This is a genomic window from Candidatus Omnitrophota bacterium (assembly GCA_003598025.1).
Classification (GTDB): domain Bacteria; phylum Omnitrophota; class Gorgyraeia; order Gygaellales; family Profunditerraquicolaceae; genus Profunditerraquicola.
Map to the genome: position 1 here is coordinate 172295 of QZKH01000003.1, position 54293 is coordinate 226587.

Consider the following 54293-nt stretch of genomic DNA (forward strand, 5'->3'; position numbering starts at 1 on the left):
GGCTTTAAGGCTTTTATCAGGTTAGCTGGTGTTTTTTCGCTGAATGTAACCACAAAATCTACGCTTTCTAGACCTGAAATTACCCCTACTCTGTCCTTTTGATTGTTTACCGGCCTGTCCGGGCCTTTTATTTTTTTTACAGAGCTATCGGTGTTAATGCCAACTACCAGGATATCCCCGAGTTTTTTGGCTTCCTGCAGGTATTTGACGTGCCCATAATGGATGATATCAAAACAGCCATTTGTGAATACGATAGTCTGCCCGCAGGATTTGATTTTCCTTAATATAGATTTTAACTCTGAAACACTTTTTATTTTATCTTCCAGTGTGCGCATCAGCTTTCCGTGCGGCATAATGTATGCTCAACAAGTTCGCATATTACATGGCCTATGGTTATATGTGATTCTTGTATTCTGGCAGTCACTGATGAAGGCACGATAAGCGAAACATCAGCAATCTTTGAGAGCTCTCCGCCATCGCATCCGGTAAGGGCAACGGTTTTAATCCCCATCTTCTTAGCTTGTTTTATGCCCAGGACGACATTTTTTGCCTTCCCGCTGGTTGATATGCCGATTGCTATATCATCTTTTTTACCCAAGGCCTCAATCTGTTTTGCAAATATGATGTCATAACCGTAATCATTTGCCAATGAAGTCATAACTGAAGTATTTGTTGTTAAGGCTATGGCTGAGAGCGCGGTCCGGTCTTTTTTAAACCTGCCGATGAATTCAGCAGCGATATGCTGGCTGTCGGCAGCTGAACCGCCGTTGCCGAAAATTATTACCTTGCCCCCTTTTTTCAGGGAATCAATGACGGTATCGGCAATATCTTTTATCAGGCCTATACTCGTGTGAAGCAGCTGCTCTTTTACCTGAATGCTTTCCAGAATCACATCTTTTATTTTGTCTCTCATTTTATCCCCTTTTTAACCAAAAAATACTTTGGCGATTTCATAAAATTCATCATCGACGGTTTTTAATGCGCTGACTGCTTTTTCTAAGGGAACGTCAACAATTTTGTTTCCTGCAAGCGCAACCATCTTACCGAAATCTTTTTTCATTATTAACTCAACTGCTTTAACGCCCATACGCGTGCCTAATACCCTGTCGAATGCTGTAGGCGTGCCGCCTCTTTGTATGTGGCCTAGTACGCTTACCCTGGTTTCGTAACCTGTCCGTGATTCGATCTCTTTTGCCAGGATTTCGCCGATGCCCCCGAGGCGAACATGGCCGAATGCATCAAGTTTTTCTTCTTTTAGAACCATGTCTTTTTCTTTGAATTGAGCTCCCTCGGCTACAACAACGATGCTAAAGGTTTTGCCGCGGCCATGCCTTCTTTTTATAATGTCGCAGACTTCATCCATATCGATGGGTTTTTCAGGTATAAGTATAACATCGGCGCCCCCTGCCATTCCCGATTCGATAGCTATCCAACCCGCATGCCTGCCCATGACTTCGACAACCATGATACGGTGATGGCTTTCAGCGGTAGTATGAAGCCTGTCAATGCATTCAGTGGCAATGTTAAGCGCGGTATCGAATCCAAAAGTATAATCTGTGCAGGAAAGGTCGTTGTCTATTGTTTTGGGCACGCCTACTATATTCTTTATCCCATTCTTAATCAGCTTGGATGCTGCCCCCAGCGTATCCTCTCCGCCAACGGCTACTAAAGCATACAAACCCAGTTTCTTAAAATTATCCTGGACCTTTTTTAAATCTTCAGGTTTCTTAAAAGGGTTTGTGCGGCTTGTGCCTAAGATCGTGCCGCCTTTTGGAAGGATTCCTGAGACAGCTGTCAGGTCCAGTTTCATAGTATCATTTTCAACAAGCCCCTTCCAGCCGTTTTTTATGCCGATGATTTCGTATCCTTCAATCAATGATTTCCTGACTACAGCCCTTATGACAGGGTTTAACCCCGGGCAATCTCCTCCGCCTGTAAGTATACCGATTCTCTCCATGAATTTCCTCCCTTGATTTTTTAAAGTTGTGCCTATTATCTATCTGCTGTTGTAGGTGCTGAAGGGGACAATAGTAGGCTCTTTATCAGCGTCCCGCCTTCTTTTTTCTTCAACTGATATTATTTTTGCGATATGGATTTTGGTAACGATCTCTTCCTCTATTCCCAGTACTTCCTGCAGCTTAGCTTTAGTCATATCTTGAAGCCTCTGGGTAAGATCAGGTATGTTTGCTTCTGATTTCAATATTACACGCAGGTCAACTATAAGGCTTCCTTTTTTAGTGGCTATTACATCCGGCCTCAGCTCTTTGATCTCAGGCAAGAAAACAGAAAGCCTTCTGATGAGGTCTTCGACTGCTGAAAGCGAAATAGTTACCTGGCCGGACTGGGTTGTAAAAGCTATAGTTTTTTCCCTCTGAAGCCTGCCGATTATAAGCTGAGCGAAAGAAAGGCAGACCAGTATCAGGAGAAGGCCTGAAAGGCCGAATATTACCCTTGAATCCATGTTCAACGCTACTAATGATAAGAAATCAATTATCCTGTCTAGATGCAGGATATTCAGGGAAAAGGCGATCATTGTGATTCCTATGATGGTAAGGACAACAGAATAAAATAATATTCCTAGAATTGTGAATATTCTCATATTGCCTCCGCTTTTTATAAATTTTTTATAATTCCCAGGAAGCAGCCTGTTAAAACAGGCTAAACTTCACTTTTCAATCCCCTGAACACTGATATTGATATCTTTGATGTCAAGGCTGGTCATTTTTTCCAATGCTGTTCTTACGTTCTCTTGGACTTTATCTGCCACTTCAGGGATGTTGTAACCGTATTTTATCACCAGGGGTAAAGTTATGCGGGCTTCTTCGTTCTTATCAAATTCAACCTTGATAGCGAAATTAGCGGATTTCCCGATTATGCCCAGGATACCGCTGGCAAGGTTGCCTCCGACTCTTTTTACGCCTTCTATCTCGATGGCTGCGATGGCTGCGATGGAAGCCACGACATTTCTATGTATTTTAACGATACCTGAATCTGATTGCTTACTGTCTCTGTTCATCATTCCTCCGAGGCCTCATCTTTTAACAGGTCCTGTACAAAATGCGTAGAAGTCTCACCTTTGACAAAAAGCGGATTATCCAGAAGCTGTCTATGGAAAGGAATAGTAGTCTTAATTGGTGAAACCGTAAATTCACTTAAGGCCCTTTGCATTGTTTTAATCGCTTCCTGCCTGTTAATGCCGAAAGTAATAACTTTTGCGACCAAAGAGTCATAATAAGGAGAGATTTTATAACCAGGATAAATATGCGTATCTACCCTTACACCGGGCCCGCCGGGCAGAATAAGTGTCTCGATTTTACCGGGACAGGGCAGGAAATTATTTTCATAGTCTTCGGCATTTATCCTACATTCAATGGCAGCCCCTTTTACCTGGACGTCTTCCTGCTGGATATTGAGCTTTTCACCGGATGCGATCTTTATCTGCTGTTTTATAAGATCAATACCCGTTACCAGCTCTGTTACCGGATGCTCGACTTGAATGCGTGTATTCATTTCCATGAAGTAAAAATTCTGGTTGCTGTCTACGAGAAATTCTATCGTCCCTGCGCTGGAGTAATTAGCGCTTTTAGCGCCTTTAACCGCTAATTCACCAAGCCTCTTGCGTAATTTATTATTTATGGCCGGGGATGGCGACTCTTCCAGGAGTTTTTGGTGCCTTCTTTGTATGCTGCAGTCCCTTTCTCCGAGGTGGATTACCCTGCCGTATTTATCCGCTAATATCTGTATCTCCACATGGCGCGGGTTTTTTATGTATTTTTCGATGTAAACCGCCGGATTGCCGAAATTTGCCTCAGCTTCCTGCTGGGCAACCATAAAACTGCTGATAAGCTTAATATCATTATGGCATATACGCATGCCTTTGCCGCCGCCGCCGGCGGAAGCTTTTATGATGACAGGGTAGCCTATTCTTTTTGCAATTTTTAGGGCTTCTTCTTTTGTTTTTACTACGGAGGTGCTTCCGGGCACTATCGGGACATTTGCTTTTTCCATTAACAGCCGGGCATTCATTTTATCTCCCATCATACGTATGCTTTCCGGAGATGGCCCGATGAAAGTTATCTGGCATGATTCGCAGATCTCTGCAAAATGTGCATTCTCAGCTAAAAACCCATATCCTGGGTGGATAGCTTCTACATCCGTGATTTCAGCTGCGCTTATTATGGCGGGAATATTAAGATAGCTGTTAATACTTTGAGCTTGCCCTATACATATGGCTTCGTCAGCAAAACGAACGTGCAGGGATTCCCGGTCAGCTTCTGAATATACAGCTACAGTGCGTATGCCCAGTTCTTTAGCTGCCCTTATAATCCTTAAGGCTATTTCGCCGCGATTGGCTATTAATATTTTTGAAAACATAGTTCTTAATGCTGTATGGGTACTTCTAACTTTTATATTATACCGCTTCTATCAAAAACATCGGCTGTCCAAACTCAACCGGCTCAGCATTATCTGCAAGTATTTCTATGATTTTTCCTTTTATCTCGGATTTTATTTCATTCATAAGTTTCATAGCTTCAATTATACAAATAACCTGCCCCGGCTCTATGACCTGTCCGACCTCAACATAAGGAGGGGCTTCCGGTGATGGTGCCCTGTAGAATGTGCCAACCATGGGTGCTTTTATTTCGATGGAGTTAGGGTTTTCCTTCTCCGTTATTTCCGAAACAGCCTTTGCGGCAGGCTGTACAATCCTTTCTTTCTCAATCAGTATCTGGGATTGCATATTTTCTCCTGCGGGAGAACTCTTTTTGAGCCTTATGCGCATCCCGTCTTTTTCAATCTCCATCTCCATCAGGGAATTCTCATTCATCAGGTTAATCATTTCTTTAATCTCTTTTATATTCATCAGTTACCCCTTTTTTATGCTTTTCGAATCCTATGCCCTCTCTATGTATTCTCCGGTCCGGGTATCTACCCTGATTACATCCCCGGGATTAACAAAGAGAGGTACTTGTATAGTTGCTCCAGTCTCAATCGTAGCAGGTTTTGTCCCGCTTTTGGCTGTATCTCCTTTGATGCCCGGTTCAGTGTGAGTCACTAAGAAATTAATAAAAAAAGGAAGAATTATATTGAGAACCTCTCCTTCATAAAAAGAGGCGTTTAATTCGCTGTTTTCTTTAAGGAATTTCTTTTTTTGCCCGACGACTTCCTCAGATATGGCTATGTCTTCAAAATTTTCCTGGTCCATAAAATGGTAAGTATTGCCTGAAGAATATAGATACTGCAGTTTTCTTTCTTCAATAAAGGCGGGGTCAATTTTTTCGTCTCCCCTGAATGTCCTCTCCTGGATCAGGTCATTTTTCAAGTTTTTTATTTTTACGCGGACAAAGGCCGCTCCCTTGCCTGGTTTTACGTGTTGGGCGTCTGTGACCAGGTAAGGTAATCCGTCTACCAGTATAGTTAAGCCTGATTTTATGTCATTTATCGATAGAGCCACTTAAAACCTCACATCCTTTCTTGGTAACCACAACCATGTCTTCTATTCTTATTCCGAATTTTCCGGGAAGGTATATGCCGGGTTCAATAGTAAATACCATGCCTGGCTGCAGGCGAATTTTGTTATTGGCAGTGATGTTAGGCGCTTCGTGGACCTCTAGCCCCACTCCGTGTCCTAAGCTGTGCCCAAAAAAACCGCCATACCCATTATTGGCTATATGCTGGCGGGCTGCCTGATCTATTTCCTTTATACTGATTCCTGGCCTGACCTTCTTGATCGCTAATTCCTGAGCCTCAAGTACTATTTTATAAACCTTTCTTACAAGAGGAGTTATTTTACCCAAAAAGAAAACCCTTGTCAAGTCGCAATTATAACCTTTATATCTTGACCCTAAATCTATCAGAAGAGGTTGATTTGCCTTGATTTTTGAACTTGAAGTAATGTGGTGCGGGTAGCTGGCGTTGCTTCCAGAAGCAACGATTATATTGAAACTCGAGCTTTCTGCGCCATGAAAACGTATAAACTGCTCTATTATACCGGATATTTCTAGCTCGGTTTTTCCGGCTTTAAGTTCCTTTGTTATGGATTTTAAGGCGTTGCCGGTTATAGCTAAGGCATCCCTTATAAGGCTAATCTCTGTCTCAGTTTTTATTATTCTTTCATTTTCTATTAACCCGGCAACTGCTTTAAGCCGGATCTCATTTTGGAATTCATTAACAAGCGATTCGTATTGTCCGTACGTTGTATAATTTTTCTCAAAACCGACTGACTTTATTTGAAGCTGGTTACAGTATTCTTTTATGCCGGGAAACAGCCTGCCTTTTATATCTATGATTTTTGCTATTCCTTTTAATGCAGCTGCCGCCTCCTGCGTGTATCTGGAATCGGTGAAATAGCAATTTGCCTTAGCAGATGCCAGAAGCATAGAGTCCCTGCTGGGATAGCCTGTAAGGTATTCAATATTGCAGTTCGATGTCACCAAAAGAGCGCCGACTTTCTCAAATCGCAGTTTTTTGTATATATTATTTAATCTTTTGCTGCAGCTTGTTTTCATTTAAAGAGATTGATTATGGCTTTCAGGCCCAGTATGTAGCTATGCATCCCAAAACCCATGATAGTGCCTTTGGCAACCGGGCTGATTAAGGATTTATGCCTGAAGTCTTCCCTCGCGTAAATATTAGAAAGGTGGACTTCAATCGCCGGCAGCCCACAGCCGGCGATAGCATCTCTTATTGCTACGCTGGTATGGGTATAGGCGGCAGGATTAATCAAAATTGCATTAAATTTTTGCTTGCTTTTTCCTATCAGGTCTACAATCTCGCCTTCGTGGTTAGATTGTTTTATTATCAAACCGATTTTATTTTTATCCGCTATTTTCTTAAGCTCGCTGTTTATCTTAGCCAGGGTCACCCTTCCGTAAACCTCGGGTTCTCTTTTGCCAAGCAGGTTTAAATTTGGGCCATGAATAACTAGTATTTTTTTCATAAGATTATCCTTCTGCTTCGTCAACTAACATAACCGGTACACCGTTCTTAACAGGATATTTTTTCCCGCAACCCTTGCATACGATTTTATCGTTATTCAACGTAACATCTGAACCGCATGCAGGGCATGCAAGCATATCCAAAAGTTCTTTATCTATCATTTATTTTCTCCCTGTGCCTGGGAAGCGTAGTTGATCTTTAGCTCATAAACAACGTTTTCGATGAGATTAGTTTCCTCCTCATTAAGATTGCCTTTTGTCTTATCTTTTAGCATGCTAAGAGTATCAATTATAAATTTAGCCTGATTTAAGTCAACTTCCTTCTTTGAGGTAGAAGGGTTATCTATAAGGCCCAGGGCGATAGATGCCTGTATACCTAAAGTGGTTACGAAGAATTTAAAGTCAGGTTCAGGCAGCTTAAAATTTTCTTTATTTTTCAGCTCTTCTTTCTCCTGGCTGGCTTTTTCTTTCCAGCTCTCATCTACATTCTTATTTGAATCGTCCATCAATAACTCCTTTCATTTGATTTGAGTTAAAGGTTTATACGCTGGCGGCAACAAAACCGTACCTTTCAAGGTGTGAATGTAGTTTGTCCGCTCAGTATTTCGCTCCAAAGAACCTCGGACTAAAGCCTGAGGAGCCCCATTCTAATATATAACGATTCCCGCATAACCTACGACGCTTGATTCGTCACCGCTATTTTCCGCGCTGGTGGTATAAGATATAAGTTTTGTTTTTTTCGCATTTAATAGTTTTGCCGCGGAGATCATGGTTATGGCCGGCATGTACCCGCACATACTTATACCGTATTCTTTTATGTTCTTCATCAGGCCGTTTTCATCCAACTTTAATATGGAATCAATCGCAATATTGTCTTTTTTCCGGGCAGAATCTATATCTTCGTAATGAGTGAGGTCGGAACTGGCGATTATTAATGACTTTTGCTCGGCTCCGGATGATTTAATGCATCCTGCAATGGCCTCTCCTACCTTCTTGAGCTCATTAATGTCGTCGGAAGACATAGTAATCGGTATTATTTTGAAATTTTTATTAAAAAATTGCAGTATCGGAAGCTCTACTTCAAGTGAGTGTTCGAACATGTGCGCTGATGCATCATCGGTAAGCAGATTGCAGTTCTCTAAGAGTTTGTTTGAAATAGCATCGTCAATTTCAACGTCTCCCATAGGGGTTTTCCACGACCCCTTAGCCATTATACTGAACGGGCTACCGTAGCCTGTATGGTTAGGGCCTAACAGGAATACAGTTTCTTTTATGTGCATACTGGCAGCAGTTAATGTTGCGACTTTCCCGGAATAAATATAGCCTGCGTGAGGCATCAGGCATCCGATAGCTTCATAAATCTGCCCGGGAGCTGCTATAAAAGAATTAAGCTGTTTCTTTATTTCATTTGCTGAATTCGGATAGAATTGGCCGGAGACTACCGGGTTTCTAACTATTGAGCTTACCATCTAATAAGACCTCTAAAAATTCTTTGGCATCTATAATTTCATTTTTAGTAGCCGGATAGTGAGCCTCAATCACCTTGATCGTATCATTCTTAATATAAGAAGCAATTTTCTTAAAATCAAGGTTTCCCTTGAGCGGGGCAAGGTGGTCTTTGCAACCGTTTACATCATGCAGATGAATACCTAACATCTTTGTGCCGTAAAGGTCTAAGAAGTCCATATGTTTTATGAAACCAAGGTTTTCCATGACTTGGGCATGCCCTGTGTCGTGCCAGTAATATATATTAGACCCTTGGAATTTATCTAAAATTATCCCTACCTCTCTTAGCGAGGGTATCTCTCGTAAATAGAACCTTGTTTCAACCCCAAGCAGGATATTCCTTGATTTAGCATAAGCGTTTAATTCTTCAAGGCTCTTTAGCGCGTTGTCAAGAAAAGGTTTATGCAGGCTTTCTCTTTCTTTAATTGCTTTATCACGGAGGTCTCTATATTCTTTGGTATCCTGCATGTTGATGGAATGCAGGTTTATAAGCGACCTGGTAGAATCCTCCATATCGACCCTGCCGCAGTGAAGGACTACGGCTCTTGCGCGTATTTCGTCAGCGGCATCGATAGTAAGTTTTGTATATTTTACAGCGGAGAGCCTTTCACTCTCGTTTGTTGAAGCAATGGAAAATACATCTGGCAGGGCGTGTTTTCTTTCAAGGATCCCTGGTATTGGGCAGTAATTATGCAGGCTGCTTACGGAGATCCTGTCATTCCTGGTTTCTTTAAGTATGTCCTTAAAAATTGATTCTGTTAAATTGAAGCTTAGTTCAACGCGCTTAAAACCTAACTGCGTGATTTCTGAAAGGATCTTTCTTCCATTATTGTGGTGAAAGGCGTTCCACGAGGTTGATAAAACTAAGGACATCTCTATCTTCTGACCTTGGATTTCTTTCTTTTACGTTCACTGGGTTTTTCGTAGTGTTTCCGGTCTCTTACCTCCCTTAGAATGCCTTCTTGCTCGATCTTCTTCTTGAAACGGCGAAGGGCTGACTCAAACGATTCATCTTTTCTGATCTCAACTTGTGACATACTATCATCTCCTTTTAAGCAATACTATCACTCTTTGGCTACCTTGTCAATATGTACAGGTCCGTTTCTCCCACTGACCACAGAAGTGCCCCCCGGGGGCACTTCTGTGATGGCTGACAGAAACGGACCTATTACTCTTAGCTTACTATGAACTATCAACTATGAACTAATCTACTCTACCTCAAATGAAATAACCACATTAAACGATAACTGGGGGTAATCAAGCTCTTTCGGAAAAGGCGGGAAAGGTGATGCTTCATCAATACTATCAAGGGTGATCTTTTTTAAGTATTGAGAGGCCGATGATTTTTCCTGAATCAGGCGGGCATCGCGAAGCGTGCCGTCAGCATCAATAATAAAAGTGATCTGTGTTTCACCCGTTTCCTGGCCGTTGTAATTCTGGTAAGCGGCGCGTTTTATCCTTTCTCTTACTATTTGGTAGTAAGATATGTATGAGGGATTATCTATTTTATTAAGGTCTATCGGAGGCAGGGATATCTTCTTTTTGACAGAGATTATATCCGGTTTTGCATATGTAGGTTTCTTGAATACCGGCTCTGTTAAGCCAGGCGTTTTGTTTCCGGGTATAAATTTATCCTTCTCGATTATAGGCTTTAGCAAGCTGCTATCAGGAGCGGCTTTAGGCGCCTTCATCTCTAAAAGTTCGCTCTTAAACAACTGCTTCTCTTTTACCTGTTTTATCTCTTTTAAGTAATTAATCTCGACTTCTTTCTCTTTTATTTTGGCAGGATTATTGTGAAAGAAATTAGCTTGAATAAAAATAGCAGAATGCAAGAATAGGGAGATTAAAAGGGCTATCTGGAATTTATCGAGTCGCATAATAAGAATAAAATAACACGTAGGACAGCATAATTCAATATATTAGTTCATGGTTGCTTAGGTCCGTTTCTGTCAGCCATCACAGAAGTGCCCCCGGGGGGCACTTCTGTGGTCAGTGGGAGAAACGGACCTGGTTTTAGAAGGTGATTTTCACTCCTCCCATTACTGTCCGCCCTGGTTCGGCGTAATTTTTTACTTCTTCGTAATTTTCGTCAGTAATATTATCAACCCTGAAGAACAATTCTTTGCCTGAAAAGATTTCATAGTTCAAAATAAAATCAAGCTTGGTATAGGATTTAAGCAGCCTGTTGCCTGAATCCGGCCTGTGGCCGGTATATTGAGAGATTATATTCATTTCTAATTTATCGGTAGGCTCAAAATCAACCTTAAAATACACCTTGTTTTTTGGCCTCCTTAAAAGTTCATCCCCTGTCGCTTTATCTTCAGTGTCCTGCCAGGTGTATCCGGTGACGAGCTTTAATGATTTAAAAGGCCTGTAAGAGGCGTCCGCTTCGAAACCATATATCCTTGCTTTGCCGATATTAGAGTATTGGGCTGTGGTAAATGTCGCAGGGTTATATTTTGCATCGATAAGGTTCTTAATGTGCGTCCTGAAATAAGAGAATCCAAGATTCAATTTATCATTAAACGCCGGCTGTTCTAAACCCACTTCATAAGACTGGCTCTCTTCAGGCTGAAGATTAGGATTGCCGCCCCCAAACCACGGGTCGCTTAGAGCATGAAGCTGGTAAAGTGTCGGAGCTTTGAATGCGGTTGCCCACATGCCTTTTAACTTTGTTTTTGAGCAAAAGGTATAAGCAGAGTCGATTTTATAGGTTTCCTTTGTTCCGAAATAGGAGTGATTATCAAATCTTAGCCCGGTATTTAACACAAATTTATCATTTAAGTTAAACGAGTTTTGAAGATAATAACCACGGTTCCTGCTTATAACTTTAGGAAAGTGAGTTTCGGATGATCCGCCGAGGTAATCAGTATAGTAATAATAATTCCCTTTTTCCCTCTGCCAGTCAAGGCCGAAAGTTATCGTATCAAAGTCAACAGGCGTTAAGGTGTGCTGCCAGTCAATTTGCTGGTTTTCACCGAGATACCAGTCCCTAAGGTAATCATCCGGGAACATGGCATCCTTATCATTTGAATCCGTGCGGTAATTTTGCATAAATGAAAGCTGAAGTTTTTGCTTCCAGATATCCGTAATATTATTATTTATAAATGTCGTTACCATCAACTGCCTTTCCTTGGCAAGCATATCCGGGTCGTCTTTAAGCCCGATGGAGTTATCATATTCATGTCTTGAGTCAGAGAGCCTGAAACTTGTGCCGATAGAATTATCCTTATTTATATCGTAATCTAACCTTAAAGAAAGATTCAGGTTTTCATACGGATCGTTCTCCGAGGTATTTTTAAGGCTGGATATGCCGTGACTTTTATAGTGCATTATGCCTGCGCTATAAGAAAAATCATTGATCCTTCCTGAAGAATCAAATGCTTCTTTTAAGGTATCATAAGTGCCGTAAGAAGCCGAAAAGCTGCTCTGTGGCTTTCCTTTACCTTTCCTGGTTATTATATTTATTACTCCTCCTATTGCGTCCGAGCCGTAAAGGGTGCTTTGCGCTCCGCGGACTATTTCTATCCTCTCAACGTTATCAAGGCTAAGGTTGGCAAAGTCAAAAGCCCCGTTTGTAGCAATCGGGTCGTACATCCTCACATTATCAATCATTATTTTTGTGTGATTTGAGTTAGTCCCCCTTAAGAATACTGAAACCGGGCCGCCGAAACTTCCGGTTTGCACTATATCTAATCCTGCGGTTTCTTTTATGAAATCTTTTATATTTGTCTGTTTGCTTTCTTCTATATCCCTGCGGGTAAATACAGTGACTGCCTGCGTTGTGCCTTTAATGCTCTGCTCGTTCCTTAAAGGCGTAACTACGATTTTATCAAGGTCAATATTATCGGCAAAACTGTTTGTGCCGAAAAAAATCAAAGCGGCTGATAAAACCAATGTTTTTTTCATACTCTTTGCTCCTTTTCTATAATCTTGTATTCCTGGATGTCCAAGAACCAGTATTCTTTAATGAACAATTTGTCTGTTTTTGTTATTTCAATGCGGTTTTTAAAATTTGGGCCGTCAAATACAAAAGAGTGAAATTCACCCATTTCCCCGCATATATCCACATCGGAAATTTTTTCTATGTCTGCAATAAACTGCTTGTCAATGACCCGGCCGATCCAATCCTTTTGCAGTTTTTTTGCCTGCGCGCTGGTAACAATGGCCTTAAAACCAAAATCAACCAGCTCATTAAGCACGCTTTTTGTATCCTGGTGCCATATGGGAGATATTACGCCTAAGTCCTGGGCCTGGCACATGTTTTGCACCCAGTCTTTTAAATCCTGCAGGTATATGTCTCCCCTGATGATTTGTCCGACGCCATAAGACTTGAGTTCCGAAAGAGTATTTCTAAATACCTCTTCATAATTACGCTCGTTTGTTGTCTTCTGAACTAATTCAACACCCAAAGAATCAGCCTGGAGTTTAACGAGCTCAGCTTTTGCGCCATGAAAAGTGACCCGCCTGTACTCTTCCGATATAAAGTTGAATAAATAATCGACTTTATATCCCTGCTGTTGCGCCTTAAATAATGACAGGCAGCTATCTTTGCCGCTGCTCCATGAGCAAGCAACCTTCATTGATTTGTTTCTCCTTTCCCGGACAAATAAAAAACCCCCGCACTTTCTTGTGAAATCAAGAGCGGGGGTTGCACCCTATTTACTTAGCCCTTATCCGCGAGGCGTTACATTTTGATATAGGCAGGTCTTCTGACTACGGGTTTAACCTATTGGCTGCGCCTTCCCGGTATTACCAGTGGCATCTGCAGCTGTTTTACCCTTTACAGCGGCGGGACCGTGGCCGATTTTCACGGCCTTCCCTTTACCTATTCAAAATTCCAAATTGTTACTTCTATTCTATTTTTAAATTTTCTTTTGTCAATATTTATTTTTTGCAACCAGCAGTACATGCGGTTTTCCCGATATGGGGTTTTTGTTTACGATAACCAGAGTCTTATAAACATTCTCAATGTTTTGATAAGTCAATACCTCTTCGGGCTGGCCGATCTTTGAGACCATCCCTTCATGCAGCATGACAATTTTATCGCAATACTCACTAGCAAGGTTTAAGTCATGCAAGACTATAACAACTGTTATCTTTTCATTTTTATTAAGCTGTTTAAGCAGATTGAGCATCTGGACCTGATGGCCTATATCAAGATGGGATGTTGGTTCGTCCAGGAGTAAAACTTTTGGCTTTTGGGTAAGCGCTTTGGCAATAATGACCATTTGTTTTTCACCGGCGCTTAATTCATGGATAAACCTATCTTTAAGTTTATAGGTTCCGGTAAGCTCAAGCGCCTTAGCGGCGATCTCGTAATCAGCCTTTGATTCCCATTGTGTGCGTTTTAGAAAAGGTATCCTGCCAAGCATGGCTATATCCATTACGGTAAACGAGAAATTGATATCTATACTTTGCGGCACAAAAGCAAATTCACAGCTTAACTCGTGGGGGTTAAAGCTTAAAAGATCTTTCTCCTTATAAGTGATTTTCCCCGCTGAGGGCTGTATGTATCTGCTTATTACCCTGAGCAAAGTGGATTTACCAGAGCCGTTTGGGCCGATAATGCCGGTGAATTGGCCGTCTTCTATCTTAAGAGAAATATCATGCAGGACATCGTTTTTGAGATAACCGGCAGTAATACCTTTTAATTCAATCATTTTTAGAGTGTAATTTTCTGTTTCTTCCTAAGCAATAAAATAAAAACAGGCCCGCCGATGACCGATGTAATGACGCCAATAGGAATCTCTACCGGCGCAAGCATTACCCTGCTTATTATATCGGCAATTATTAAAAATATAGCAGATGAAACCGCGCTTACCGGTATCAGCGTCCTGTGGTCTGAACCGAATATGAACCTGATTGCATGCGGTATGATGAGGCCGATAAAGCCGATTATGCCGCAGACGCATACAATGCTTGCAGTCATAATCGATGCTATTATAAATAATATCTTTCTTATTGTGTTTACATTTATTCCGAGATGATGCGCCTCTTCTTCACCAAGGCTTATGGCATTTAGGTCGCGCGCAAGGTATAAAGATATAGCAATACCACAAGATACTATTACTCCGACAATATAAAGCAGTTTGAAATCAAATAGCTGCAGGCTGCCCAAAAGCCACCAGGTTATGCTATGCATACCCTCATTTGTGGAGACAGAAATAAAAAACAGCAGCAGGCTTGAAAAAATAGCACCTGTAATCACCCCGGATAAAAGCAGCCCCTGGGAAGAGATCTTACCGTTGATTTTAGCAAGGTTATAAACAATTAGCATGGTGGTTGCTGCTCCGATAAAAGCGATTAAAGGCAGGAAAATCAGTGATACTCCAAGCAACAATCCTATTATAGCCCCCAGCCCTGCGCCGCTTGATACGCCTAGAACATAAGGCTCAGCCAGCGGGTTTCTTAATATCGCCTGGAATATTAAACCTGACACCGCTAGCCCCGAACCTGCAATAAGCGCAAGTAGTATCCTTGATAACCTTAATTTCAATATTTCAGGATTAGCGAGCAACTGGTTAAAGCCCACTTTGACTGCCCCGTTGGTTAAGCCAAGATAGGCCGCTAATAACAGTAATGACAATAATAGGCCGATAAATATTGATTTTTTATCTTTCATCGTAGAATTTACTATGAAGGAATTCCGCGCCTTCTACCATTCTTGGACCCGGGCGTAAAATCATTTCCGGGGTCATATCCATTATGATATGGTTGTTTTTTACTGCTTTTATATTCTTCCAGCCGATCCTTTTAGAAATATCATATTTAGTATTACTGCCCGCCATATACCCTAATATTATAAAATCAGGGTCACGGTCGATGACAACCTCTGAAGAAAACCTGGAATATGGCTTTGGGGTATCATGAGCGATATTCAAACCTCCCGCAATCCCGATCAGCTCATCAATGATAGAGCCTTTTCCTGCTGTCATTAACGGCTCTCCCCATATCTCAACAAAGACTTTCGGTTTCTTTTCATCAGGGATGTTTTGAGTTTTTTTCCCTATGAAGTCCAGTTTTTCTTTAAGCTTATCTACAAGATTCTTTGCTTCGCTTTGTTTTCCGGTGAGCCTGCCTATCTCTATGACTGAGTTAAACAACTCTTGAAAATTTTCAGGGTCACTGACAAACACTTTGATATCCATTGCCCGTAATTTATTCACCACAGGCGCCTGCTCTAAACCCGTGGCAAAAACAATATCCGGTTTCATGGACACTATCATCTCTATGTTGGGTTCTGAAAAAGTGCCTATCTTCTTAATCTGTTTTGCCTGTTCAGGGTAATCGCACCAAATCGTATTGGCGATAATATTGTTTCCTAAACCAAGGCTGAAGAGTATTTCCGTAGTTGCCGGAGAAAGAGAGATTATCCTTATGCCTTCGGCATTGCAGAATGAAAAAATGAACGACAATATTAATGTTAATAGGCCAAGGCGCTTCATTATATCAGTATTCGATGCCTCTTCTTGCTTTCTTGCCTTTGCTGTAGTAGTGTTTTACTTCGCGGATTTCGCTTACTAAGTCAGCGGCTTTTATTATTTTGGGATGCGCATAGCGGCCGGTAAGGATGATTTCGCAATCTTTGGGCACGTTGTTAATACAGCTTAATACATCGGTAATGCGGATTAGCCCCAGGTTTATGGCGACGTTAATTTCATCCAGTATGATCACATCGTAGCACTTTTTATTTACAGCCTTTTTTACGGCGTCAATCCCCTTTTTTGTAAAATCTATATCTTTCTGCGATGGCTGCCTGCACACAAAACATCTGCTGCCGAATTGCTCAACCTTGATATTTTTGTGTTTCTTTAACGCTTTAATCTCGCTGCAGGCCCTGCCTTTAAGAAATTGACAGAAGTAAACTTTTTTCCCTGCTCCGCTGGCACGTAACGCAAGCCCGAGCGCTGCCGTAGTTTTTCCTTTTCCATTTCCGGTATATACTTGTATCATTTTGTTAAAATTTTATATCCTGATATTCCAAGCGTGCATAATATTGAGACTATTACGCCGGCTATTAAAACCCCGGCGGCAATGGAGATAAAAGCGTATTTAAACCTTATCTTAAATAAAGATGCGGCGATTGCCCCTGTCCATGCCCCTGTCATAGGAAGCGGCACGGCGACAAACAACATGAGGCCGATGGATTCATACTTCTGTATAAGTTCAGACTTCTTTTTTGTCCGCTCAAAGAGCCAGTCAAAGAAATTCTTCCATAACGCAAATTTACGCAATCTTGCCGATACAGGCTCTAATAGCAACAGTAGAGGTATAACAGGCAATAAGTTTCCTATTATAGATATCCAGAACACTTTAATCAGGGGAAGATTAAAAGATAGCCCTAATGGTATAGCTCCCCTTAATTCAGATACCGGCAAAGCCGCTAAAATAAGTACTTTTATTTCATTAGTCATGTTCTTTTAGGACCGCTTATCCTGCTCATCAGGAATGTTATTTCTTTGTTTTTATTTGTGATCTGTGAACTATGAACTCGCCTGCTTTCGGCAGGCGAGAAGTGTTCCCTTAGCAGGAGAAACGATCTTCCTTAATCATCCCGTATTTACCTACCAGGGGGACAAATACGCAAGCGCAAACTTCGGTGGACTTAAGCGCTCCGTAAATTTTCTCAAAAGAAATTAGGGTTTGCCTGAAATTATCCCCAATGGGAATAATGAGCCTTCCGCCTTCTTTAAGTTGTTCACCTAAAGGCAGCGGAACCCGTGGCGCGGCCGCAGTGATTATTATCCTGTCAAAGGGAGCATTCTCAGGCCACCCTAAAGTCCCGTCATCGATCTTTACTTTAATATTATCAATGTTGAGTTTTTTAAATACCTGTGTTGCCCGCTCAGCTAATACACCAATACGCTCAACCGTAAAAACTTCTTTGGCCAGCTGGGAAAGTATAGCCGCTTGATACCCTGAACCTGTCCCGATTTCCAGGATTTTCTCGTCCCCTGCAAGGTCAAGGCAGCTTGTCATAAGCGCTACCATGTAAGGCTGCGATATAGTTTGGTCATTGCCTATAGGCAGCGGCGAATCTGCATATGCGCTGTCTTTAACATCATCGGGCACAAATTCATGCCGCGCCACTTTATAAAAAGCATCGAGCACCCGCTCATTATTTATCCCGCGGTTTATAAGCTGCTCTTCAACCATCCTGGCCCTTAATTTTTCCCAATCCATAACTCTCTCCAGATAAATTTAATAAACCTGACCGTGTCAATAAAAGGGTTAATATTGCTTTTTTCTCCCGAATAAACAGTAGTTACCGGTATTGAGCCGATTTTAAAACCTAAACGCGCCGCCTTTATTATAATCTCCGACTCAGTTTCGTATTTCTTTGTACTAAAAGATATTTTTTCCAACAACCTTTTCTTTATCAGCCTGAAACCGCATTGCGTATCAGGTATTTTCTGCCTTGCTATCAGCGAAAGAAGCCATGACATAAACCTGTTTGTGGCTAATCTGATAAGAGGCATATTCTTCCTGTTGATCAGCCTGTTGCCGATGATCAAGTCGTAGTTATGTTCCAAAGCTTTGACAAAATGTGGAATTTCTTCCGGAAGGTGTTGGCCGTCGCCGTCCATGGTTATCACGGCATCGAAATTGCCGTTTAGGGCATATTCAAACCCTTTAATCAGCGAAGCGCCTTTCCCCTGGTTTACTTCATTGTGCAAGACAGTTACGCCTGCCTGCATTGCCAGCTGGTAGGTATTATCGGTTGAGCCGTCATCTATTACTAACACGCTTATCCCGGGATAGGTTATTCTTTTTAATAGTCTGGCAATAACCTTTTCCTCGTTATATGTAGGTATGATTACACAAATCCTATAAGCGGTCTTCATCTTTCCAGAAGTACCTGAACATATACCACTGCTCGGGGTATTTTCGAATAAATTTCTCGAATAATGATTTATAAATATTGATTATATTTTTTATATCAACTGCGTTATCGCCGGTTGCGGCATACTCAATTGGTTTCTCGATAGTTAAGGTAAAACTGTCATTGGGGTTCCTAACCATAAAACCGGGTATTATTACTGCCCCGGTACGCAGGGAAAGCGCAGCCGGACCTTCGGGTAGGCAAGCCTGTTTATTAAAAAACTCTACAGGTATGCCTTTTCCTGTAAAATCCCTGTCTCCGACAAGAGCAAGCAGGTTATTGCCCCTTAAGGCATTAAGCGATTGCCTGACTGCTTTTTTAAGAGGGATAACCCTCATCCCTTTGCTCTCGCGCTGGAAATTAAAAAAATCATTTACTCTTTTATGCTTATGCTCAAGCGCGACCGCATACAAAGGATAGCCCATAAGCGCAGTAACTACCCCGCCTAATTCCCAGTTCCCTAAATGCGCCGTCAGGACTATTGCCCCCTTTTTTCTCTTAATTGCCTCGTCAAAATTTTCAATATTGATTATTTTTATGTTTTTTTCTATATATTGGCGGTTGAGTTTCGGAAAGCGGAAAAAATCAACAAGGTATTTTGCAAAGTTCCTGAACATTTCTCTGCGTATCACGGAAATTTCCCTGTCAGTTTTATCCGGAAAGATCACCTTCAAATTCCTGGTGACATTTTTTCTGTCTATATTAGCAAAGATATAATGCACATCCGAGACAAATACTGCAAACTTATAAGCGACTTTTAAAGGCAGAAACAGGGCGATGAATTGACCGATGCGGTAAAATATATAATTAAACATTACAAAGGCTTAATATGTGTCTTGCGATATTCATGCTCGACTCAGGTTTAGATATCTTTTTAGCTGCGTTTGCAAGTTCCTTAAGTTTTTCAGGCGATGCAATCAGCTCTTCGACTGCAAGGTTTATTCTGTTTGCTTTATCAATCTTAATAGCTGCTTTATGTTCGGTTAAATAAGCTGTGTTGGAAGCCTCTTGCCCGGGGATGGGATGAACGATTATCATCGGAATATGCTTGGATAAGGCTTCAGCAGTTGTTATGCCCCCGGGTTTTGTTATTAATACATCTGCAATACTCATCAGTTCGTTTATATTGTTTGCGTACCCGAATAAAACGACTTTTTTACGGTATTTGTTAAGTTTTTTCTTTATTGTCCGGTAGAGCTTCTTGTTAGTCCCTGTTACGATAATTTCCTGTATATCTTGATTTACATGTTCAAGAGATGATATTATGCTTTTAACAGGTCCGAGGCCCTGGCCTCCGCCCATAATAAGGGCAGTAAATTTATTGCTCTTAAGCCCGAGTTTGCTAAATACCTGGTCTTTGTTTACAGGCCGGTTGAAATCAGGGTCAAAAGGTATTCCAAAGGGCTTTATTTTTGAATGCGGGACTCCTTTTTGCATAAGGCGTATGGATACCTCTTCGGAAGGCGTTATATAGGTGTTGACGTCGTCATAAACCCAATAAGCATGAGGTATATAATCTGTAAGTACGGCTATAAGAGGTATTGAAGAATGCGTTACCTTTTTATAGTCTGCTACCATGCCGCATGGAAAAGCCTGGGAGCAGACAACCGCATCCGGTTTGAAGCTGTTAAAAAGCTTTTCCAGCTTAGGCGAATTGAACTTATGTATCGACTCTTTTATCCTGGATATGCTTTTTGCAATCTTTTGGTTGTCGTATAAATAACTCCAGATTGCCGGGGTCCTCTTTATTATCGCCATATAAAGGCGGTTAACTACCTTTTCTGATATGGGATTGGTGTAGTTAAAAGCGTTTATATTCAATATTTCAGTTTCCGGCTCAAGCCGTTTTATAGACTTTTCTATAGCCTCTGTCGCGCAGCGGTGCCCTGACACCTCGGAGATATACATCAAGATGATTCTTTTTGCCGGCATTATCAGATTTTTCCTTCCTTATAAAGCTCGGTAAATACAGCGGATATTTGGGGGTGAAATTGCTTGCCTGCCAAGGTCTCAATCTCTTTTACTGCCTCTTCGTTAGTCAGGCCTTCGTGATACGGCCTGTTTGTGGTCATGGCATCAAAAGAATCTGCCACGGAAATAATTGCAGCTATCAAAGGAATTTCTTCTCCTTTTAATCCCTCGGGATATCCGGTACCGTCATAGCGTTCATGATGGTATTTGACTCCCAAAATAGCATCTTCAAGCTCTCTTATCGGGATGAGGATGTTAACACCGACAACAGGATGCGATTTAATGACTTTTCTTTCGTCATCATCCAGAGGACCCTTTTTATTTAAAATAGATTCCGGGATGCCTATTTTACCGATGTCATGCAAGAGGCTTGCAATATGCAGATTTTCAATAAATTTATCATCAATTCTGAAATAGCTTTTTTCCATAAGCTTGCGTGCAATCTCAAGGCAAATACTGCTGACGCGCTCAGTGTGCCCGTGGGTGTAGTGGTCTTTAGCGTCGATTGCTGCGGCAAGCGCAATAGTCGTATGTATAAACAGCCGTTTTTCTCTCTGCAGCTGAAGCTCTAATTCTTTAAAAAGCTGGGCATTCCTGATAGCCATGGCAACATCTGAAGCCAAAGCGCTAAAAAAACTTAGCTCATCGCGGGAGAACTCTTTACCGTCTTTTTTATGGCCAAGCAGCAGGATGCCGAGCAGTTCATCCCTGTAGTAGCTCGGGATACAGGCAACAGCTTCAAATATCTCCATCTGATATAAGGCGCTGTTTAAAAGCTCTTTGCTCGTAAAATCAAGCTCATTGCCCAGGACAGCATCTTTCGCTTCGCTATAAACTAATGAGCCGTTATTGAATATTTTTTTGTCTTCCCTGTTTATAAAAAATTTGATCAACGGATTATCGGAATCAAGGCGGGCAAAGCCTTCCGGTATTTTTATTCCGGCAGGGCCGCGGGAAACGGTTAAAACATAGCTGTCTTTATCTTTAACATGCAGCAAGATCCCCGCATGGCTGACGCTTACTTTTTGGACAAGCATGCGGATGATCAGCTTGAGAAGAAGCTCAGGCTCATGCACAAGGATCATATTCCTTGCTGCTTCTTCCAATTCTCTCTTATAATCTAAAGCCATTTTTATGGGGGTGACTTAGGATAATTCTTTTAAAACAACTTTTTCCAATTCTTCCAGCCTTAGGGGCTTATGGATATAATCAGTTGCGCCAAATTCCTTACATTTATTGAATGATTCTTCTTCGTCAGGCTTTTTGCCGGTTACCATGATTACTTTAGTGGAAGGATTGATTTTTTTTATTTGCTTGAGCGTTTCTATGCCGTCAATGCCTTCCATTTTAATATCGAGCAGGATCAGCTGGGGCGGCGCTTCAGAGACGATTTTTAAAGCCTCTTCACCGCTTGCTGCAATCCCGACGTCAATTTTTCTTTTCTTAAAAAAATTGGCGGCAAATTCCCTTACGTCCAATTCATCATCTACTATTAAAAGCCTTGGCATCTTATCCTCGCTTATTTAAACTTATCCCGGAAACCGAAACAATCTTATCATAACAAATACGCTCAAACAAGTAGAAATAGAATAGTTCATGGTACATAGTTGATTGGTTAAGACTTTTACTCTGCTGTTGCAATTGGTAACTCAAGTATGAAACGCGTTCCGACCTTATAAGAAGATTCAAAAGCAATCCTGCCTTTATGAGTGTCGGTTATAATCTTTTTGATAACATACAAGCCAAGCCCTGTGCCTTTGCGCGATGAAGTTTTTGTAGTAAAAAACGGGGTAAATACCTTCTTAATGTTGTCTTCTTTTACCCCCATGCCGTTATCCTCGATGATCATTTCAAGGAAATCATCCTTAGGCTTAGCGCTTATAGTCAGTCTTCCCCTATAGTTTGGCTCATTCAGGGCAGCTTTGCGTTCGTTCGTGGCATCATAAGCATTATCGATGAAGTTAAAAAATGCTTCCTGAAGCTGTACAAGATTACCTTTTATTTTAGGAGTATCTTTACTGTAGTTACGGATAATGTCAATTTCTGAAAGCTTGATTTTAAACTGTATCATATCAAGCGTAGCATCTAAAATCTGGTCAATGGTCAGCTCACCAAAATTATCTTCTCCCTTACGGGTATATTTAAGCATGCCTTTTACAACTTCGCCTCCCTGCATGACGTTGGCCTGGATCCTTTCAAGGGCATGTCCTACGCTTTTTATCATCTCCCGGACTTCCGGTGTGCAGTTAGCCGTATCTGTTAACTTTATAGTATCAATCGTATCCCCGGCAATAAGGGATAAAGCATAAAACCTGTTGTTTATTTGATGAGAAAGCCCGTCTGCCATGGTTCCGATTGTCGCCATTTTCTCAGCCTGGGCAACCTGTTCCTGCATCTCTTTTGTTTCCTCGTAGAATTGGGCGTTCTCAATAGCCAAAGCAGCCTGGCTAGCCAATACCTGGAAAACATTTAAGTCATCATGAGTGTATATTTCGCCGGACATCTTATCTCCAAGCACGACAAAACCGATAAATTTATCCTCAAGGAAGCTGGGAATGATTACAGTGGCTGTTAAAAGGCGCATATTTTCTTCCAGATGCGCATAGGTAATATCGTTTGTATCAAGCATCTTGCGTTTGATTTCGTCGTATATTAATGGCTGCCTCCTGAAAACTATCCAGTTGACGAGCGGATTATCGGAACTTAATTTTGGAATGGGGATGCGGCCCTTATCTCTGCTTACCTGTAGCATGTATTCATCGCTTTCCTGGTTATAAAGATAAATGGCGGCGTAAGAGATTTTTACGGTTTTAGTTACTATGTGCGTTATCAGGTCAAGGAGCTTTCTTAAGTTTCGGATACGGGTCATGCCAACCGAAGCCTGCTTTAATACATCCTGGTATCTTTTCTGCTCTCTTAAAAGCCTTGCTTCGGCTTTTCTTTCCAAATAAATGTAGATAAACGGCCCGACTGTTGCCAAGCCTGCCATTAAACCTAATGGCGCAATCCACCAGCGCGTACCTAAATTTGTTATCAGCCATGTCCTGAACCAGACTACAAGCGCAAAAGGTAAACCAAGGACTATTGTATAAACAGCGATAAATGTTCCGGTCCTGCTGATAGCAACCCGGATATCCATTAGACGGTATTTGAGAATTGCATATGAGATAATAAGAGGGAAAGTTGTAAATAGTATTAATGGATAAGGTGGGAAATTTATATTAAAAGAAAGCAAAAAAGTGCTACCTCCTCCAGTAAATCCCATAACTGAGGCCAAAAATATATATTTTATTTGATTTGCTTTAAAAGCGGTTGTTTTTTTATATTCCCTCGATAGTAAATTTAATCCGTAAAGAACAATAAGAGAAAAATAGATAGCAAATAAATAATATCCAATGCCAGGCACTATGTAGTATTGGAATATTGATTTTGACGTTAAATCTTTTATATATAGTGGAGTAAAGTTTAGTAAGAAAATTATCGAACTGAGTATTAAGACAATATTAAAAATAAGTTTAATTCTGCTGAGTTTTTGTAACTCAAGAAATACAATTATAAAGCGTAACCATAAAAATGCAACAAGCATGCCAGAGATTTCAACAAACTTAAGAATTATAAAGCTCGCTTGCTTATTATCAGAATTTATGGCTAAAAAATAAAAAACACTCCAAAACGAAGCATTGATACATAGCATTGCCCAGGCATTATTGACAACACTTTTACGGTTTCTTAAATAAACCAGAATACCAATGCCAAAAACAGTAAAGAATCCTAATAAAGTTATTGTGTTAAAATAAAGTTTTGCTATCAATTACTATTTCTCCTACAAAATTGAAGAAAAGGTATAATCATTGGTACGGTCTTTTTGTAGTGCAAATACTCATCACCAAACTTGATAAAAGACAATTTTTCCTCATAAATAGCTCTAATTATATACAATGGCGTATTAATAAATATAATTATAAAAAGCGCGTAAAATGCATTGGCAATCAACGATATGCCTATTAACTCAAAAATAATTCCTAAATAAATCGGATGCCTTATAAAACTATAGGGACCAGTTTTAACACAAGAGTATTTTATTTCAGATTCATCTTCATTTACTAAATGTATCTTCCAATGTTCCCCTAAACTTTTGACAGACCAATATCTGATTACCCCTGCTAAAATAAATACTGAGATTCCGAACATACTAACCGCGAAATACTTAATACCGTTAGTGACAAAAAACTCAGCTATTACAACTAAACATGTAACTAAGTACATAATTGAAGTAACTACCATTGTCCAGTCACCTTTGTACTTATATTTGTTTGTTTCCTTAGTTGTAAAAAAAGTTTCCCATACTCTCTCAAACATAATCAATACTGCAAAAATACTAAAAATTATTCCTCCTCTTGCCTCAGGGTAGAATATATTTAAAACTATTAATAGTACTGGAATTAATAAAAGAGAAAAAGCAATGAAAATAATAATCATAAGTCTTCCAAATATTTAGGCGATCCAATAATCTTTAAAGTATCACGATAATATCTTGTATATAATGGTTTTTTTGATATTTTTAAGTTTTTTAACAATTTTGATAGTTCTTGGTCACCAAGCTTGAATTCAACAGCTTTTGAATCGCCAAAAACTCCAAAAGTTTCCAATTTTATTTTTGATACCTTCATATCTTTAAGAGAATATGTTGTGTGGTACTCATATTTAACTTTTTCTTTTAATGGTTTTTTTATTTTGAACTTTAATATCCACTCATTGTTAGAGTAAGCATCTACTTCAATAAATTTGTCAGTTTTAGCAAAATTTGCCACCGTTAACTGTTTATAATGAGGATAACCTGTAATTATATTGCCATGCTCAATTGCCAAATCAGTACTTTGGGCTACCGAAATAGGGATGAATCCGAATTTTTTTGTCACATATTTTATGGGAAAGGATATAAAAGGAATGTTAAACTTAGTTGCATGGCCAACAATGAGCGAAAAAGTCAATTCAGTAAAGCGGCCGACCGGTGTATCATAAAAATTCAATATTGTAATACACATTAGGCTTCGTCCGGGTAATAGTACAAGTGGTTTTAGCTTTTTTGTACCAATAATTTCAGCAGCTGTTTTTGATGATATTGTAAATAAGGCATTGATAGCTTCGCACTTATATTTAATAGGGATATCAATTAGTAAATCTCTAACTTTTACTTTTTTTTCAACATTTATCTTGAACGAATCCAGATCTACTTTTAAATTTTTCACCTTCAGTCTCCTTTTAAATTGTTTTTTAACTTAATCATTAGATCAATCAAACAATCTATCTGTTCTTTTGTATGTGTTGCTTTGACTGTGAGCCTTAATCTGGCTTTTCCCCAGGGTACTGCTGGCCAGCGCACGCATGGTGCCAAAATTCCGTTTTCAAGTAACTTTTTAGAAAACTCTATTGCTTTTTCTTCTTTTCCTATTAAAACCGGGATGATTTGGGTTTCGCTGTTAAGCGTATCAAACCCTGATTTTGTCAGATTAGTTTTAAGATAGCTGACATTTGACCATAGGTTTTCTCTAAGAGAATGATTATTTTTTGCTTCTTTTACAGCTGCAATCAGGGCAGCAGCGATTGAAGGTGGTATTGGCGCAGAAAAAATATAGGAACGCGCGCTTATTCTTAAATAATCAATCAGGGCTTTTGTGCCGCAAACAAATCCGCCTACACCGCCAAACGATTTAGTGAAAGTCCCCATTGTGATATCAATATCGTTTTCATCAAGCCCAAAATGCTCGGCAGTTCCCCTGCCGTTTTTACCCAAAACTCCGGATGCGTGCGCATCATCTACCATAACAATTGAATTATATTTTTTCGCAAGCTCAACAATTCCCGGCAACGGAGCGATGTCACCGTCCATGCTGAATACACCGTCAGTAACGATCATTTTCCGTATTTTTTTTAATTTCTTAAGTTTTCCTTCGAGGTCCTTCATGTCCTTATGTTTATATACAACGATTTGGGCATGGCTTAGCCTGCAGCCGTCAATTATACTTGCGTGGTTTAATTCATCGCTTAAGATTATTCTTTTCCCCTGGAAAGGAGCTGGTATCAGCCTGCCTGCTATCTTATGAAGGCCGCTTACAGCATCCATTACTGCAGGAATTGTTCCGGTATTTGCCATATAACCGGTAGAAAAAGTTATTGCGGATTTGCTATTCTTAAAATCTGCTATTGCCTTTTCAAGCTCTACCTGGATATCGGTATTCCCGGAAACAAGCCGCGAACCACCGGAGCCAACTCCGTATTTGTCAATTGCTTCCTTTGCTGCCTTTTTTAGAAGCTCGCTATTGGCCAGGCCTAAATAATCATTTGAGCAGAAAATCAGCACTTTTTTACCGTTAGCGACAACTTCTAATGATGTTGGTGAGCCGGATATTAAACTGATATCAGGGTAAAGCCCAAAATCACGGATATTTTTAAGTATGTTTTCTATATTCTCCATTTATAAATTATATTACCGGCGCTTCCGGCAGCCAGGTCTCAAAGCCGTATTTAGCAGCTATATTGGCTATTTCTTCAAGGTTGTCAGGGTTGATATTATCACCTAAAGAATAATTATTGAATCTTGATTCTTTTGCCAGCAAAAGCGTTTCGGCAAAAGGCGCGTTCACGACATTTCTAGGCAGGCATTTATTAATAAAAATATCTGCCTCGAAAGGCAGCTTAATCAATCCCGTCCTTATAATAGTGATGTCATTTCTTAATTTTTTGTTATTAACCATGCAAAACGGCGCAGAGGCATCAAAGATTATACAGCCGGGTTTTGGAATATCAAGATTAATGATTGTGCTTAATGGCGCGTTGCCGATAGCAACGATTACATCAGACGCAGAGGTTAATTCGGAAAGGTTATCTTCTATATTTACGGTAAGCCCGCCATATTGGGAAGCAAGTTCTGTTTTCAGCCTGATGACAGATTCAATCTCGGTATCGTTAAGCGTTATGTCAGAAGTAAAATCAATTATTTTTTTTGTAAAAAGCTTACCTACTGCCGTACCTGCCCCGACTACAGAAAACTTCATTTTAGCAAGGTCAATCCCCCTGCTCTTGACAGTCCTGTAAACAGATTCAACAATCGACCATGCGAGCAAAGTATTGCCCGTTGTCATCGGCATGCGTACTTTTTTTAACAAAGTAACTGCGCTGGTAGACTCGACAAGGTTGTATCTCTCCAGGCCGATCATTTCTATATCTAAGTTCTTAGAAATATCTTCATCGGAAAGGATAGAATTTAAAATCAAGGCTTCTCCCTGAAGGAGAAGGTCTTTAGGCGGTGTGGACGGGATAACCAGGTAGCTGAGGATATCCTGTGAACCAAAAATTATCCTTTTGGGCTTGAGAATTTTGTAAATCGGTGTCTTTTTTAATGCAGGGTTGAATAAATCCCAAAACCAGCCTTTTTTAAGGTATTTTATTGTCCGGGGATGGATAATAAACGCAAATGACCTCATTTCATCTCCAAAGCAATATCCTGCTTTTAGATTTTTTCTTTATGTTTGCCTTAATCCTGCTTATCTCAATGTCAGATATCGGTTTCTCCTTGCTTGTGAGGCTGTCAATTTCAAATCCGTGTTTTGCCCCAAGCCTCAAAATTTCTTTGACCTTAAAAGCATCAAAATCTTTTCCCAGGGAATAATCCTCGAATTTCTTCTCCAGCGCCAAAATCATCGGTTCGGCCATGCATGGATAACACAATCCTTCGGGAAGGCCAAAATCAAAATTGAATTTTACGTCTCCGGGAGGCTTAACTGTTACTCCGTCAATAACCAGCACGTCGTTGCGAATGCTCGGAAGGATGCGCCGCGGGTAAGAAGCATCAAAGATAAGGCTGCCCGGCTCAACCTTGCTTATATCAAATTCTGCAGGTATGCGGTTAGTCGCAACAATTATAATTTTAGTTTTATTTAAAATGGAGTTTATGTCAAATTTACTATGTATTTTTGCTCTTTTTTCTTTGGGGATGCCGGCTAGTGCAATATTTAATTTATCTACATTGTGCGCGCTGACATAAGTCCCGCGCACGAAATGGGAAAGTATATCAAGGCAGTACTTTCCGACGCTTGAAGTCCCTCCCAGGATCAGGATGTAAGTATCATCTAGGGGGATATCCATTAAATCAGCGCCTCTTAATATTGCTTCGGGTATAGTAGAAAGAGTATAATTGGAGCCGGTTGTCATCGGGCAAGGAATGATCTTTTTTAAATCCGCTCCTTTATTGCCGCTGAATGCCGCATAAGCAGTCAACCCTATCAATTTAGGCGAAATCGAACTTGCAAATTTAAGTGTGTTAATGACTGCCTTCATCACTTTTGTAGGGCTTAAGGAAACCATCTGTTCCATAAGCAGCGGGCACATTACGAGTGCGCCTTTTGCTGTCCTGCCTAAATCTGAATATAACCCTCTGATTTCGGAAGCCTTAAAAGGCTGCATCCATTCCAACACCTTTTTTACTAATGGCCGAGGTTTATTTTTCATCCCCGGCTCATATTTATATAACAGCTCTTCGTTAGTCGGATGGATTATGAGGGTGTAGTCATACATTTGAGTTCTCCGCCTTATTCTTAATAGCCAGCACCATACCGGTGAGCCCCCGCTCAGCTTTTTTCTTAAGGACTGAACCAACATACTCTTCCAGGATGGGTATTCCCCAGTCAAAATCAGCTTTTAAGGTCAGTTTGCTGCCGTCATGCCATTCCTTTACGTGCCAAATCCCCTGATAGCTTTGGTAGTAACCCTCGACCATATTAAATTTAATTATTCCTGCAGGTTCATCTATATTGTCTTCTTCCTTCCAGTTTACCGGAGCGCCTTCAATCTCAGTTTCCCATGAAGTAATAAATTTGGTATCGGATAGAGATTTAATGACCTTAAGGTTTTTAACGTCACGCATAAAAGAAGGGTATGATTCCATATCCCTAAGTATTTCAAATACTTTTTCTTTCGGTTTCTTTATTACGCAAGATGCTTCAATAGTTACCATATTTTTTATATAAGACTTTTTTCTGCGCGTTCTTCCTCTGTTTTGCGCCTGTCTTTTTTTCCGCTTTCATGATATTCCAGTTTATCCTTAATCCACTTTTCTATGTACTTTTTGTGGAACCGCCAGTCAGCGCCGATTTTGAACGCCGGTATCCTGCCGTCTCGAGCATAACGATGCACAGTCAGTGGATGCAAGTTCAAATAATCTGCAACTTCTTTTGCTGTAAGGATTTCCTTATCTTTTTTTGCCATATTACCACCTCTTTTAGCATATTTTATGTAACTATATGTATACAGGCAAAATCTAAAGTTGTCAAGACATATCCAACCGCAATGGACCGTTTCCTTCCAACCCTCTATCCCGCTAGGTGTTATAAAGGAAGTGTCCTGCTTTCTTTAGCCTTTATTCGGTGAATTTATCTAAGCAAATCAAGCCTTCTAAAGGATTTGTTTTACTATGATAGAAATGATAGCTGCTCCATAGATAATCATTGGGGCTAACAACGATCCCTGCCCTTACAGGATTATTATGGATGTATTCAATGCAGGAAAGTATATAATCGTAGCCAGTAATGACGTTACTTTTAAATCTGCCTTGCCAAACATGTCCCGTATAGCCGTATTTTTCACGGAATTTAAAGCTGTAGGAAAGTTCAATTGCATGCATTATTTTTGAAATGTTTATATTGCAAGAGGGCTCTATAATTAGATGCGGATGCGTGTCCATCAAAACAAGCGAATATACCTTAAACCCAAATCTTTCTTTAAATTTGGATAACGTTTTTAGGAAAATTATTTTATCTTCATCTGTACGCAAAACATATTGACGGTTATTTCCCCTAATACAAATGTGGTATATTGCTGATGTAAAATATATGCGCTTATGTTGTGTCATATTGCCTCCTTCCACATTAGTAGACGAAGGAAACATGATATTCTAACTGAATAAGAATGCTTTAGGGGGACACTTCCTTTGTAACACCTAGCGGGATAGAGGGTTGGAAGGAAACGGTCCTATTTGAGGAGTTTAAGCAGGCAAAGCGGGTATTCGCCTTCTGTAGCATCGAAAGTTTCAGCTTTTTGACGGCTGCATTCAGCCCAATCTCCGCTTTCATCAATCATAAAGTAAGCATCTTTAACTATTTTTAAGGGCTTGATAAGCTCTTCTACAAGTTTTGAATCATATATCCTGGCATATGGCCGTATAATCTTAGCTTTACCAAAAGGGATCGTTAATATAATTGTGCCCTGGTTTTTTAGTATCCTGACCATTTCAGCCAGAGCCTTCTTATCAGCCTGCAGGTCTTCTTTCTCTCCGTGCCTTCCAGAAATACCGATATGCTCAAGAGTAGAGATTGCCGTTATTGCATCAAAAAAATTGTCCTGGAAACTGGTTTTTATCACGCTTTCTTTAACAAAATTAAAATTCTTGAAACTTATCTTATTTGTTATCGCATACTCCCTTATATCCAGTCCGTAAGTTTGATATCCAAAACCCGCCAGTAAAAGCGGGAAAAAGCTGCCGGCGCAGCCTACATCAAGAATTTTAGCAGGGGTCGAAGGAAGATTTTCAGTGGCAAAGCTGTATTCTATATACCTATCGGTAGGCCTTAAAGGCTGTTTGGCAAAATATTCAGGGAAGATTTTCTGTATTACTGCAATCCCGGACTTACTTATAACTTCATAAGCCTTTTCTTTTATTGTCTTTTTTTCTTTTGTTTTTGACATTATTTTTCCTGTTAACTTATCTCTGCAAGCACTTCTCCTACACTGACATTATCTCCTTCGGTAAAATAAATCTTGGAAATTTTACCGTTAACAGGAGAAGGCACATTAAAAGTAGCTTTATCTGTTGCCAACTCTACTAAATCATCTTTTTCTTTGACAGTGTCGCCTTCACTAAAATACCAGTAAGAAACTGTTGCTTTTGTAATATTTTCTCCCAGCTCAGGCAAAATTACCTTTGTCATATAAACCCTCCCTTAATAACAGAAAATTATCTTTAAAACTGGTTATAAGCTTTGTTTTTATTATATCCATATTAACCTCTTTTTCAAGCAATGATTCAAGCGAAGTCATTTTTACGTCCAGCCCGCAAGGTTTGATAAACTCGAAGTTTTTTAAATCACTGTGTTTTACGTTAAACGCCAGGCCGTGAAATGTTATCCAGTTCCGTATACCGATCCCTATCGAACAGATCTTATTGTTTCCAACCCATACTCCTGTAAATCCGGGTTTTTTAACCCCTGGTATATTAAAACTTTTGAGCAGGTCAATTACAGTATCCTCAAGGCTTCGTAAAAATAGATGTATATCTTTTTTTACATATTTAAGGTTGAATATGGGATAAGCTATGATTTGGCCGGGGCCATGGTAGGTGATGTCGCCGCCCCTGTCAGACTGCAGTATATCAATATTAAGCTGTTTAAGAACGGATTGCTTTATAATAATATTATCGTAATTAAGCTTCCTGCCGGATGTAAATACTGGTTTATGGCTGCAGAGTATCAGCACGGATTTGCTTAATCCGCTCTTTACGCGTAAATGTATTTCTTTTTGAAGCGTTAGCCCGGCAGAAAAATCAATTATCCCTGCGTCTAATATATCAAAATCCATTATAGAGCTTCGATTATTGCCTCTGATAAAGTAGGGTGAGCAAATATATATGATTTCAGTTTATCTACGGTCAGTTTGCTGTTAACGGCTACTGTGAATATCCCGATCAACTCAGTAGCGTTCGCTCCGATGATGCTAGCCCCGATTATAATACCGCTGGGTTTGTCTATAAGTATTTTTACAAAGCCATCAGTTTCATCCATTATGCGGGCCATGGAAGAACCAAGAAAATCAAACTTTTTGATTTCAACCTTTGATCTTTGCTCCTGGCTAAGCAAGCTTTCTTTAATACCGATACTGGCAATTTCAGGGCCGGTGAATATACAGGCAGGTATAAATTCAGTATCTGATCTTACATTGTCCCGGGATAAATTATCAACAGCTATATTGGCCTGGTAAGCAGCATAATGAGCCAGCATTATTCTTGATGAGCAGTCGCCAGCGCTTAATATATTTTTAATATTAGTCCTTTGATAGTTGTCCGTTACAATAAAGCCATTTTCGGTATTTAACCCTATATTGTCCAATCCCAGGCCTCCGATAACGGGTCTTCTCCCTACACAGACCAGTATTTTATCAAATTCAGCAAGGTTTAAAGATGAAAAATCAGCATTAGTGAATACTCTTATCCCTCTTTTTTTAAAAGACTGCTCGAGTTTCTTTGCTATGTCGCTGTCTTCTCCTGGCAAGATCTGGGGCATCTTATCAATTAATGTTACAAACGAACCGAAGATAGAAAATAAATTAGCGAATTCACAGCCGATTACCCCTGCCCCGATAATGAGAATTTTTGCGGGGATCTCGCTTAGGTCAAGCGCTTCATCGCTGGATATAATTCTCTTGGCGTCAAATCTTAATCCAGGCAATTCTACCGGGGCCGAACCGGTAGCGATTAAAATATACTTTGTCTCAAATTTGTTTCCTTTATCATCAACAACTATGCCGGATGATACGATTTTTGCTTGAGAATTTACAAATTCAATACCGCTTAACCTGTTTTTCATAGCAGATTTAAGCTGCTCAATAATTTTATTCTTCCGGTCAATAACTTTGGGGTGATTCAGGATCGGATTATCAACATTTATGCCAAAAGAAGCAGATTTTTTTATGAGGGAGAATTTCTTTGCTGTCTGAATTAATGTTTTGGTAGGTATACAACCTTTATTGAGGCATATTCCGCCCAACTCTGCTTTCTCAAATAATACTACATTAAGTCCAGAGTCTTTTGCCTTTACCGCTGCGTTAAAGCCGGCCCATCCTGAGCCTATAACTATAAGGTCATAAGGCATAATTATAAGGTTACATGAGGTTGCCAGAAGCAACAGCCACTAACTTCATGTAACATATTCATCCGCTTTTTAGTTTATTTAACGATCCTAATGATTGCGCCGACTTATATAACTGCTCTTTTTCTTCTTTTGTTAATTGTAGCTCGAGGATCTGCTCTATGCCTTTTTTACCTATGCGGCAAGGTACACCTAAACAGATATCTTTTAATCCGTATTGGCCGTTTAAATATGCCGATACACCTATGATTCTTTTTTCATCCTTAGCCACAGACTTGACAAGCGATGCGATTGCAGCAGATGGCGCAAAGAAGGCGCTCCCTGAGCCTAGATGATCAACTATTTCTTTGCCGCGCTGAATAGTTCTGACCGACAATTCTTTAATTTTTTCTTCATCAAGGAAATTTGGCAAAGGTATCCCTTTTATAGAGGTCAGGCTGCCCAGGGGAAGCATCCCTTCACCGTGAACACCTATTACTACCGGCTCTATTTCATAAACAGGAATATTCAGCTCAAGGCTGATTAGATTTGCAAATCTTGATGCGTCTAACGAAATCCCCATGCCCAGCACCCTTTCCGGGTCAAAACCCGTAGATTTAAGGGCAATCATGGTCATTAAATCCAGTGGATTGGTAACTATTATGACTACAGCATCTTTAGATATCTTCTTAATTTTACTGCAGAGATCACTAACAATATCTGCGTTTTTCCGGAATAATTCTTCTCTTAGCATCCCGGGTTTACGTGCTAGCCCTGCGGTTATAACAATTATATCTGAGCCCGATGCAATATCCAGGTCTTCCGAACCATCTACGTTATAATGCAGCTTTAATAAACTGCGGGCATCCATGAGGTCAAGAGACTTACCCTTTGCTATGCCTTTAACGATATCAATCAAAGCGATTTCTGCATCGGGCAATTCCTGAGCTATGCGCATCGCAGAAAGACTGCCTACATTTCCGGAACCGATAATTGAGATTTTCATTGATTATTGGCTAATGAAGATTCTGTAACTTTACGCAACCTCATCTAACTTTTTTTAACTTCTTTATAACCGCATCCGCCATCTCCTGTGTTCCCACAGCTGTAGGGTCATTACGGTCAGGTTTTAAATCGTAAGTCACATATTTGCCCTCGGAGATAATATCTTTAACGGCTTTCTCAAGCGCAAAAGCCGCTTTTGATTCTCCCATATGTTTGAGCATGAGTACTGCGGATAGGATCATGGCAGTAGGATTTACTTTGTTTAAGCCTTTATATTTTGGCGCAGAGCCGTGTACGGCCTCAAATACTGCCATATCATTTCCGATATTTGCGCCAGGAGCGATTCCAAGTCCGCCGATTAATCCTGCGCACAGGTCGGAAATAATATCACCATACAAATTAGGCAAAACTATGACATCATAATTATGCGGCCTTTGCACCAACTGCATTGACATGTTATCTACAATAGCATTTTCAAACTCTATTTTGTTTGCGTATCTCTTAGCTACCTCTATCGCTGTTTTTAAGAATAAACCGTCGGTAAACTTCATAATATTTGCTTTGTGTACCGCGGTAACCTTTTTTCTGTTATTGGCAAGCGCATATTCGAAGGCGTATTCAACGATTCTTTCTGATGCCTCCTTTGAAATCGGTTTAATGCTTATTGCTGATCCCTTGGTGATTTTTTTACCGGAATTCTTCTGTATAAGGCTTATTAATTCTTCAGTATAGGGTTTACAGGCTTCAAATTCAATACCGGCATACAAATCCTCAGTATTCTCTCTTATTATAACCAGATCGATATTATCAAATTTACTTTTTACACCCTTATATGATTTTGCCGGCCGTACACAGGCAAACAACCCTAAACTTTGCCTTATTGCTACATTTACAGAACGGAATCCCGTGCCCACCGGAGTGATTATCGGACCCTTCAAAGCTATTTTGTTCCTGCGTATTGAATCTAAGACGCTGTCAGGAAGGATACTTCCTTGCGATTTTAGCGTTTCTTCTCCGGCATTCTCAATTTCCCATTCAATTTTAACACCGGTTGCATCAACGCATCTTTGCGCCGCCAAAGCCACTTCGGGGCCGATCCCGTCACCGGGTATGAGAGTGATTTTATAAGCCATTATTTTATTTCCGGTAAAGAGTTGAACTTTTTAAAATAACTTACTATTCCGCCATTACTCAGTATATTTTGCATAAAGTCCGGTAAAGGCTTTACAGATAATTCAAATCCCTGGGTGAGATTTTTAACTATTCCTTTAGATAAATCAATTTCAATTGAGTCTTTTTCCCGTATTCTGTCTGTATCCGTCTCAATCAGCGGCAATCCGATATTGAAGCCATTACGGTAAAAAATACGCGCAAAAGATTTAGCCATTACGGCGGTTATTCCGGACTCCTTTATTACCAGAGGGGCCTGCTCTCTTGATGAACCCATACCGAAGTTTTTGCCGGCCACAAGTATGCTTTTACCCGGCACGATCTTCTTTGGAAAATCCGGGTCAATATCTTCCATTATATGCTTTGCAAGCTCTTTCATATCAGTAATAGCAAACTTATAACGGCCTGAAATTATAAAATCAGTATTTATGTTGTCGCCCAGGTTTATAGCGTTTCCGGATAATTTCATAGTTGTTTGAATTCCTCAGGATTCTTTACCTTAGAAAGGGCCACATCCATAGAGATCATTCCGGTCCTGAATAATTCCTTAAGTGATTTATCCATTGTTTTCATCCCGTACTGGCTTCCTGTCTGCATAAGAGTAGGTATCTGTTCGATTTCCTGCTCGCGGATTAAATTTCTTATACCCGGGGTAGCCACCATGACTTCTGTTGCCAGTACCCTGCCTATGCCTCCTGCTTTAGGAAGCAAAAGCTGTGAAACTACGCCCTGAAGACAGTCAGCAAGCTGGAGTTTGACCTGTTGCTGCTGATGCGGAGGAAAAACATCTATAATCCTTTCAATCGTCTGAGGAGCATCCGGGGTATGCAATGTAGCCAGGACAAGATGGCCTGTTTCAGCCGCTGTTAAGGCAGTTGAGATTGTCTCTAAATCACGCATTTCTCCTACAACTATTACATTAGGATCCTGTCTTAACGTATGCCTTAGCGCATTAGCAAAACTGTGCGTATCAGCATAGACTTCTCTTTGTTTAATTATACTTTTATCATTCTTAAAAATGAATTCGATCGGGTCTTCGATAGTCACCATCAGGCATTCCCGTTCGTTGTTTATTAAGTTTATCACAGCAGCCAAAGTAGTTGTTTTACCCACGCCTGTAGGGCCGGTGACTAATACGAGGCCATTTGGTTTTCTGGCAAGCTCAATAACCACTGGAGGAAGGCCAAGGTCTTCAATTTTTGGGATTACAAGCGGAACTCTCCTGAATGCAGCTTCAACAGAGCCTTTTTGCTGATGCACGTTAACCCTGAACCTGTCCATGCCTGGAAGGGCAAGAGAAAAATCAAGCTCCAGGTCTTTTTCAAACGTTTCTTTTTGAGAATTTGTCAGTACTGCATAAATCATTTTTTTCAGCTCAGCCCTGACAACCATAGGATGCTCGGTCCTGAGAAGCTTCCCGTCAATCCTTAAAACAGGAGGTTCATTTTCAGTAAGGTGCAAGTCGGAAGCGGCTTTATCAATACATAATTTGAGTAATTCACCTATTTCCATTATTGCCTCCTCTTATTTTTTATCTATCAAAAGATTAGCCGGCCTATTATAAATATTTTCTTGGATCAGCGATCCTGCCCTCTATCGCCGAGGCTGCAACCGTAGCCGGCGAAGCCAGGTATATGAACGCTTTTGGATTACCCATCCTCCCGATGAAATTCCTGTTAGCGGTTGATATCACATTATCCCCATCGGAAGGGATCCCGCAATGCGTCCCAACGCACGGGCCGCATCCCGGAGCTATTACAACGGCATTCGCTTTTATAAAAGTATCGATTATGCCCTGGCTTAATGCTTCAAGGTAAATCTCCTTTGACACGGGCGCAACTATCATTTTAACACTTTTTGCGACTTTTCTCGAGCTTAAAATTTTAGCAGCGGCTTTTAAATCCGATAACCTGCCATTGGTGCAGGTACCCAAAAACGCTTCATCAACCTTGACTTTACTGAAATTACCAATATCTTTTACATTATCAACCTGATGAGGAGCTGCCACCTGAGGTTTTATTTTTGAAATATCGAACTCTAAAGTTTGACAGTATTTTGCATTTTTATCGGCATAAATACGTTCAATCTTTTTAATTCCTTTTATTTGATTCTTGAGCCAAGTAATGGTTTTATCGTCTTGAGGCATGAAACCGGCTTTTGCCCCCATCTCAACTACCATATTACACATTGTAAATCTGCCGTCCATATCAATCTTATTGATCACCGGACCACCGAATTCAATTGCTTTATATGTGGCTCCGTCTGCACCTACCTTCTTAATTATATATAAAATTATATCTTTTGCGTATATTCCTTTGGGTATGTTTCCTTTTACCACGATCTTAATTGTTTCGGGGACCTTAAACCAGTTCTTTCCTGTTGCCAGCGTTATTGAAATGTCGGTTGAGCCTACCCCCGTTGAAAATATTCCTAAAGCGCCATAAGTACAGGTATGAGAATCAGCGCCTAAAACCAGGTCTCCGGGCAATATCCTGCCAGACTGCGGTATTACCTGGTGGCATACTCCGCATCCGATATCAAAGAGTTTCTGGTTATAATCTAAGCCAAACTGCCGCATCTTTTTATGCACCCTGGAAACACCCTCGCTTGGCGAAGGCGCGCTATGGTCTATAACCATGCAGAAATCTGTTTCTAATTTATTGAGCCCTAACTCTTTTACCCGGTCAATTATAATTGAAGACGTCCCGTCTTGCCCGAATGTAAAATCCACTTTACATATTGCAAAATCTCCTGCCTTGAGCAGTCTTTGCGAATGACTGCTCAATATTTTTTCAGCTATAGTTTGCGGAATTAAAGACCGTTTAACCATTTTTCAATCCTATCCATGCCTTTTTCTATTTGTGCGTGGCTTGCGGCAAAACTTAATCTTATAAAATTATCCTGGCCAAAGGCGACACCAGGGATTACGGCGACTTCAGCTTCATCTAAAAGCCTGGTCGCAAAAGCCATGGAATCAATGCCGCTTTTTGAAATATCGCAAAATATATAGAATGCGCCTTTTGGCAATATAAAATCAATTTTTGGTATATTATTAAGCCTTCCAATAATATAATCTCTTCTTTTTTGAAATTCCGCACTCATCATAGAGCTGAATTCATCTGAACCTGACAGCGCCGCAAAAGCAGCTTTCTGGCTTATTGATGAGGGGTTAGATGTCGAATGGTCCTGGATTTTTGAAATTGCTTTGGCAATCTCAAGGGGAGCGCCTAAATACCCTATCCTCCAGCCGGTCATTGAGTGGCTCTTTGATAAACCGTTAACAGTAATAGTATGTTCGTAAGCGCGCTTGCTTAACGAAGCTACTGAGGTATGCTTGAGCCCGTCAAAGATAATTTTTTCATAGATCTCGTCGGAAATGATATAGATTTTTTTATGGACACACATCTCTACAAGCGCTTGAAGTTCGTCTTTCTCATAAATGCTGCCTGTAGGATTGGAAGGGCTGTTGATGATTATCGCTTTTGTCTTTGTATGGATGTGCTTTTTAAGGTCATCGGTTGATATCTTGAAGTCATTCTTAGGGGACGTTTTAATAAACCTGGGGATCCCACCGCAGAGATTTACCATTTCAGGATAGCTTACCCAATAAGGAGACGGGATTAGAACCTCGTCTTTTTCGTCAATTATAGAAAAAAGGGCGTTAAAGATGCTATGCTTGGCTCCGCAGGAAACTACGATTTGCTCAGAAGAATATTCAAGCCCGTTATCTTTTAAAAATTTTTGGCAGATTTTTTCTTTTAACTCCGGAGTCCCGGTGGTGGGTGTATACTTTGTAAACCCCGATTGGATAGCGCTGATAGCCGCATCTTTTATATATTGAGGAGTGTCAAAATCCGGCTCACCTGCAGCAAGCGTAACAACATCCCTTCCCTGCATTTTGAGCTTCTTGGCTTTTGCAGTTATAGCAAGGGTTGCTGACGGGTTAATTTTTTTCAAACGCTCAGCAAGCTGCGTATCGATTCGCATCAGTATATGCTTATAGTGAATCTCTTTCCTTCTTAAAAATCTTCCTCAAACCGCCGAGGAATTTCTTTGAAGGCTGCTTTGAAATAGGAGGTTTTTCCTTAGTCGCAATTTCAGTTTTTTGCTTTCCGGAATCTTCCTGTTGGGTATGCTCTTTAGCTTGCCCGGAAGTATCTGCTTTTAAACCTTCTTGAGGCTCCTTTGAAACTTTGCTTTTCTTCGCCTTCTTGGCTTCCGGTTTTTTTATTTCTGTTAACTCAAACAAAACCAGCTCTGCGTCGTCCCCCCGCCTTCTGCCCAGGCTTAATATCCTGGAATAGCCGCTAGTTCTTTTGGCAAACCTGGGGCCGATTTCACTGAAAAGCGTACTTACCAGCCTATGGTCATTAAGAATTTTAAAAGCGGCTCTTTTTGCGGTAAGTGTGTTCTTTTTGGCAAGATGGATCAGCTTCTCTATCACCGGCCTTACAGCTTTTGCTTTGGCTTTTGTCGTCCTGATCCTTTGATAGATTACGAGGTTTCTTGCCATACTAAGGATAGTAGCTTTTCTCCAGCTGGTGAATCTATTAAGTCTGTTTTTGGATTTTGAATGTCTCATTTTTTATATAAGTTATAGAGGTTAAACAATTTTTAATTTTTTTGTATCGACCTTCATACCTAAGCCCAGGCCCATACCGGCCAAAAGTTCTTTTATTTCAGTAAGAGATTTCTTACCAAAGTTCTTGAATCCGAGCATCTCCTCCTCTGGCCTTTTGACCAGGTCCGCTATGGTTTTGATATTGGCCTCGCGTAAACAATTAGAACTGCGTACTGAAAGCTCAAGTTCAGATATCGGCAGCCTTAGTTTCTCGTAAAGCTCTACTTCTTCCTTGGTCATCATCGGTTCTTCTTCCGCATCTTCAGGAAGCTGGCCAAAGCTGACAAAAATATCCAAGTGCCTTTGAAGAATATTAGAGGCATATAAGAGGGCATCTTTAGGATTAATGGCCCCGTTAGTTGTTATTTCCAAAATAAGTTTATCGTAATCCGTACGCTGGCCGACTCGCGTATTTTCAATGGTGAAATTTACCTGCTTAACCGGCGTGAAAATTGAATCTACGGGGATTACGCCGATAGCCATATCCTCTTTTTTATTGAGTTCCTGAGGCACATATCCGCGCCCCCTTGCTACTTCCATCTCAATGTGGAATTTAGTATCTTTGGTCAACGTAGCTATATGGTGTTCGGGATTAATGATCTCGACTGATTCATCAGTAATGATATCCTTGGCTTTGATCTCGCCTTTCTTATCCTTCTTTATTGATATAGTCTTGGGGATCTTTGAATGTGAATTTATAACCAGCCCTTTGATATTAAGAATTATCTCTGTTGTGTCTTCAAGCACGCCTGGTATCGTTGAGAATTCATGCTGGACTCCGTCAAATTTGACTGAGGTAACAGCACTTCCTTCGATAGAAGAAAGCAGGACACGCCTTAAGGAATTGCCTAAAGTAACCCCGTATCCTCTTTCAAACGGCGCAGCATAAAATCTGCCATAAGTATTCGTATAAGTTGACTCATCGCATTCAAGTCTTTTTGGCAACTGAAAATCAGACCATTTTATTCCCATTTTTCCTCCTGAGATTATTTAACTTAGCTAAAGCCTTGATTACTTCGAATAAAGCTCGACTATTAATTGTTCTTGGATCGGCAATTGTATATCTGACTTTTCTGGTAACCTGTTTATTTTTGCTTTCAGGTCCTGGGCATTGGCTTCTATCCATGATACAATCGCCCTGTCTTTGGAAAATTCTATGTTTTCCCGTATTTTATTCAAAGCGCCGTCCTTACCCTTTACCTCTATGGAATCACCGGCTGCTACTAAATAAGACGGAATATTGACTCTCTTGCCATTGATGTAAATGAGGTTATGCCTGACAATCTGTCTTGCCTGAGCACGGGAGGTAGCGAAATTCATCCTAAAGATGACATTGTCAAGCCTTCTTTCAAGTAATTGCAAGAGTATCTTACCGGTTACACCTTTTGATTTTGAAGCGATTCCGAAATATCTGCGGAATTGTCTCTCCAGCACGCCGTATACCCTCTTAACCTTCTGTTTTTCTCTTAACTGTATACCGTAGTTAGAATGTTTCTGCTTACCCTGGCCATGCTGGCCCGGGGCATATGCTCTTTTAGCAATCGCGCATTTAGGAGTATTGCACCTTGCGCCTTTTAAGAATAATTTTTCACCTTCACGCCTGCATAACCTGCAAACAGCATCCTTATAACGAGCCATTATTAATTATACTCTCCTTTTCTTCTTGGGACGGCAACCATTATGAGGTATAGGAGTTACGTCTTTAATGCAGGTCACCGTTAAACCCGAAGCCTGTAAGGCCCTTATCGCTGATTCTCTACCGAATCCGGGGCCCTTTACAAAAACTTCCACTTCTTTAATCCCTATATCTTTAGCTTTTTTAGCCGCATCAGTTGCTGCTACCTGAGCAGCAAAAGGCGTAGACTTTTTTGATCCGCCATAACCAACTATTCCCGGAGCAGACCAGACTAAAGCATTACCCTGCTTATCAGTAATTGTTATTATGGTATTATTAAAACTTGCCTGGATATGTGCAATCCCGCTGGTAATGCCTCTGGCTATTTTCTTTTTTTTTGCTTTATCTTTTGTTGCCATTAAATATGACCTCCGTTATTTGGTTTCAACCTTTTTGACTACTATACTTCCGCCTTTTCTCGGACCTTTTCTTGTCCTTGCGTTTGTGCGCGTTCTCTGCCCTCTGACCGGAAGGCCCTTTTTATGACGCATGCCACGCCAGGCCCCTATATCCATAAGTCTTTTTATGTTTTGGGATATATCCCTGCGCAGGTCACCTTCGACCCGGTAACCGCTTTTTTGAAGTATAATGGTAATCCTGGAAATTTCTTCTTCGCTTAAATCTTTAGCTCTCTTAAGCGGTTCTATGTTCGCTTCTTTAAGGATTTTATTAGACATGAACCTGCCGACTCCGTAAAGGTAAGTCAGGGCAGTTTCAATGGTTTTTTCTTTCGGTAAGTCAACGCCTATAATTCTTGGCACTTTTTCCTCCTTGTATACTGCTAAAGGGAATTATCCTTGTTTTTGTTTATGCTTAGGTGTAGAGCATATGACGCGCGCAACACCACGCCTTTTGATTATCTTACACTTGTCGCAAATTTTTCTTATAGATGATTTTACTTTCATTTTATCCTGAATGTTATTCTTCCCCTGCTTAAATCATAGGGGGACAATTCTAGTTTTACCTTATCTCCGGGCAATATTCTGATAAAGTGCATACGCATTTTTCCCGAAACGTGTGCCAGAACCACATGTCCGTTATCAAGCTCAACCCTGAACATCGCATTAGGCAGAGCTTCTAAAATTTTACCTTCTGTTTCGATCAGTTCTTCTTTTGCCATAGTTAAGCGGTTAAAATCTCTGTTCCTCTGTCGGTAATGGCAACCGTGTGTTCAAAATGAGCAGATGCCATTCTATCTTTTGTCAGGGCAGTCCAGCCATTAGGTGCGATTTCAACCTCCCACGCACCCATATTAACCATGGGCTCAACAGCAAATACCATTCCTTCAGTCAATAACGGCCCTGTGCCCTTGCGGCCGAAATTAGGAATCTCCGGTTCTTCGTGAAGCGACTTGCCTATGCCATGGCCTACAAATTCCCGGACTATTGAGAAACCGTTTTTCTCTACGTATTCCTGTATAGCATAAGAAATATCGTAAAGATGGTTATTTGCTTTTACTTTTTCTATACCGATCTTCAGGGATTTTTCAGTTACTTCCAGCAGTTTCTTTATCTGGCCGCTGACAATTCCGATCGGAATAGTCAACGCAGCATCTGAAAAGTACCCCTTATAATTTATTCCGACATCCAAGCTCAATATATCGCCGTTTAAAAGCACCCTCTCTGACGGTATGCCATGAACTACCTCATCATTGACAGATGTGCATATATTGGCGGGATATCCTCTGTATCCTTTAAAAGCAGAGATGACACTTTCTTTTTTAATCAGGGTTTCCGCATAGGCGTCGATCTCTTTCGTTGTCATCCCTTCGCTTACAAACAATCTCAAAGAACGGATAATCCTTGATAAAATCTTTCCTGACTCCCCCATCATATGAATATCTTCTTTAGACTTTAGAGGGATCATTCAAACCTTTTACTAATTCAATTATTTCCTTTAATACATCATTGGCCTGCCCATCAGCAGAAACTTTAAGCAGGCTCCCTTTATTTTTATAATAATCTAACAGTGAAGAGACCTCATTTTTGTAGACTATGAGGCGGTTTTTTATAGTTTCTTCCTTATCATCATCGCGCTGGTATAATTGCCCGCCGCACGCATCGCAGACCATTGTTTTCTTGGGGGGCATATTTATCTTATGGAAAAGCATATTACAGCTTCGGCATACCAGCCTTCCGCTTAATCTTTGTATGATAACTCCGTCGCTTGAATCAAGATATATAACCGTATCAATTTTGATATTCCTCTGGCTTAGTATTGAGTCTAATGTTTTGGCCTGAGAGATATTTCTGGGATAACCATCAAGTATAAAGCCTTTTTTTGTATCCGGCAAACCCAGGCGGCTGTTTAGCATTTTTGTTACCAGCTCATCAGGCACCAATCCGCCTTTATTCATATAATCTTTGGCTTTCCTGCCTAGCTCGGTATCAAGCTTTACATTTTCCCTTAGAATATCGCCGGTAGATATATGCGGGAGGTTTAGTGACTTAGCCAGCTGTTTTGACTGAGTCCCTTTACCCGCACCCGGAGGGCCTAATAATATTATATTCATTATCTTCTTCCCTTGATCCTGCCGCTTTTAATGAATCCTTCATAGTGATGCATTAACAAATGTGATTCTATCTGCTTAATAGTGTCAAGCATGACCCCGACGATAATCAGAACGCCCGTGCCGCCAAAGAAGGATGCAACCATATAAGGCACACCCAGCCAGTTCATTGTAAGATGCGGAAAAACAGCGACAAAAGCGATAAAAATAGCCCCGGCTAAAGTGATCCGCGTCATTACAAAATCTAAGTATTCCGCCGTTGATTTTCCGGGACGGATCCCTGGCACAAAACCTCCGTATTTCTTCATATTCTCCGAAAGGTCAAGCGGATTAAACACGATAGCAGTATAGAAATAACAGAAAAATATTATCAAAAGAGCATAAAGAAAAGTATATAAAATGTGCCCGGGGCCTAAGCTTTGGGCCAGCCTTTGAAACGCCGGGTTAGGTATAAAAGTCGCTATTGTTGCAGGAAATGAAATAATAGATTGGGCAAATATGATTGCGATAACGCCAGCCGTATCTACTTTTAAAGGGATATATGTGCTTTGCCCTCCAAAGATTTTTCTTCCTACAACCCTGCGCGCGTATTGCACAGGGATCTTTCTCTGCCCTTGCGTGACAAAAATTACCGCTAATACAACTCCGACCAAAAGGACAGCCATAATAATGAGCGTAAAAAACGGCAGCGCTCTTTTTGATGGAGAATTCGGCGATAGAAGTATGTAAAGCTGGTTCAACGCCGGGCTTATCCTGGAAATAATGCCGGCGGTAATAACAAGTGATATGCCGTTTCCAATACCCTTTTCCTGTATTTGTTCTCCAAGCCACATAATAAAAATGGTGCCGGTAGTAAGGGTAAGTACGGTTAATATCCTGAAAGAAATCCCGGGACTGCCGACAATTTTAATCCCTTCAAACCTTGCCGGGTTCTCAAGCCACAGGGCGATAAAAAACGATTGTATTACGGCAAGCACAATAGTGCCGTAACGAGTATATTGATTTATTTTTTCATATCCTACACGGCCTTCTTTGGATAATTTTTCCAGTGCCGGTATAACAGCAGTCAAGAGTTGCAAGATGATCGAAGACGAGATATAAGGCATTATCCCCAAGGCAAATATGGTCATCTGCTCCATCGCTCCGCCCGAAAACATGTTTATAATACCCAGTAATGCCCCGCCGGAAGTCCTTGCCATTTCGGCAAAAAATTTAGAAAGAGCAGCTCCATCAATACCCGGAGTAGGTATAAAACATCCCACCCTGTAAACAAGAAGTAAAGCCCCGGTTATTAAAAGCCGTTTCTTTAAATCGGGTATTTTAAAAGAATTTGCTAAAGCCTTTAACACTAAATAACCTCAGCCTTTCCGCCGGCATTGATAATCTTTTCTCGTGCTGCCTTTGAAAACGCATGTGCCTGTAAATTTATAGACTTTTTTAAGTCGCCTTTAGCTAAGATCTTAACTTTCTTATCCTTAGAAGAGATCAGGCCTTTATCATATAAAACCTCAGGATTGATCATTTCTTCTTTTAAATTCTTTAGATCTATTAGATTAACTATCTGATATACCTGTTTAAATATGCTGGTAAACCCTCTTTTAGGGAATTTACGGATTAAAGGCGATTGCCCGCCTTCAAAACCAAGGTAAAAATGGCGGCCTGCCCTAGAAGTCTGGCCCTTGCTGCCTCTTGTAGAAGTTTTTCCATGGCCTGAACTAGAGCCTCTGCCTAATATCCTTTTTCTTTTTTTACTGCCGGCAGCGGGTTTTAAATTGTGCAACCCAAGAAAAACAGCCTTCTCTTTGGAGGTTTTTAAATCTTTTCTAAATGTTTTTGTTTTAGGTGATGGCCTTTTAGCCTTGATCTTCTTTTCTTTCATATTTTATGCCTTCAGATTGGTTAACCCATCCATAGTTGCCTTGATTACATTAATCGGATTATTAGATTTAAGGGATTTAGTAAGGATATCCTTAATGCCGACGGCCTCACAGATAGCCCTTACCGGCCCGGCGGCAATGACTCCAGTTCCTTCGGAGGCAGGTTTAAGCATGACTTTAGCAGCTCCATATTCACCGATGATCTCATGAGGGATGGTAGAGCCTTCTATGCTTATCTTGACCAGGTTCTTTTTCGCCTTGCCTAATGATTTTCTTATTGCGTCTGCGACTTCATTAGCTTTATCCAAGGCATAACCTACTCTTCCTTTGGTATCACCGACAACAACAAGCGCCCGAAAATGTAGTTTTTTACCGCCTTTTGTTACTTTGGTAACACGGTTTATTGCTATTACTCTTTCAATGAATTCTACGTTTTCGCTACTGGTAGTGTCTTTCATATTTAAAATTCAACCCCGCCTTTTCTTAGTGAGTCGGCAAATGCCTTGACACGACCGTGATATTTCAATCCGGCACGGTCAAATATTATTTTCTTTATGCCTTTTTCTTTGGCTTTTCTTGCAAAAACTTCTCCCAAAAATACAGCCGCTTTTACGTTCCCGCCGTACGGGAAACGTTCTTTTACTTCCTTATCCATAGTAGATGACGACAACACTGTCCTCTTTTTTGAATCATCTACTACCTGGATAAAAAGGTTCTTTAAGCTCCTGTGAATAATCAAACGCGGCTTGGATTCTTCACCGAACATTCTTAATTTGATTCTTCTGTGCCTCTTTAACCTCGCTACTTCCCTGTTATTTTTCATATTTGATATTCTGTTTACTTTCCGGCAGTTGCCTGAGCTTTACCGATCTTCTTCTTTACAAATTCACCGACATACCTGATCCCCTTGCCTTTATAAGGCTCGGGAGGATAAATCATGCGTATCTCCGAGGCTACTTTTCCGATTTTTTCTTTATCGGTTCCGCTTATAACAATAATATTCTGTTTCGGGGCCTCAATTTTTACCCCTTCAGGCGCTTTAAATATTACCGGGTGCGAAAAACCAAGCTGCATGCTCAAGTTAGCCCCCTGCATCTGGGCGCGAAAACCTACCCCGATTATCTCTAATTGCTTACTAAAACCCTCGGTTACCCCTTTTATCATATTTACCAGCAATGCGCGTGTAAGCCCATGCAATGACCGGTCAATCTTACTGTCGGTTGCACGCTGTACAATAAGCTGTGAATCTTTCTTTTCAATTTTTATACGCGGAGAAAAACTCCTGGTAAGTTTTCCTTTTGCGCCTTCGATTAAAACAGTATTATCGTTGATCTCTACTTTTACGCCTTGAGGCACTAAGACTGGTTTTTTACCTATTCTGGACATTTTACCAAACGTAGCTGATTATTTCGCCACCGACTTTCAGTTCCCTGGCCTGGGCATCGGTTAATATGCCCCTGGAGGTGGAAACAATGGCTAAGCCCCTGCCGCGCAATACAGAAGGGACTTTTTGATGTTTAACATATACTCTTAACCCCGGCTTAGATATCCTTTTTATATTTTTAATCGCCGGTTTGCCTGAAATATATTTTAAATAGACCCTGATTATCCCCTGCTTTTTATCATCAATGGATTTAAAGTCATCAATATAATTTTCCTTCTTTAATATATCTACTATGGACTTTAAAGTTGAAGAAGCGGGTATATCCACAGCCTCTTTTTTGATCATTATTGCATTTCTAATTATCGTGAATGCATCTGCTAACAAATCTGTTCTAGACATATTTTCTCCGTAAATTTAATTACCAGCTTGCCTTTTTTACTCCGGGGATCATTCCGGCCCAAGCCAGCTCCCTGAAGCAGATCCTGCACAGCTTAAACCTTCTCAAGAAACCACCTGACCTTCCGCAAAGAGGGCAACGATTATATTTTCTTGAGGAAAATTTTGGTTTCCTGCTGCACCTAGCTTTTTGTGACTGTTTTGCCATAATTATTGCTCGCCTGTTTTAAAGGGCATACCAAACAATTTAAGCAATTCTTTGGACTGCTCTTTACTTTTTGAATTTTTAATTACGAATGTTATATCCATACCCTGAGTCCTGGTAATTTTATCATAATCTATCTCGGGAAAAATATTTTGCTCGGTCAGACCCAGCGTATAATTACCTGCCCTGTCAAACGAAGTATCAGATATCCCTCTAAAGTCCCTTATCCTTGGCATCGCGACGTTAATCAACCTGTCCATAAACTCATACATGATGTTTTTCCTCAAAGTCACCTTACAGCCGACAGCCTGATTTTGCTTAATTTTGAAATTAGATATGGCTTTTTTAGCCCTCCTGATAACAGGCTTCTGCCCGACTATAACTGCCAATTCGTCCATTGATTTTTCCAGCAGTTTCACATCCTGTATGGCTTCGCCTACGCCCATATTGACCACGATCTTATCGACACGCGGGACAGCATACTTATTTTTTATGCTGAAAACCTTCATCATCTCAGGGATGATTTCATCTCTATATCTGATTAATAATCTTGGGGTCATTTTAAATTGCCTCTTTACACGATTTACAGGTTCTAGTTTTTGTACCGTCTTTTAGCAGGGTATAGCCGATCCTGACGGCCTTATTACACTGCTTGCATAATATGGATATATTGGCAATGCTGATAGGCGCTTCGATAGCGACGACGCCGCCCTGCTGGTCCTGCTGGGTCTTTCTTTTGTGCTTCTTAACCAAATTTACCCCTTCGACAATAGCGCGTTTAGTTTCTCCAAAGATTTTAAGGACCTTTCCCTTCTTGCCTTTATCTTTTCCTTTTGTAAGAATTACCGTGTCGCCTTTTTTAAGTTTGAACATTATATTACCTCTGGTGCTAATGAAATAATTTTTGTGAAATTCTTATCCCTAAGCTCTCTTGCGACAGGCCCAAACACCCTGGTCCCTCTGGGATTAAGCTGGGCGTCAATAAAAACAACCGCATTGCGGTCAAACCGCAATACCGAGCCATTCTCTCTTTTAATAGCATTTTTCGTTCTGACGATGACCGCCTTAGCCACTTCTCCTTTTTTAATCGTAGCCCCGGGAGAAGATTCTTTAACATTTACGTTTATAATATCCCCTATTCCAGCGATTAAGCAGTTCTTTTTTCCCAGGACCGAAATAAAAGACACTTTCTTAGCTCCTGTATTATCCGCGACATCAAGAATTGAACGAATGTATATCATTTTATTCCGCCTTCTCCTGTGCGTGCAACCTGGCTGAAGCCTTAACGACTGAAACCAGCTTAAACCTCTTGTCCTTAGATAAAGGCCTGGTCTCCTGAATCTTAACAATATCGCCTATTTTAGCGGCATTCTTCTCATCATGCACCTTGTATCTGCTGAACCTCTTTATTGTCTTTTTATATTTAGGATGCTTGGCAACGAGTACCGTGCTTACGACGATAGTTTTGTTCATTTTATCACGTATAACTGTGCCTAATAGTTCTTTAGTTTTACCCATTTTTTGTCTCTTTTCTTTCCTTAAGTATACTCTTTATCCTGGCTATGTCTTTCTTAATCAATGAAAACATGTGCGGTTTTTCTACTCTTGAAGCAAACCTCTGCTGGTTAAGTTTAAAGAGCTCTTCCCTTAAATTCACTTCCTTCTGGTTGAGTTCCTGGTCTGATAATGCGCGTAGGTCTTTTATCTTCATTACTTATGTGTCCTCGTGATAAATTTTGATCTTACGGGAAGCTTGTATGCGGCAAGCCTGAAACACTGCCTGGCGAATTCTTCAGGGACACCGCCCATTTCAAATAAAATCCTTCCTCTTTTTACGACTGCTACCCAGTGGCTCAGGTCTCCCTTGCCTTTTCCCATTCTTACTTCGGCAGGCTTCTTAGTAATTGACTTATCGGGAAATATCCTTATCCACAATTTTCCGCCTTTGTTCAGCTGCCTTGCCAGGACAACCCTTACTGCTTCTATTTGATTATTTTTAATCCAGCCGTTAGCAAGTGCTTTGAGGCCAAATTCACCAAAGGCTAATTCCGAACCAGCGACTGCAATCCCTCTGCGGTTGCCTTTTTGTAATTTTCTATATTTAACTCTTTTAGGCATTAATACCATAGTTAACTCCCGATATTAGGCTTAGCTGTTTCCTGTGACTCTTCTTTATCCTCAGCTATTTGAGTACTCAAGCTGGCGCCTCTAGCCAGAAGCACATCTCCTTTATAAAGCCACACCTTTACGCCTATAAGGCCATAGGTAGTTAAAGCCTCGGCAAATCCATAATCAATATCTGCCCTAAGGGTCTGCAGAGGAACCTTGCCCTGTTTATAAGTCTCTGTCCTTGACATCTCTGCTCCGTTTAACCTTCCGGAACATGTTACTTTTATACCTTTAGCACCTGAAGAAAGGGATTGTTCCATTGCGCGTTTTACAGCCCTTCTAAAAGCTACTCTCTTTTCAATCTGTAGAGATACATTCTCGGCAACCAGCTGGGCATCAATGCCGGGATTCTTTACTTCTTCAATATCAATTGAAATTTCTCTTTTTACCATGGCGTTCAAGTCTTCTCTTAGCCGCTCTATATCAGCACCATGGCGCCCGATTATTATACCGGGCCTGGCGCTTAAAATCCTGATCTTAATCCTTTCGGCAAGCCTTTCAATTATAATTTTTGAAATAGCTGCCTGCTTAAAACGCTTCTTTATAAACTTGCGTATATTGAAATCTTCTTTTATAAACGTGGCATAATCTTTGGGTTTAGCAAACCAACGGCTATGCCATGTCCTGATAAAACCTACCCTCAATACGAACGGATTTACTTTCTGCCCCATTAATTATTCTCCTGCTTAATATCTAACTCGATTTTTATATGACAAGTCCTCTTTTTTATCGGGCTTGCCCTTCCGAAAGCGGCTGCCTTGTATCTTTTCCATGATGGGCCAATATTGCAGACTGCTTTTGAGATATATAACTGCTCTTGCTTAATCCCTTTTACTTTTGCATTTGCTATCGCCTGTTTAAGTATTTTAATCAGGAATTCCTTCGCTCTTTTATTCAAATTTGACAAGATAGCCAAGGCATCGGTAGCATCTTCTTTGCGTATAAGCTCCAAAACCTGCCTGACTTTACGGCTTGACATCCTGACATATCTTGATTCGGCTTTTGCTATCATCTTTGTTTATTATGTTTTTTCCGGCGCCTTCTTCGCCTTAACTCCACCATGTTTCCTGAAAATCCTTGTCGGTGCGAATTCTCCGAGTTTATGGCCTACCATATTCTCAGTGACAAATACAGGTGCGTGCTTTTTGCCATCGTAAACCGCAAAGGTCAACCCTACAAAATCAGGTATTATTGTAGAGCGCCTTGACCAAGTTTTTATTGCTAACCTTTGGCCTGAACGCCTTGCTCTATCCGCTTTTTTTACCAATTTTTCTTCTACGAACGGGCCTTTTTTTAATGATCTGGGCATTTTTATTTCCTTCTCTTTACGATAAATTTGTTGGAATACCTTTTATCAAGCCTGGTCTTATAACCTTTTGTGGGCTTGCCCCAGGGTGTTACAGGATGAGGATTGCCTTGCCCTGATTTTCCTTCGCCGCCACCGTGCGGGTGGTCAACAGGATTCATAGCCGCGCCTCTTACCGTAGGCCTTACACCGGCCCAACGTGCCCTGCCGGCTTTACCTATGCTTATAGCCTCGTGTTCTATATTGCCAATTTGGCCGATAGTGGCATGACAATCAAGGTTTATTAATCTGATTTCGCCTGACGGAAGCTTAACTTGGGCGTATTCGCCTTCTTTAGCCATGATCTGAGCGCTTGCTCCAGCGCTTCTTACGATCTGGCCGCCCTTACCTTTAAAAAGCTCAACATTATGTATCATCGTACCGGTTGGTATATATCTAAGCAACAGGCTGTTGCCGGTTTTAATCTCCACATCCTTTTGCTTTGTGGCTATTATTTCATCGTTAACATTAAGCCCGACAGGAGCTAAAATATATTTTTTGATCTTATTATTGTATTCAACTAATGCTATTCTTGCAGAACGGTTAGGATCGTATTCGATAGCGATAACTTTTGCCGGTATGTCATAAATATCCCTGCGAAAATCTATCAAGCGCAACATTCTTTTGTGCCCGCCGCCCTGATGCCTGACTGTTAATCTGCCGCTTGAGTTACGCCCGCCTTTTCTTTTGAGCGGCGCAATCAATGATTTTTCAGGCGTACTCTTAGTGATCTCTGCAAAATCCGAACCTGTTATCCATCTGCGTGAAGGTGTTACTGGTCTATATTTTTTTATTCCCATGGCTACACTTTTCTTTAAGAGATTGTTATTTTTTCGCCTTTTTTAAGGGTGACTATTGCCTTCTTTGTATCGGGAGTCCTTCCAAGCTGATACCTGACTCTTTTTGATTTCCCTGTCTCTACTAAAGTGTTTACATTCTTTACCTTTACTTTGTATATTTCCTCGACGGACCTTTTTATCTCTGTTTTATTGGCATCGTTTCTCACCAGAAAAAGGTATTTCCCTTCCGGTTCTGACAAAGTTGATTTCTCCGTCTGAAGTAAAGCAAGAAGTATATCATAACTTAATTTCATTTTCTACTCTTTTTTTATTTTTTTATTCTCTGAACTAGTTGTTTAATACTGTCTTTTGTAATCAGGACTCTCCTTGCAAGCATAAGCTCTAATGAATTGGCGTCTTTGGCTGATGCTGTGTCCAAAAATTTAAGGTTCCTCGTTGCTAAAACTGCATTGGCAGATAATTTATCGGATAATAAAAGCAGTCTTTTATTCTTCGGTCCATCTTTTCCGATAAGCTTTAAATTCTTGAATATTTTTTCTACCTCTTTTGTTTTTGGCGAAGATACTTCAAATCTATCCAAAACCATTAAATTGCCTTCGTTTAATTTAGCGTTAAGCGCAGATTTTAAAGCCAGTGTCTTAAGCTTCTTAGGTATTGAAATAAAGAAGCTTCTTGGATGAGGGCCGAAAACAACTCCACCGTGCCGCCATAACGGTGAACGTATGGAACCTACCCTTGCCCGGCCTGTGCCTTTTTGCCTCCAGGGTTTGATGCCACCGCCGGAAACTTCTCCCCTGGTCTTAGTTGCAGCCAGTCCTTTTCTCTGATTAGAGCGGTACACGGTAAGCACCCTGTGCAATAAATTTTTATTTACCGAGCCGTCAAACACTGATGCATCCAGTTTGAGCGATTCTACTTCTTTGCCATCCATATTAAATACACTTATAGTCAAGTTTTCCATTTTTATTTCTTCGCAGTTTTATCGGCAGCTGGCTTTCTTTTCTTTGCCTTATTTATGATAACGTAATTATTATCATGCCCTGGTATAGCGCCCTTTACTACTAAAATATTATTTTCAGGGTCCACCATCACTACCTTAAGATTCTGAACAGTTACCTTCACATTACCCATATGGCCTGGGAGATGATGCCCTTTCCATACCCTTCCCGGAGTCGTACTTGAGCCAATGGAACCGATCCTTCTGTGTGACATCGAACCGTGAGTCATCGGCCCGCCGCTCCAGTTCCATCTTTTCATGCCTCCCTGGAAGCCTTTTCCGATGGATATACCAGACACATCCACATAATCCCCGACCTGAAAAACATCAACCTTGATCTCTTCGCCAACTTTATATTCTCTGCCGCTGTGCTTGGAGAACTCCCTGATTACTTTTCTGGGGGATAGTTTAAGTTTATTAAAATATCCGGAAACAGGTTTTTTAATCTTTTTTTCATTGCTTAAAGGTTCAAAACCAACCTGGACATTTTTATCATTTACCGACAAGACCATGCACGGGCCTGCTTCGATAGCCGTAACACCGATCGCATCGCCCTGTTCGTTAAAAACCTGAGTCATCCCAATTTTTTTCCCTATTAATCCGCTCATTTTATTTACGCTCTTTAGTTAAAGCCGGGCAAGTTGAAAATTACATTTTGATTTCAACATCAACACCAGCAGGCAAATTCAGCTTTCTTAACGCATCGATTGTTTTTGCGGTAGGCTCAAAAATATCAATCAACCTCTTATGAGTAGCCAGTTCAAACTGTTCGCGCGACTTTTTGTCAATCACAGGTGAACGCAGGACGGTATAAATCTCTCTTTTTGTCGGCAACGGCACCGGCCCCGATATTTTGGCCCCGGTACGCTTTACCGTGTCAACGATTTCAATGACCGCCTGGTCTAACAAACGATGGTCGTAAGCTTTTAACCTTATTCTTATCTTT

78 protein-coding genes and 1 riboswitch (2 of these 79 running past the window's edge) are annotated in these 54293 nt (G+C 40.6%); all 78 genes read right to left on the reverse strand.

Annotated elements, in window-relative coordinates; translation table 11 throughout:
* Positions 1–338 carry the 5' portion of a D-glycero-beta-D-manno-heptose 1-phosphate adenylyltransferase gene (gene rfaE2 / locus C4533_03230; protein ID RJP29214.1) on the reverse strand. Its footprint begins 154 nt before the window's first position, so the window shows 338 of its 492 coding nt (coding positions 1–338); it begins with the start codon at positions 336–338; the stop codon falls past the left edge of the window.
* Positions 335–913 carry an SIS domain-containing protein gene (locus C4533_03235; protein ID RJP28817.1) on the reverse strand — a complete coding sequence of 193 codons (579 nt, stop codon included), beginning with the start codon at positions 911–913 and terminating at the stop codon, positions 335–337. Before C4533_03235 ends, rfaE2 begins: the two co-directional genes overlap by 4 nt.
* A 12-nt stretch (positions 914–925) precedes the next feature.
* Positions 926–1957 carry a 6-phosphofructokinase gene (locus tag C4533_03240; protein RJP28818.1) on the reverse strand — a complete coding sequence of 344 codons (1032 nt, stop codon included), beginning with the start codon at positions 1955–1957 and terminating at the stop codon, positions 926–928.
* Positions 1958–1996: 39 nt separating this feature from the next.
* Complete coding sequence (amaP, locus tag C4533_03245) at positions 1997–2599, reverse strand: alkaline shock response membrane anchor protein AmaP (protein RJP28819.1); 603 nt, start codon at positions 2597–2599, stop codon at positions 1997–1999.
* A 66-nt stretch (positions 2600–2665) separates the two neighbouring features.
* Positions 2666–3019, reverse strand: coding sequence for an Asp23/Gls24 family envelope stress response protein (locus tag C4533_03250; GenBank protein RJP28820.1), 354 nt, complete (start codon positions 3017–3019; stop codon positions 2666–2668).
* Positions 3016–4374 carry an acetyl-CoA carboxylase biotin carboxylase subunit gene (accC, locus tag C4533_03255; protein ID RJP28821.1) on the reverse strand — a complete coding sequence of 453 codons (1359 nt, stop codon included), beginning with the start codon at positions 4372–4374 and terminating at the stop codon, positions 3016–3018. The genes C4533_03250 and accC overlap by 4 nt, the downstream gene beginning before the upstream one ends.
* A gap of 37 nt (positions 4375–4411) precedes the next feature.
* Positions 4412–4864 (reverse strand): acetyl-CoA carboxylase biotin carboxyl carrier protein, encoded by a 453-nt coding sequence (accB, locus tag C4533_03260; protein ID RJP28822.1) that lies wholly within the window; start codon positions 4862–4864, stop codon positions 4412–4414.
* A 30-nt stretch (positions 4865–4894) separates the two neighbouring features.
* A complete protein-coding gene (efp, locus tag C4533_03265; GenBank protein ID RJP28823.1) occupies positions 4895–5455 on the reverse strand; it encodes an elongation factor P in 561 nt (186 codons plus the stop codon).
* Positions 5436–6509, reverse strand: coding sequence for an aminopeptidase P family protein (locus tag C4533_03270; GenBank protein ID RJP28824.1), 1074 nt, complete (start codon positions 6507–6509; stop codon positions 5436–5438). Before C4533_03270 ends, efp begins: the two co-directional genes overlap by 20 nt.
* The gene (aroQ, locus tag C4533_03275) at positions 6506–6940 is read right to left on the reverse strand and encodes a type II 3-dehydroquinate dehydratase (GenBank protein ID RJP28825.1); all 435 of its coding nucleotides are present in this window, start codon (positions 6938–6940) and stop codon (positions 6506–6508) included. Before aroQ ends, C4533_03270 begins: the two co-directional genes overlap by 4 nt.
* Before the next feature lie 4 nt (positions 6941–6944).
* Complete coding sequence (locus C4533_03280) at positions 6945–7100, reverse strand: Trm112 family protein (GenBank protein RJP28826.1); 156 nt, start codon at positions 7098–7100, stop codon at positions 6945–6947.
* The gene (locus tag C4533_03285; GenBank protein RJP28827.1) at positions 7097–7444 is read right to left on the reverse strand and encodes a DUF1844 domain-containing protein; all 348 of its coding nucleotides are present in this window, start codon (positions 7442–7444) and stop codon (positions 7097–7099) included. Before C4533_03285 ends, C4533_03280 begins: the two co-directional genes overlap by 4 nt.
* A gap of 141 nt (positions 7445–7585) precedes the next feature.
* A complete protein-coding gene (amrB, locus tag C4533_03290) occupies positions 7586–8407 on the reverse strand; it encodes an AmmeMemoRadiSam system protein B (protein RJP28828.1) in 822 nt (273 codons plus the stop codon).
* The gene (locus tag C4533_03295; GenBank protein ID RJP28829.1) at positions 8388–9317 is read right to left on the reverse strand and encodes a sugar phosphate isomerase/epimerase; all 930 of its coding nucleotides are present in this window, start codon (positions 9315–9317) and stop codon (positions 8388–8390) included. The genes amrB and C4533_03295 overlap by 20 nt, the downstream gene beginning before the upstream one ends.
* A 2-nt stretch (positions 9318–9319) precedes the next feature.
* The gene (gene rpsU / locus C4533_03300; protein ID RJP28830.1) at positions 9320–9481 is read right to left on the reverse strand and encodes a 30S ribosomal protein S21; all 162 of its coding nucleotides are present in this window, start codon (positions 9479–9481) and stop codon (positions 9320–9322) included.
* Between the two features lie 171 nt (positions 9482–9652).
* Entirely contained in the window at positions 9653–10321 is a 669-nt protein-coding gene (locus C4533_03305; GenBank protein ID RJP28831.1) for a hypothetical protein, read from the reverse strand.
* 136 nt (positions 10322–10457) lie between these two features.
* A complete protein-coding gene (locus C4533_03310; protein RJP28832.1) occupies positions 10458–12353 on the reverse strand; it encodes a TonB-dependent receptor in 1896 nt (631 codons plus the stop codon).
* Positions 12350–13027, reverse strand: coding sequence for a diphthine--ammonia ligase (locus C4533_03315; GenBank protein ID RJP28833.1), 678 nt, complete (start codon positions 13025–13027; stop codon positions 12350–12352). The genes C4533_03310 and C4533_03315 overlap by 4 nt, the downstream gene beginning before the upstream one ends.
* A 101-nt stretch (positions 13028–13128) precedes the next feature.
* A riboswitch (cobalamin riboswitch) is annotated at positions 13129–13315 on the reverse strand.
* Positions 13316–13324: 9 nt separating this feature from the next.
* On the reverse strand, positions 13325–14107 hold the full coding sequence (locus C4533_03320; protein ID RJP28834.1) for an ABC transporter ATP-binding protein: 783 nt from the start codon (positions 14105–14107) through the stop codon (positions 13325–13327).
* Positions 14108–14109: 2 nt separating this feature from the next.
* Positions 14110–15069, reverse strand: a complete 960-nt coding sequence (locus tag C4533_03325; protein ID RJP28835.1) for an iron ABC transporter permease — start codon at positions 15067–15069, stop codon at positions 14110–14112.
* Positions 15059–15892 (reverse strand): cobalamin-binding protein, encoded by an 834-nt coding sequence (locus tag C4533_03330; protein RJP28836.1) that lies wholly within the window; start codon positions 15890–15892, stop codon positions 15059–15061. The genes C4533_03325 and C4533_03330 overlap by 11 nt, the downstream gene beginning before the upstream one ends.
* A 4-nt stretch (positions 15893–15896) precedes the next feature.
* Positions 15897–16400 (reverse strand): cob(I)yrinic acid a,c-diamide adenosyltransferase, encoded by a 504-nt coding sequence (locus C4533_03335; GenBank protein ID RJP28837.1) that lies wholly within the window; start codon positions 16398–16400, stop codon positions 15897–15899.
* Positions 16397–16861, reverse strand: coding sequence for a ligand-binding protein SH3 (locus C4533_03340; GenBank protein RJP28838.1), 465 nt, complete (start codon positions 16859–16861; stop codon positions 16397–16399). The genes C4533_03335 and C4533_03340 overlap by 4 nt, the downstream gene beginning before the upstream one ends.
* A gap of 109 nt (positions 16862–16970) precedes the next feature.
* Positions 16971–17630, reverse strand: a complete 660-nt coding sequence (locus C4533_03345; GenBank protein RJP28839.1) for a protein-L-isoaspartate(D-aspartate) O-methyltransferase — start codon at positions 17628–17630, stop codon at positions 16971–16973.
* A complete protein-coding gene (locus C4533_03350) occupies positions 17612–18292 on the reverse strand; it encodes a glycosyltransferase family 2 protein (protein RJP28840.1) in 681 nt (226 codons plus the stop codon). Before C4533_03350 ends, C4533_03345 begins: the two co-directional genes overlap by 19 nt.
* A complete protein-coding gene (locus tag C4533_03355) occupies positions 18276–19145 on the reverse strand; it encodes a hypothetical protein (protein ID RJP28841.1) in 870 nt (289 codons plus the stop codon). The genes C4533_03350 and C4533_03355 overlap by 17 nt, the downstream gene beginning before the upstream one ends.
* Positions 19138–20262, reverse strand: a complete 1125-nt coding sequence (locus C4533_03360) for a hypothetical protein (protein RJP28842.1) — start codon at positions 20260–20262, stop codon at positions 19138–19140. The genes C4533_03355 and C4533_03360 overlap by 8 nt, the downstream gene beginning before the upstream one ends.
* Before the next feature lie 2 nt (positions 20263–20264).
* Entirely contained in the window at positions 20265–21431 is a 1167-nt protein-coding gene (locus tag C4533_03365; protein RJP28843.1) for an HD domain-containing protein, read from the reverse strand.
* A 15-nt stretch (positions 21432–21446) separates the two neighbouring features.
* Complete coding sequence (locus C4533_03370; protein ID RJP28844.1) at positions 21447–21809, reverse strand: response regulator; 363 nt, start codon at positions 21807–21809, stop codon at positions 21447–21449.
* Between the two features lie 116 nt (positions 21810–21925).
* Positions 21926–24112 (reverse strand): GAF domain-containing protein, encoded by a 2187-nt coding sequence (locus tag C4533_03375; GenBank protein RJP28845.1) that lies wholly within the window; start codon positions 24110–24112, stop codon positions 21926–21928.
* Entirely contained in the window at positions 24109–24780 is a 672-nt protein-coding gene (locus C4533_03380) for an isoprenylcysteine carboxylmethyltransferase family protein (protein RJP28846.1), read from the reverse strand. Before C4533_03380 ends, C4533_03375 begins: the two co-directional genes overlap by 4 nt.
* Positions 24777–25550 carry a hypothetical protein gene (locus tag C4533_03385; protein RJP28847.1) on the reverse strand — a complete coding sequence of 258 codons (774 nt, stop codon included), beginning with the start codon at positions 25548–25550 and terminating at the stop codon, positions 24777–24779. Before C4533_03385 ends, C4533_03380 begins: the two co-directional genes overlap by 4 nt.
* Positions 25551–25552: 2 nt before the next feature.
* Positions 25553–26776, reverse strand: a complete 1224-nt coding sequence (gene bioF / locus C4533_03390; protein RJP28848.1) for an 8-amino-7-oxononanoate synthase — start codon at positions 26774–26776, stop codon at positions 25553–25555.
* 7 nt (positions 26777–26783) lie between these two features.
* Positions 26784–27785: a hypothetical protein gene (locus C4533_03395; protein ID RJP28849.1), complete on the reverse strand. Its 1002-nt coding sequence runs from the start codon at positions 27783–27785 to the stop codon at positions 26784–26786.
* A gap of 1 nt (position 27786) precedes the next feature.
* The gene (locus C4533_03400; GenBank protein RJP28850.1) at positions 27787–28875 is read right to left on the reverse strand and encodes a hypothetical protein; all 1089 of its coding nucleotides are present in this window, start codon (positions 28873–28875) and stop codon (positions 27787–27789) included.
* Positions 28868–29314, reverse strand: a complete 447-nt coding sequence (locus tag C4533_03405; GenBank protein ID RJP28851.1) for a hypothetical protein — start codon at positions 29312–29314, stop codon at positions 28868–28870. Before C4533_03405 ends, C4533_03400 begins: the two co-directional genes overlap by 8 nt.
* Positions 29315–29319: 5 nt before the next feature.
* A complete protein-coding gene (locus C4533_03410) occupies positions 29320–29565 on the reverse strand; it encodes a DNA-binding protein (protein ID RJP28852.1) in 246 nt (81 codons plus the stop codon).
* Between the two features lie 151 nt (positions 29566–29716).
* Positions 29717–30244, reverse strand: a complete 528-nt coding sequence (locus C4533_03415) for a hypothetical protein (protein RJP28853.1) — start codon at positions 30242–30244, stop codon at positions 29717–29719.
* An 83-nt stretch (positions 30245–30327) separates the two neighbouring features.
* Positions 30328–31041, reverse strand: a complete 714-nt coding sequence (locus C4533_03420) for a class I SAM-dependent methyltransferase (GenBank protein ID RJP28854.1) — start codon at positions 31039–31041, stop codon at positions 30328–30330.
* An 11-nt stretch (positions 31042–31052) separates the two neighbouring features.
* On the reverse strand, positions 31053–31283 hold the full coding sequence (locus C4533_03425) for a biotin/lipoyl-binding protein (GenBank protein RJP28855.1): 231 nt from the start codon (positions 31281–31283) through the stop codon (positions 31053–31055).
* Entirely contained in the window at positions 31261–31929 is a 669-nt protein-coding gene (lipB, locus tag C4533_03430) for a lipoyl(octanoyl) transferase (protein RJP28856.1), read from the reverse strand. Before lipB ends, C4533_03425 begins: the two co-directional genes overlap by 23 nt.
* Entirely contained in the window at positions 31929–33218 is a 1290-nt protein-coding gene (gene lpdA, locus C4533_03435) for a dihydrolipoyl dehydrogenase (protein RJP28857.1), read from the reverse strand. The genes lipB and lpdA overlap by 1 nt, the downstream gene beginning before the upstream one ends.
* Before the next feature lie 58 nt (positions 33219–33276).
* Positions 33277–34200 carry a malate dehydrogenase gene (locus C4533_03440; protein ID RJP28858.1) on the reverse strand — a complete coding sequence of 308 codons (924 nt, stop codon included), beginning with the start codon at positions 34198–34200 and terminating at the stop codon, positions 33277–33279.
* Positions 34201–34240: 40 nt separating this feature from the next.
* Complete coding sequence (locus C4533_03445; GenBank protein RJP28859.1) at positions 34241–35332, reverse strand: isocitrate/isopropylmalate dehydrogenase family protein; 1092 nt, start codon at positions 35330–35332, stop codon at positions 34241–34243.
* A complete protein-coding gene (locus C4533_03450; GenBank protein RJP28860.1) occupies positions 35332–35838 on the reverse strand; it encodes a 3-isopropylmalate dehydratase small subunit in 507 nt (168 codons plus the stop codon). The genes C4533_03445 and C4533_03450 overlap by 1 nt, the downstream gene beginning before the upstream one ends.
* On the reverse strand, positions 35835–36881 hold the full coding sequence (locus C4533_03455; protein ID RJP28861.1) for a type IV pilus twitching motility protein PilT: 1047 nt from the start codon (positions 36879–36881) through the stop codon (positions 35835–35837). The genes C4533_03450 and C4533_03455 overlap by 4 nt, the downstream gene beginning before the upstream one ends.
* 46 nt (positions 36882–36927) lie before the next feature.
* On the reverse strand, positions 36928–38181 hold the full coding sequence (locus C4533_03460; GenBank protein ID RJP29215.1) for a 3-isopropylmalate dehydratase large subunit: 1254 nt from the start codon (positions 38179–38181) through the stop codon (positions 36928–36930).
* On the reverse strand, positions 38181–39356 hold the full coding sequence (locus C4533_03465) for a pyridoxal phosphate-dependent aminotransferase (protein ID RJP28862.1): 1176 nt from the start codon (positions 39354–39356) through the stop codon (positions 38181–38183). Before C4533_03465 ends, C4533_03460 begins: the two co-directional genes overlap by 1 nt.
* Before the next feature lie 10 nt (positions 39357–39366).
* On the reverse strand, positions 39367–39951 hold the full coding sequence (locus C4533_03470; protein ID RJP28863.1) for a 50S ribosomal protein L17: 585 nt from the start codon (positions 39949–39951) through the stop codon (positions 39367–39369).
* Between the two features lie 21 nt (positions 39952–39972).
* Positions 39973–40962 (reverse strand): DNA-directed RNA polymerase subunit alpha, encoded by a 990-nt coding sequence (locus C4533_03475; protein ID RJP28864.1) that lies wholly within the window; start codon positions 40960–40962, stop codon positions 39973–39975.
* Between the two features lie 39 nt (positions 40963–41001).
* Positions 41002–41628 carry a 30S ribosomal protein S4 gene (locus tag C4533_03480; GenBank protein ID RJP28865.1) on the reverse strand — a complete coding sequence of 209 codons (627 nt, stop codon included), beginning with the start codon at positions 41626–41628 and terminating at the stop codon, positions 41002–41004.
* 6 nt (positions 41629–41634) lie between these two features.
* A complete protein-coding gene (locus C4533_03485; GenBank protein RJP28866.1) occupies positions 41635–42024 on the reverse strand; it encodes a 30S ribosomal protein S11 in 390 nt (129 codons plus the stop codon).
* 15 nt (positions 42025–42039) lie between these two features.
* The gene (locus C4533_03490) at positions 42040–42426 is read right to left on the reverse strand and encodes a 30S ribosomal protein S13 (GenBank protein RJP28867.1); all 387 of its coding nucleotides are present in this window, start codon (positions 42424–42426) and stop codon (positions 42040–42042) included.
* 30 nt (positions 42427–42456) lie between these two features.
* Positions 42457–42570 (reverse strand): 50S ribosomal protein L36, encoded by a 114-nt coding sequence (locus C4533_03495; GenBank protein RJP28868.1) that lies wholly within the window; start codon positions 42568–42570, stop codon positions 42457–42459.
* Positions 42567–42785 (reverse strand): translation initiation factor IF-1, encoded by a 219-nt coding sequence (locus tag C4533_03500; GenBank protein ID RJP28869.1) that lies wholly within the window; start codon positions 42783–42785, stop codon positions 42567–42569. The genes C4533_03495 and C4533_03500 overlap by 4 nt, the downstream gene beginning before the upstream one ends.
* 2 nt (positions 42786–42787) lie before the next feature.
* Positions 42788–43531 (reverse strand): type I methionyl aminopeptidase, encoded by a 744-nt coding sequence (gene map, locus C4533_03505; GenBank protein ID RJP28870.1) that lies wholly within the window; start codon positions 43529–43531, stop codon positions 42788–42790.
* On the reverse strand, positions 43512–44177 hold the full coding sequence (locus tag C4533_03510; protein RJP28871.1) for an adenylate kinase: 666 nt from the start codon (positions 44175–44177) through the stop codon (positions 43512–43514). The genes map and C4533_03510 overlap by 20 nt, the downstream gene beginning before the upstream one ends.
* Positions 44177–45523, reverse strand: coding sequence for a preprotein translocase subunit SecY (gene secY, locus C4533_03515; GenBank protein ID RJP28872.1), 1347 nt, complete (start codon positions 45521–45523; stop codon positions 44177–44179). Before secY ends, C4533_03510 begins: the two co-directional genes overlap by 1 nt.
* Positions 45523–46053: a 50S ribosomal protein L15 gene (locus C4533_03520; protein ID RJP28873.1), complete on the reverse strand. Its 531-nt coding sequence runs from the start codon at positions 46051–46053 to the stop codon at positions 45523–45525. The genes secY and C4533_03520 overlap by 1 nt, the downstream gene beginning before the upstream one ends.
* 3 nt (positions 46054–46056) lie before the next feature.
* Positions 46057–46509, reverse strand: coding sequence for a 30S ribosomal protein S5 (locus C4533_03525; protein ID RJP28874.1), 453 nt, complete (start codon positions 46507–46509; stop codon positions 46057–46059).
* 2 nt (positions 46510–46511) lie between these two features.
* The gene (locus tag C4533_03530; GenBank protein ID RJP28875.1) at positions 46512–46874 is read right to left on the reverse strand and encodes a 50S ribosomal protein L18; all 363 of its coding nucleotides are present in this window, start codon (positions 46872–46874) and stop codon (positions 46512–46514) included.
* 14 nt (positions 46875–46888) lie between these two features.
* Positions 46889–47437, reverse strand: coding sequence for a 50S ribosomal protein L6 (locus tag C4533_03535; GenBank protein RJP28876.1), 549 nt, complete (start codon positions 47435–47437; stop codon positions 46889–46891).
* A gap of 1 nt (position 47438) precedes the next feature.
* Positions 47439–47834, reverse strand: a complete 396-nt coding sequence (locus C4533_03540) for a 30S ribosomal protein S8 (protein ID RJP28877.1) — start codon at positions 47832–47834, stop codon at positions 47439–47441.
* 19 nt (positions 47835–47853) lie between these two features.
* On the reverse strand, positions 47854–48039 hold the full coding sequence (locus C4533_03545; protein ID RJP28878.1) for a type Z 30S ribosomal protein S14: 186 nt from the start codon (positions 48037–48039) through the stop codon (positions 47854–47856).
* Positions 48040–48041: 2 nt separating this feature from the next.
* A complete protein-coding gene (locus tag C4533_03550; GenBank protein ID RJP28879.1) occupies positions 48042–48596 on the reverse strand; it encodes a 50S ribosomal protein L5 in 555 nt (184 codons plus the stop codon).
* 1 nt (position 48597) lies between these two features.
* A complete protein-coding gene (locus C4533_03555) occupies positions 48598–48909 on the reverse strand; it encodes a 50S ribosomal protein L24 (GenBank protein RJP28880.1) in 312 nt (103 codons plus the stop codon).
* On the reverse strand, positions 48909–49277 hold the full coding sequence (locus C4533_03560; GenBank protein RJP28881.1) for a 50S ribosomal protein L14: 369 nt from the start codon (positions 49275–49277) through the stop codon (positions 48909–48911). Before C4533_03560 ends, C4533_03555 begins: the two co-directional genes overlap by 1 nt.
* A gap of 1 nt (position 49278) precedes the next feature.
* Positions 49279–49554 (reverse strand): 30S ribosomal protein S17, encoded by a 276-nt coding sequence (rpsQ, locus tag C4533_03565; protein ID RJP28882.1) that lies wholly within the window; start codon positions 49552–49554, stop codon positions 49279–49281.
* Positions 49547–49747, reverse strand: a complete 201-nt coding sequence (locus tag C4533_03570) for a 50S ribosomal protein L29 (protein ID RJP28883.1) — start codon at positions 49745–49747, stop codon at positions 49547–49549. The genes rpsQ and C4533_03570 overlap by 8 nt, the downstream gene beginning before the upstream one ends.
* Entirely contained in the window at positions 49747–50163 is a 417-nt protein-coding gene (locus tag C4533_03575; GenBank protein RJP28884.1) for a 50S ribosomal protein L16, read from the reverse strand. The genes C4533_03570 and C4533_03575 overlap by 1 nt, the downstream gene beginning before the upstream one ends.
* Before the next feature lie 2 nt (positions 50164–50165).
* Positions 50166–50876, reverse strand: coding sequence for a 30S ribosomal protein S3 (locus tag C4533_03580; protein RJP28885.1), 711 nt, complete (start codon positions 50874–50876; stop codon positions 50166–50168).
* A complete protein-coding gene (locus C4533_03585) occupies positions 50876–51217 on the reverse strand; it encodes a 50S ribosomal protein L22 (protein ID RJP28886.1) in 342 nt (113 codons plus the stop codon). The genes C4533_03580 and C4533_03585 overlap by 1 nt, the downstream gene beginning before the upstream one ends.
* Before the next feature lie 9 nt (positions 51218–51226).
* Positions 51227–51514 (reverse strand): 30S ribosomal protein S19, encoded by a 288-nt coding sequence (locus C4533_03590; GenBank protein RJP28887.1) that lies wholly within the window; start codon positions 51512–51514, stop codon positions 51227–51229.
* 2 nt (positions 51515–51516) lie between these two features.
* A complete protein-coding gene (locus C4533_03595; protein RJP28888.1) occupies positions 51517–52350 on the reverse strand; it encodes a 50S ribosomal protein L2 in 834 nt (277 codons plus the stop codon).
* Positions 52351–52364: 14 nt separating this feature from the next.
* Positions 52365–52643: a 50S ribosomal protein L23 gene (locus C4533_03600; GenBank protein RJP28889.1), complete on the reverse strand. Its 279-nt coding sequence runs from the start codon at positions 52641–52643 to the stop codon at positions 52365–52367.
* A 14-nt stretch (positions 52644–52657) separates the two neighbouring features.
* Complete coding sequence (locus tag C4533_03605; GenBank protein RJP28890.1) at positions 52658–53311, reverse strand: 50S ribosomal protein L4; 654 nt, start codon at positions 53309–53311, stop codon at positions 52658–52660.
* 2 nt (positions 53312–53313) lie between these two features.
* Complete coding sequence (locus C4533_03610) at positions 53314–53955, reverse strand: 50S ribosomal protein L3 (GenBank protein ID RJP28891.1); 642 nt, start codon at positions 53953–53955, stop codon at positions 53314–53316.
* A gap of 40 nt (positions 53956–53995) precedes the next feature.
* Positions 53996–54293: the 3' portion of a 30S ribosomal protein S10 gene (locus C4533_03615; protein RJP28892.1), read on the reverse strand. It continues 5 nt past the right edge of the window; the window shows 298 of its 303 coding nt (coding positions 6–303); its start codon lies beyond the right edge, outside the window; it ends in the stop codon at positions 53996–53998.

Excerpts from the sequence above, each read along its gene's own strand:
- C4533_03235 (RJP28817.1), bottom strand. The coding sequence starts at position 913 with ATGAGAGACAAAATAAAAGATGTGATTCTGGAAAGCATTCAGGTAAAA.
- C4533_03240 (RJP28818.1), bottom strand. The coding sequence starts at position 1,957 with ATGGAGAGAATCGGTATACTTACAGGCGGAGGAGATTGCCCGGGGTTA.
- amaP (RJP28819.1), bottom strand. The coding sequence starts at position 2,599 with ATGAGAATATTCACAATTCTAGGAATATTATTTTATTCTGTTGTCCTT.
- C4533_03250 (RJP28820.1), bottom strand. The coding sequence starts at position 3,019 with ATGATGAACAGAGACAGTAAGCAATCAGATTCAGGTATCGTTAAAATA.
- accC (RJP28821.1), bottom strand. The coding sequence starts at position 4,374 with ATGTTTTCAAAAATATTAATAGCCAATCGCGGCGAAATAGCCTTAAGG.
- accB (RJP28822.1), bottom strand. The coding sequence starts at position 4,864 with ATGAATATAAAAGAGATTAAAGAAATGATTAACCTGATGAATGAGAAT.
- C4533_03270 (RJP28824.1), bottom strand. The coding sequence starts at position 6,509 with ATGAAAACAAGCTGCAGCAAAAGATTAAATAATATATACAAAAAACTG.
- aroQ (RJP28825.1), bottom strand. The coding sequence starts at position 6,940 with ATGAAAAAAATACTAGTTATTCATGGCCCAAATTTAAACCTGCTTGGC.
- C4533_03280 (RJP28826.1), bottom strand. The coding sequence starts at position 7,100 with ATGATAGATAAAGAACTTTTGGATATGCTTGCATGCCCTGCATGCGGT.
- C4533_03285 (RJP28827.1), bottom strand. The coding sequence starts at position 7,444 with ATGGACGATTCAAATAAGAATGTAGATGAGAGCTGGAAAGAAAAAGCC.
- amrB (RJP28828.1), bottom strand. The coding sequence starts at position 8,407 with ATGGTAAGCTCAATAGTTAGAAACCCGGTAGTCTCCGGCCAATTCTAT.
- C4533_03295 (RJP28829.1), bottom strand. The coding sequence starts at position 9,317 with ATGTCCTTAGTTTTATCAACCTCGTGGAACGCCTTTCACCACAATAAT.
- rpsU (RJP28830.1), bottom strand. The coding sequence starts at position 9,481 with ATGTCACAAGTTGAGATCAGAAAAGATGAATCGTTTGAGTCAGCCCTT.
- C4533_03305 (RJP28831.1), bottom strand. The coding sequence starts at position 10,321 with ATGCGACTCGATAAATTCCAGATAGCCCTTTTAATCTCCCTATTCTTG.
- C4533_03310 (RJP28832.1), bottom strand. The coding sequence starts at position 12,353 with ATGAAAAAAACATTGGTTTTATCAGCCGCTTTGATTTTTTTCGGCACA.
- C4533_03315 (RJP28833.1), bottom strand. The coding sequence starts at position 13,027 with ATGAAGGTTGCTTGCTCATGGAGCAGCGGCAAAGATAGCTGCCTGTCA.
- C4533_03320 (RJP28834.1), bottom strand. The coding sequence starts at position 14,107 with ATGATTGAATTAAAAGGTATTACTGCCGGTTATCTCAAAAACGATGTC.
- C4533_03325 (RJP28835.1), bottom strand. The coding sequence starts at position 15,069 with ATGAAAGATAAAAAATCAATATTTATCGGCCTATTATTGTCATTACTG.
- C4533_03330 (RJP28836.1), bottom strand. The coding sequence starts at position 15,892 with ATGAAGCGCCTTGGCCTATTAACATTAATATTGTCGTTCATTTTTTCA.
- C4533_03335 (RJP28837.1), bottom strand. The coding sequence starts at position 16,400 with ATGATACAAGTATATACCGGAAATGGAAAAGGAAAAACTACGGCAGCG.
- C4533_03340 (RJP28838.1), bottom strand. The coding sequence starts at position 16,861 with ATGACTAATGAAATAAAAGTACTTATTTTAGCGGCTTTGCCGGTATCT.
- C4533_03345 (RJP28839.1), bottom strand. The coding sequence starts at position 17,630 with ATGGATTGGGAAAAATTAAGGGCCAGGATGGTTGAAGAGCAGCTTATA.
- C4533_03350 (RJP28840.1), bottom strand. The coding sequence starts at position 18,292 with ATGAAGACCGCTTATAGGATTTGTGTAATCATACCTACATATAACGAG.
- C4533_03355 (RJP28841.1), bottom strand. The coding sequence starts at position 19,145 with ATGTTTAATTATATATTTTACCGCATCGGTCAATTCATCGCCCTGTTT.
- C4533_03360 (RJP28842.1), bottom strand. The coding sequence starts at position 20,262 with ATGCCGGCAAAAAGAATCATCTTGATGTATATCTCCGAGGTGTCAGGG.
- C4533_03365 (RJP28843.1), bottom strand. The coding sequence starts at position 21,431 with ATGGCTTTAGATTATAAGAGAGAATTGGAAGAAGCAGCAAGGAATATG.
- C4533_03370 (RJP28844.1), bottom strand. The coding sequence starts at position 21,809 with ATGCCAAGGCTTTTAATAGTAGATGATGAATTGGACGTAAGGGAATTT.
- C4533_03380 (RJP28846.1), bottom strand. The coding sequence starts at position 24,780 with ATGATTATTATTTTCATTGCTTTTTCTCTTTTATTAATTCCAGTACTA.
- bioF (RJP28848.1), bottom strand. The coding sequence starts at position 26,776 with ATGGAGAATATAGAAAACATACTTAAAAATATCCGTGATTTTGGGCTT.
- C4533_03395 (RJP28849.1), bottom strand. The coding sequence starts at position 27,785 with ATGAGGTCATTTGCGTTTATTATCCATCCCCGGACAATAAAATACCTT.
- C4533_03400 (RJP28850.1), bottom strand. The coding sequence starts at position 28,875 with ATGTATGACTACACCCTCATAATCCATCCGACTAACGAAGAGCTGTTA.
- C4533_03405 (RJP28851.1), bottom strand. The coding sequence starts at position 29,314 with ATGGTAACTATTGAAGCATCTTGCGTAATAAAGAAACCGAAAGAAAAA.
- C4533_03410 (RJP28852.1), bottom strand. The coding sequence starts at position 29,565 with ATGGCAAAAAAAGATAAGGAAATCCTTACAGCAAAAGAAGTTGCAGAT.
- C4533_03415 (RJP28853.1), bottom strand. The coding sequence starts at position 30,244 with ATGTTTCCTTCGTCTACTAATGTGGAAGGAGGCAATATGACACAACAT.
- C4533_03420 (RJP28854.1), bottom strand. The coding sequence starts at position 31,041 with ATGTCAAAAACAAAAGAAAAAAAGACAATAAAAGAAAAGGCTTATGAA.
- C4533_03425 (RJP28855.1), bottom strand. The coding sequence starts at position 31,283 with ATGACAAAGGTAATTTTGCCTGAGCTGGGAGAAAATATTACAAAAGCA.
- lipB (RJP28856.1), bottom strand. The coding sequence starts at position 31,929 with ATGGATTTTGATATATTAGACGCAGGGATAATTGATTTTTCTGCCGGG.
- lpdA (RJP28857.1), bottom strand. The coding sequence starts at position 33,218 with ATGCCTTATGACCTTATAGTTATAGGCTCAGGATGGGCCGGCTTTAAC.
- C4533_03440 (RJP28858.1), bottom strand. The coding sequence starts at position 34,200 with ATGAAAATCTCAATTATCGGTTCCGGAAATGTAGGCAGTCTTTCTGCG.
- C4533_03445 (RJP28859.1), bottom strand. The coding sequence starts at position 35,332 with ATGGCTTATAAAATCACTCTCATACCCGGTGACGGGATCGGCCCCGAA.
- C4533_03450 (RJP28860.1), bottom strand. The coding sequence starts at position 35,838 with ATGAAATTATCCGGAAACGCTATAAACCTGGGCGACAACATAAATACT.
- C4533_03455 (RJP28861.1), bottom strand. The coding sequence starts at position 36,881 with ATGGAAATAGGTGAATTACTCAAATTATGTATTGATAAAGCCGCTTCC.
- C4533_03465 (RJP28862.1), bottom strand. The coding sequence starts at position 39,356 with ATGCGAATCGATACGCAGCTTGCTGAGCGTTTGAAAAAAATTAACCCG.
- C4533_03470 (RJP28863.1), bottom strand. The coding sequence starts at position 39,951 with ATGAGACATTCAAAATCCAAAAACAGACTTAATAGATTCACCAGCTGG.
- C4533_03475 (RJP28864.1), bottom strand. The coding sequence starts at position 40,962 with ATGGGAATAAAATGGTCTGATTTTCAGTTGCCAAAAAGACTTGAATGC.
- C4533_03480 (RJP28865.1), bottom strand. The coding sequence starts at position 41,628 with ATGGCTCGTTATAAGGATGCTGTTTGCAGGTTATGCAGGCGTGAAGGT.
- C4533_03485 (RJP28866.1), bottom strand. The coding sequence starts at position 42,024 with ATGGCAACAAAAGATAAAGCAAAAAAAAAGAAAATAGCCAGAGGCATT.
- C4533_03495 (RJP28868.1), bottom strand. The coding sequence starts at position 42,570 with ATGAAAGTAAAATCATCTATAAGAAAAATTTGCGACAAGTGTAAGATA.
- C4533_03500 (RJP28869.1), bottom strand. The coding sequence starts at position 42,785 with ATGGCAAAAGAAGAACTGATCGAAACAGAAGGTAAAATTTTAGAAGCT.
- map (RJP28870.1), bottom strand. The coding sequence starts at position 43,531 with ATGATCCCTCTAAAGTCTAAAGAAGATATTCATATGATGGGGGAGTCA.
- C4533_03510 (RJP28871.1), bottom strand. The coding sequence starts at position 44,177 with ATGAATATAATATTATTAGGCCCTCCGGGTGCGGGTAAAGGGACTCAG.
- C4533_03520 (RJP28873.1), bottom strand. The coding sequence starts at position 46,053 with ATGAAAGAAAAGAAGATCAAGGCTAAAAGGCCATCACCTAAAACAAAA.
- C4533_03525 (RJP28874.1), bottom strand. The coding sequence starts at position 46,509 with ATGAAAGACACTACCAGTAGCGAAAACGTAGAATTCATTGAAAGAGTA.
- C4533_03530 (RJP28875.1), bottom strand. The coding sequence starts at position 46,874 with ATGAAAAATAACAGGGAAGTAGCGAGGTTAAAGAGGCACAGAAGAATC.
- C4533_03535 (RJP28876.1), bottom strand. The coding sequence starts at position 47,437 with ATGTCCAGAATAGGTAAAAAACCAGTCTTAGTGCCTCAAGGCGTAAAA.
- C4533_03540 (RJP28877.1), bottom strand. The coding sequence starts at position 47,834 with ATGTCTAGAACAGATTTGTTAGCAGATGCATTCACGATAATTAGAAAT.
- C4533_03545 (RJP28878.1), bottom strand. The coding sequence starts at position 48,039 with ATGGCAAAACAGTCACAAAAAGCTAGGTGCAGCAGGAAACCAAAATTT.
- C4533_03550 (RJP28879.1), bottom strand. The coding sequence starts at position 48,596 with ATGACCCCAAGATTATTAATCAGATATAGAGATGAAATCATCCCTGAG.
- C4533_03555 (RJP28880.1), bottom strand. The coding sequence starts at position 48,909 with ATGTTCAAACTTAAAAAAGGCGACACGGTAATTCTTACAAAAGGAAAA.
- C4533_03560 (RJP28881.1), bottom strand. The coding sequence starts at position 49,277 with ATGATATACATTCGTTCAATTCTTGATGTCGCGGATAATACAGGAGCT.
- rpsQ (RJP28882.1), bottom strand. The coding sequence starts at position 49,554 with ATGGGTAAAACTAAAGAACTATTAGGCACAGTTATACGTGATAAAATG.
- C4533_03570 (RJP28883.1), bottom strand. The coding sequence starts at position 49,747 with ATGAAGATAAAAGACCTACGCGCATTATCAGACCAGGAACTCAACCAG.
- C4533_03575 (RJP28884.1), bottom strand. The coding sequence starts at position 50,163 with ATGGTATTAATGCCTAAAAGAGTTAAATATAGAAAATTACAAAAAGGC.
- C4533_03580 (RJP28885.1), bottom strand. The coding sequence starts at position 50,876 with ATGGGGCAGAAAGTAAATCCGTTCGTATTGAGGGTAGGTTTTATCAGG.
- C4533_03585 (RJP28886.1), bottom strand. The coding sequence starts at position 51,217 with ATGATAGCAAAAGCCGAATCAAGATATGTCAGGATGTCAAGCCGTAAA.
- C4533_03590 (RJP28887.1), bottom strand. The coding sequence starts at position 51,514 with ATGCCCAGATCATTAAAAAAAGGCCCGTTCGTAGAAGAAAAATTGGTA.
- C4533_03595 (RJP28888.1), bottom strand. The coding sequence starts at position 52,350 with ATGGGAATAAAAAAATATAGACCAGTAACACCTTCACGCAGATGGATA.
- C4533_03600 (RJP28889.1), bottom strand. The coding sequence starts at position 52,643 with ATGAAATTAAGTTATGATATACTTCTTGCTTTACTTCAGACGGAGAAA.
- C4533_03605 (RJP28890.1), bottom strand. The coding sequence starts at position 53,311 with ATGGAAAACTTGACTATAAGTGTATTTAATATGGATGGCAAAGAAGTA.
- C4533_03610 (RJP28891.1), bottom strand. The coding sequence starts at position 53,955 with ATGAGCGGATTAATAGGGAAAAAAATTGGGATGACTCAGGTTTTTAAC.